The organism is Roseateles sp. Mitsp63 (genome assembly GCF_059491535.1).
On sequence record NZ_CP168509.1, the window covers coordinates 5827195 to 5882877 of the forward strand.

Sequence of the window (55683 nt, forward strand, 5' to 3'; positions counted from 1 at the left end):
CAGGATGTCGCGCGTGGTGGCGTCGGCCGTCTTCAGACTCTCCGCCAGGCCGCCGACGTCGGACAGCACCACCGCGCCCAGCAGCAGCGGGGCCAGGATGCCGGCCACCTTGTTGCAGATGCCCATCCAGGCGATGCGCTGGGCGGCGCTCTGGATCGGGCCGACGATGCTGATGTAGGGATTGGCCGCGGTCTGCAGCAGCGACAGGCCGGCGCCGATCACGAACAGGCCGGTCAGCGCGCCGGGATACAGGCGCATCGACACGAACTGGCCGAAGACCATCGCCCCCGCGGCGATCACCAGCAGGCCGATCGCCATGCCGCGCTTCATGCCGGTGCGCTTGAACACCGCCGCCGACGGCAGGGCCAGGAAGAAGTAGGACAGATAGAACGCCATCGGCACGAGGAAGGCGTTCACGTCGTCCAGATCGAAGGCCAGCTTCACGAAGGCGATCAACGGTCCGTTGATCCAGGTGAAGAAGCCCATGATGAAGAACAACAGGCCAATGATCGCCACCGGGCCGAGCGGCGCGCGATTCGCGGATGGGGAGACGGTTCCGGCGATGGGCATTCTGGGCCTCCGAGGTGAGCAGACTTGTTTATCTTTCTTGATGACACTGTTGTCAATCGAGTCACGCCACTGTCTCAGTTGCGCACTCGCGCTAAACATCCGATCACCACAGGGGAAAGTCGATCCACACGGTGATTCAAGGCTCGAATGCCGAGGGAAAACACCGAGCCTGAACGGCGCGATCTGTCTGATGCAGACATCGATTGACAACAGTGTCATTTGCGCTTGAAACTCTTTCGAATGCGCTCTTCCATGCATTCGTTTGAATCCGGCGCGCCAGGTCCTGGCGTCTTCTTTCTCGCGGCGGACGTGGGGGGTACCCACGCGCGCGTCGGGCTGGGCCGCACCGTGCGCGCCGCGTCCGGCGACTGCCCGGTGGAGCTGCTGCACGGCGAGGTCTACGCGTGCGCGCAATGGCCGGGGCTGGGGGAGCTGCTGGCGGACTTCGTCGCCCGGCTGGCCGATACGCCCTGGGGCGCCGAGGTGCCGATCGCGGGCTGCGCGCTGGCCTGCGCCGGCTATGTGCAGGAGGACCAGGTCGTGAACCGCAACCTGCCGTGGCCGGTGTCGATCTCCGCGCTGCGGCGGCGGCTGAAGATCGAGCGGCTCACGGTGATCAACGACTTCGAGGCGCTGGCGCACGCGGTGCCGTACGTGAAGCCGCGGGACATGCGGCCGCTGATGACCGGCGACGGCAGCGCGAAGGGCCTGGCCTCCGGCACGATCGTCGTCATGGGGCCAGGCACCGGCCTGGGCTGCGCCGCGGTGCTGCCCGGCAGTGCGGGACCGCAGGTGCTGCCGACCGAAGCGGCGCATGTCTCGCTCGCGCCGGGCACCGCGCGCGAGATCGACATCCTGCGCCTGCTCGCGGGCGATCGCGACCATGTGCCGGTGGAGAACGCGCTGTCCGGACCGGGGCTGCTCAAGCTGTACCGGGCCATCTCGACGCTGCGCGGGGAGTCACCGGTGCTGGACACGCCGGCCGCGGTGACGGGCGCCGCGCTGGAGCAGCGCTCGGAGGCCGCGGTCGAGGCGCTGAGCACCTTCTGCGCGCTGCTGGGCAGCTTCGCGGCGGACCTGGCGGCGCTCTATGGCGCGCACGGCGGCATCCTGCTCGCGGGCGGCATCCTGCCCAGGATCGAGAGCTTCCTGCAGCAGAGCGATTTCAAGAAGCGCTTCCTCAACAAGGGCGTGCTGGCGCCGTTCCTCGAGCGCGTGCCGGTCCACCTGATCGACCACGGCGACCTGGGCGTGCTCGGGGCGGCATGTTGGCTGGAGCGGGAGCTGGCGCGAAAGACGGGCTGAGCTCGCAGCCCGACACGAACCGGATCCAGCAAGCCCTCTCGGCGTGTCCCGCCGGGCAGGCGGTCAAGCTGGTCGCGGGCGCGTCGGGAGAAACCGGGTTCCTGAGCGGTCCGCTGACGCTGAAGTCGGGCGTGCAGCTCTGGATCGACACGAGCGTGACGCTCTTCGCATCGCGCAATCCGGCCGATTTCGACAACGGCCCGGGCAGTTGCGGCACGGCCGTCTCGTCGGATCCGAATGCCTGCAATCCGTTCATCCTCGCGAGCGGCACCGTCAACAGCGGCGTCGTCGGAGGCGGGGCGATCGACGGACGCGGCGGCAGCCTGTTGACCAGCGGTCCCAATGCCGGCAAGCGCAGCTGGTGGGACGTCGCCTGGCAGAGCAAGAGCGGCTTGAACCAGCAGAACCCGCGCCTGATCCAGGTGAACAAGGGGAGCAACTTCACGCTCCACGACATCACCCTCCAGAACTCGCCGAACTTCCACGTCGTGACCAGCGGTGTCTCGGGCGTCACCGCCTGGGGCATCAAGATCCTGTCGCCCAGCGCGGTCTACACGAAGCCGAACTACGCCTGCGCCGCGGGCACGACCCCGGACGTGCGGACGCCGGCCACCTGCTTCACGCCCGACACCGTGAAGAACACCGACGGCTTCGATCCGGGCACGTCCAACCGGGTCCTGCTCGCCTACTCGTACATCAGCACCGGGGATGACGACGTCGCGGTCAAGGCGGGGGGCAGTCCGGCGTCGACACAGCTGACCTTCGCGCACAACCACTTCTATTACGGCCACGGGATGTCGATCGGCAGCGAGACGGACGCCGGGCTGAGCGACCTGGCGGTGGTCGACCTGTCCATCGACGGCTATGACAGCCCGAACGGCAACGGGCTTCGCGTCAAGTCGGACTCGTCACGGGGCGGCAATGTCCACAACGTGAGCTACAGCCAGATCTGCCTGCGCAACCTGCGCCGGCCGCTCGTGTTCGATGCCTTCTACAGCAGCGCGACGGGATCCAAATATCCGAACTTCAATGGCATCAAGCTGAGCGGCGTCCGCTCCCTGGGCAGCGCGAAGTACGGCGGCGGGTTGATGTCCTTCGCGGGCTATGCGCTCAATGGGCAGAACAACCCGTTGACGATCACGCTAGACAACGTGGTCTTCGATGGCACACCGCCTACGTTCGAGGCCGGCCACAACGGCGGGCCCTCGACGCTGCCCGCGAATGTCCACTTCACGTTGGGCCCGGGGCCGGTGAGCTTCGCATCGGCGATCTCGGCGTCGGTGCCGGCTGACGTGACGGTGACGGGCGTGCCGGGAACGGCGGCCGCCGTCGACTGCAGCAAGGCCTTCGTGCCGTTGAGTTCGGTGCTGGCGAACTCGCCAATCTGAATCAGCCCGCCGCAGCCGCCAGGATCTCCCGCAGCGACTTCGGCGGCCGGCCCGACAGGCGCTCGATGTCGCTTGTGACCACGTCGAAGTCGCCCCGCACGAAGCTCTTCTTGATGTCGGCCATGACGTTGACAACGATCTCGGGCAGCCCGGCCTGCGTCAACCCGCCGCGCAATTGCGCCTCGTCGATGACGGCGTATCCCAGCGGCTTGCCGAGCACCTGCGACGCCGTCCGCGCCCGCTCCTCCCCGCTGACGGCGACCGGTCCCGTGGCGTTGTAGATGGCGCCCGCATGCCCGTCGCCGAGCAGCGCGCCGGCCGTCGCGGCGGCCAGGTCGTCACGCGAGACGTAGGCCACGCGCTCCTCGCCCAGCCCGGTCAGGACGCCCATGGCCGCGGACATCTGGATCTCCTGCGCCATCGACTCCGCGAAGTAGTTCATCCGCAGGATCGTCCACAGCGGCGCGGTGCGGATGAGGTGCTGCTCGGCGGTCCAGAAGGCTTCGGTCAGGGCCGGCGCCTCCGTCTTGCGCGTGCCGGCCGCTGATATCAGGAAGAGATGCTTCACGCCCGCCGCCAAGGCGGCGTCGATGGCGCCCCGCAACTGCCGGCCGCGGACGCCGGGCGCGAGGTCGGCGCTGGGGATCAGCAGCAGGCGGTCAAGGCCCGCGAAGGCGGCTGGCAGCGTCTGCGGCGCGTCGAAGTCGCCCAGCCGGCCTTGCGCCGGGCTTGGGACCTTGCCGGGCGAGCGCGAGATGCCCACGATCTCGTGGCCGCCGCCCCGTTCGGCCAGTTCCTTCAGGACCGCCTGTCCCAGTTGGCCACTCGCGCCGCTGATACCAATCTTCATGTCACAGACCCTTCGCAGTTACGAACAAAATGTGCGTGGTACTTTGCGGGAAGCGGCACCTGTCCGCAAGAACGCACGCCGGCGTGCGCTACGAACATCGGTGTGCGTGCCGGCAGATCAGGAAACGGAAATGAGCAAGCTTCGAGCAGTCCCGCCACCCGCCGAGGAGCCGGTGGACCCCGACCATGCGACCTGCCGCGCGGTGGGTCAGATCCTCGATCGCGTCGGCGACAAATGGAGCGTGATGGCGGTCGGCACCCTGTCCAAGGGGCCGATGCGCTTCAACGCGATGATGCGCACGATCGGCGGCGTCTCGCACCGCATGCTGACCTTGACGCTGCGTGGACTGGAGCGCGATGGGCTGGTCAAGCGCACCGTCTTCCCGACGGTCCCGCCCAAGGTCGAGTACGAACTGACGGAGCTCGGCAGTTCCCTCATCAAGCCGCTGAGGACGCTGGCGATCTGGGCACAGGAGCACCGTCCCGCGGTCGAGGCCGCGCGCGCCAGGTTCGATGGCGAGGAGCCGCGCAAGCGGGTCGGCTGAATCGCCGCGGCGACGCGCCCGCTTCTGCTCAGGCCGCTGGCGGCGACGCCGTGAAGCTCAGCAGCACGCGCGTTCCTGCCCCCGGCGTGCTCAGCACCTGAAGGCTGCCGCCGAGCAGCCGGGCCCGCTCCTGCATGCCCAGGACCCCGAAGCCCACCCGCGAGTCCAGGGGATCGAAGCCGACGCCGTCATCGCTGATCTCCAGCAACCAGCCCTCGCCTTCGCCTTCGCCGTTGCCTCCGCCTTCACGCGTCAAGCTCAGCGCCGCATGGCTGGCCTGGGCATGGCGCCGCACGTTGGTGAGCGACTCCTGAGCGATGCGGAACACCATCGTGGCCATCTGCAAAGGGATCTCGCGCGTGTCCGGATCGACCCGCAGGCTGCACGGCAATGCCGAGCTCGAGGTGAACTCGGCCACCAGCCACTGCAGCGCCGCTTCGAGCCCGCCATCCAGCGCGGGAGGCCGCAGCTGCGACACCAGTCCGCGAACCGTGCGCATCAGCCGGTCGACGCGGCAGAGCAGGAAGTCCGGATCCAGGGGCTGCGCGGGCTTGCTCGAGTTCTGCCGTCCTTTCGCGACGGAGACCTCCATCTTCAGCGCGGCCAGTTGCTGGCCCAGCTCGTCATGCAATTCACGGGAGACGCGCAAGCGCTCCTCCTCCAGCGCATGCGCGTTGTGCTCGCCCAGACGGAGCAGTGCCGCCTGTGTGTCCGCGAGGGCCGCGGTGCGCTCCGCCACGGCGGCTTCGAGCTGACGTTGCCGTGCGCGGTCGCGCCGGCGCGACCATCGGATGGAGAGCCACCACAGCGCCATCAGCGCCACGGCGGCGGCAGCGCGTGCTTCGCGCGAGTTCCACCAGGGCGGACGAACGTCAAACGCCAGGCGCAACACCGGACCTGGCGCTTCCACGCTCGTCAGCCCGGCGGCACGAACCTCCAGCGTGTGGGCGCCGGCCTCGATCGCGCCCAGGTCGATGACGGGGCTCTGCGACGTCCGCCAATGCGAGTCCGCGTCAAGGCGGTACTCGATCCGCAGCGAGCGCGCCCGGGAGAAGCCGCCCGTCCCCACCGCGATGCGCAGCACACGCTCCTCCCACGGCACCGGCTCCGAGGGCGCCGCGCGGGTGCTCGTGCTGCCGAAGACCATCTCCTCCAGCCGCAGCGCCGGCAAGGGCGCCGGCGGCTTGCCGGGCAGCAGGCGTGTCAGGCCGGCGCTGGTGCCGATCCAGACGCTGCCATCGGGATCGGCCAGAAAGGCCGACGTCACGTCGTTCCAGATCAGGCCGGTGCGCCGATCCAGCCGCGACCACTGGCCGTCAGTGGAGCGGACGAAGACGCCGCGGTCCGTTCCCATCCACAGCCGCTTGTCGCGGTCCGCATGAAGGCTGGAGACGGCGGCGTCCCCGAAGGTGGATTTGGGCAGGAACTCCAATTGGCGCGCGGTGGCTCCGGACAGCGCGTGGACGCCCAGGCCCTCCGTGCCGCCGGCCCACACCGTGTGGTCCAGCACCAGGGCTTCCAGCGCGTCGATGGCATGGCCATGCGAATCCGCCACATTGGCCCAGCCCACGCGCTGACGCATCCACAGATCGCGTCCGCTGATGACGAAGTCATCGTGGTCGCCGTCCGCCAGGACGCGGGTGTCGTAGCGCGGATCGAAGATCCCGGCGCCGACCTTCTGGCGGCTCAGGCGCCCCGTGGACATGTCGAGCAGTTCAAGGCCGACATCGCCGGATGCATAGATCCGGCCGGCTCCCTGCGAGATCGTCTGCAGCCCCTTGTCGCGAGCGACGACGCGGGCTTGGAGCTCGCCGGCCTTGATGCTGATCACCTGGCCGGCGTCCACCCACCACAGGTCCCCGGACCGGTCCACCGCCAGCCGATGGACGGGTCCGGCAGGCGCCGCCGTGGGCAGCTTCGGTCTGCGGAAGCTGCGAGTCGAAGCATCGAACCAGGCCACGCCGTTCCCGGTGGCCGCCCAGAGCCGGCCGCTGCCGTCGCGCGCCAGTGCGAGCACGGCCGGTTCGGGCAGTCCCGAGGCGTCGGTCCAGTGCTCGACCCGGCCGTAGCCGACCCAGCGGTAGACGCCGCGCCCGTTGGCGCTCAGCCACAACGAGCCCTCCGCATCGAACATCAGCCCGCGCAGCGCTGTCTCCGGCAGGCCGTCTTCCCGGGTCCACTCGCGCCAGCGCTCGCCATCCCAGGCGGCGATGCCGCGGGTCGTCAGGGTGAGGATGGTGCCGCGTGCATCCTCGACGAGGGCGCCGTCCCCGGCCACCGACCGTCGCAGCGGCGCCGCCACGACGGTGAAGCGGGCCGAGCCCGGCGCCAGCCTGGCCAGGCGCCGGCTGCTGCGAGCCCAGAGGCTGCCATCGCGCGACACGAGGAGTTGGCCCCAGATGTCCTGCGGCAGCCCCTGCGCCGCGCCCCAAGGCTGAACGCGGCCATCGCGCCGCTCGCAGAGTTGTGAGCCGCAGCCGAACCAGAGCGACTGGCCGCGATGCCGCATCGGGAGCAGCTGCTCGGGGAGGGATTGCAGTTCGGGGACGTCCGCCCGTTGCACGACCAAGCGGGGGCCGGCCGGGCCGTCGGCGGCGGCGGCGGCGGTCCAGAGAAGCCGGTCCTCATCGATGGCGTAGAGCCTGCCCTGCCCGTCCAGCTCCAGCTGCTGGCCGGATTGCACGTGCAGATGCTTGCCATTGGGCTTGAGCACTTCCGTCCAATCCGGGCCGTCGCGCCCATCCTGACGCACGTACACGCCACCTTCCGCCAGGACCCACAGGCGGCCGCGGGCGTCGAGGCGCGCGCCGTAGACGTAGCCGCCGGCTTCCTTGGGCAGTGGTTCGGGATGGACGCGGAATCCGTCGAAGCGGAACAGGCCGTTGTCGGTGCAGATCCACAGCCTGGCCTGCGGGTCTTGCACGAGGCACTGCGACGTGAGGCTGGTCAGGCCCTGGTCTTCCTGGAAGGACTCGAGGACGACATGCTCGGCATGGGCGGGATGAGCGGCCAAGCCGAGCAACACGAACAGACTCGCCACGCACGACCAGACAATGCGGTGCGACATTCGTTGGGTTTTGGTTTGACTCGGGTTGACCGAAGGGTTTATCGCCGCAATCACCAAAGCCTCTGCGCTTGTTTTGGGAAATCAAATTTGGAGGTGCTTCCAAGCCCCCTCCTCAGCCCCAAAGTGTCTCTCCTCCGCCTCGCCGCTCACGCGCTTGGCGGCGCAGGGCTGTGCAGAATCGCGCACAGGAGGAACACCTATGGCGGATGCGGCATTGATCGCCCCCAGTCCCAGCGACGCCGGCGTAAACGGCCGGACAAGCTTGCGGCGCGGTTGCCCGTTACGTCGGAAGGTACTTCTCGTTGACCCGTTGAACCGTGAGGTTCGAAACAGGCCAGTCCGTCAATTGCTGTACGACCAGTTCTCGAAGCGCTTCAAGCTCGGCGCAGTCCTCGACCTTGTCACTCAAGATGAAGCGAGCCCGGCGTGAAGTGAGCAGCATCTGAAACTTCGAGCGGTCGTCGTCGGTTGAAATGTCCACTGCAAGTTTGATTGGTCCGTCCTCGAACCAGGCGAACCACCCCCAGTCCTCCTGGTTCGATTGCAGGTCGTTGCCGTACTTGCTCCTCAGCGCAGGAAGCAGCCGGTCTAGAACCACGTCACCACCAATGCAGCAGTCGTTGATGTACTGGTCGGCATCTGAAATCTCGACTTGCCTGGAGAAGGTCAAGACATACGGCATTTGCACCTCTAGGAAAGGTCTGCAAAACCCTTCGTCAATCCGGCTGGCGGGCGAAGGCGCGCGGGGAGGGAGGATAGCTTTCCATACCGACGGGCTGCCTGAACGGGGCGCGGTGGACACAACCCGCCAAGGAAAGAGGCCGGACATCGGTGGGCAGTCCACACGAGTCCGGCCTTCATTTGTCAGCTGACCTGCCTCACTCCACCGTCACACTCTTCGCCAGATTCCGCGGCTTATCGACGTCCGTGCCGCGCGCGCACGCCGTGTGATACGCCAGCAGCTGCAGCGGCACCGTATGCAGGATCGGGCTAAGCGCGCCGTAGTGTTCCGGCATCCGGATCACATGCAGCCCTTGCTCGCTATCGATCCGCGTATCCCCGTCCGCGAACACGAACAGCTCCCCGCCCCGCGCGCGCACTTCCTGCATGTTGCTCTTGAGCTTCTCCAGCAGCGTGTCGTTCGGCGCCACCGTCACCACCGGCATCTGCGCCGTCACCAGCGCCAGCGGGCCATGCTTGAGCTCGCCCGCCGGGTACGCCTCGGCGTGGATGTAGCTGATCTCCTTGAGCTTCAGCGCCCCTTCCAGCGCGATCGGGTAATGCAGCCCGCGGCCCAGGAACAGCGCGTTCTCCTTGCGCGCGAATTCCTCGCTCCACGCAATCACCTGCGGCTCCAGCGCCAGCACCGCCTGCACCGCCACCGGCAGGTGACGCAACGCCTTCAGGTGCTCCGCCTCCTGCGCCTCGCTCAGATGCCCGCGCGTCTGCGCCAGCGCCAGCGTCAGCAGGAACAGCCCCACCAGCTGCGTCGTGAACGCCTTCGTCGACGCCACGCCGATCTCCGCCCCCGCCCGCGTGATGTAGGCCAGCGCGCATTCCCGCACCATCGCGCTCGTCGGCACGTTGCACACCGTCAGCGTGTGCTTCATCCCCATCGAGCGCGCATGCTTGAGCGCCGCCAGCGTGTCCGCCGTCTCGCCGCTCTGGCTGATCGTCACCACCAGCGTGCGCGGATTCGGCACGCTGTCGCGGTAGCGGTACTCGCTGGCGATCTCCACGCTGGTGGGGATCTTCGCGATGCTCTCCAGCCAGTACTTCGCCGTCGAGCCCGCGTAGTAGCTGGTCCCGCACGCCAGGATCAGCACCGAATCCACCTCCTTGAAGATCCGGTACGCGCCATCGCCGAACAGCTCCGGACTGATCGCCGTCACCGCGTCCAGCGTGTTGGCGATCGCCACCGGCTGCTCGAAGATCTCCTTCTGCATGTAATGCCGGTACGGCCCCAGCTCCGCCGCGCCGCTGTGCGCGTGCACGGTCCGCACCTCGCGCGCGACGGTGACGAAGCGGCCCGTCGCCGCGTCCTTGTTGCTGATCCAGTAGCGGCCCAGTTGCAGGTCGACGACGTCGCCCTCCTCCAGATAGACGATCTGGTCCGTCACGCCGGCCAGCGCCATCGCGTCCGAAGCCAGGAAGTTCGCCCCCGCGTGCGCGTCGACGCCCACGCCCAGCACCAGCGGCGAGCCCTCGCGCGCGCCGATCACGCGGTGCGGCTCGTCCTTGTGGAACACGGCGATCGCATACGCGCCGCGCAGTTGGCCGACCGCCGTCTGCACCGCCTCCAGCAGGTCGCCGTGGTAATGGAAATCGACCAGGTGCGCGATGACCTCGGTGTCGGTCTGGCTGTTGAAGACGTAGCCCCGCGACTTGAGTTCGGCGCGCAGCTCATCGTGGTTCTCGATGATGCCGTTGTGGACCAGCGCGACGCGGCCCGGCTGCAGATGCGCCTCGGCGCCCGGGCCGTGCGAGAAATGCGGATGCGCGTTGTGCACCGCCGGCGCGCCGTGCGTCGCCCAGCGCGTGTGCGCGATGCCGGTGCCCGCCGCCACGCCGTCCTGGCCGGCCAGCGTCTGCAGCTCCGACACCCGCGAGGTGCTGCGCGCCCGGCGCAGTTGGCCGTCCTGGTGCACCGCGACACCGCAGGAGTCATAGCCGCGGTACTCGAGCCGCTTCAGGCCCTCGATCAGGATGGGAACGATGTCTTGCTGGCTGACTGCGCCGACGATGCCGCACATGTTGGTCTCCCCGGCAGTGCCGGACGAATCAAAGAGTGTCGGGATGCTAGGCATCTCATGGAACAAGATGCTTTCAACATTCGATGAACGATGAAAGAATTCGTCATCGTTGAATGAACGTGGCGATTAATTTCACCGAAGACGTGTAGATGGAATATCCAGTCACACTCGACGCGATCGACCTGCGGGTGTTGGACCTGCTCCAGCAGGACGCGTCGCTGTCCAACCAGGCCCTGGCCGAGCGCGCGCATGTGTCGCCGGCAACCTGCCTGCGCCGCGTCCGGCGGCTCGTGGAAACCGGCGTCATCGAGAAGCAGGTGGCCATCCTCTCGCCGGAGAAGCTCGGCGCGGGCTTGTCGGCGCTCGTCGAGATCACCCTCGACCGCCAGGGCGCCGAGCACCTCGACGCCTTCGAGGCGCTCGCCATCGCGGCGCCCGAGGTGCAGCAGTGCTGGCGCGTCGCGCCAGGGCCGGATTTCGTGCTGGTGCTGCAGGTGCCGGATATGCCGGCCTATCACGCGCTGGTGCAGCGGCTGTTCACGCAGCACGCCAACGTCCGCAACGTGAAGGCCTTCTTCAGCGTCAAGCGCGCGAAGTTCGAGCCGCGCCTGGCCCTGCCGGCGGCACGCCCCTGAGGGCATTCACCGCTGCTGCCGGCATGAACTCCCTCGCCCCCCGCGAGGGGGGAGAGGGCAGGGGAGAGGGGGTGCTTCGAAGGGCAGCAGCGCTGTGGCACGAGCCCCCTCTCCCCTCCCTCTCCCCGGTGGGGCGAGGGGGTTTACTACGACGGCGTCCGGCTCCTACCCCCCTCGCCCGCTTGCGGGAGAGGGCGGGGGTGAGGGCCAGCGGCCTGCGCCGTCAGCGCTTGAGGATGAGCAGCCCCTTGAGGTACTCGCCCTCGGGGAAGTAGATGGTCTGCGGATGGTCCGGCGTCGCGCCGACGCGGTCCAGGATCAGCCCGTCCGTGCCCGCGTCGATGCCGGCGCCCGCGACGATCTTGTGGAACAGCTCCGGCCCCACGCCGCCCGAGCACGAGAACGTGAACAGCAGGCCGCCCGGCTTCAGCAGCATCAGGCCGAGCCGGTTGATGTCCTTGTACGCCCGCGCGGCGCGGTCGGCGTGGGCCGCCGTCGGCGCGAACTTCGGCGGATCCAGCACGATCGCGTCGAACTGCCGGCCCTGCTTCAGCAGTTCGCGCAGCGTGTGGTTCACGTCGGCGTCCAGCGCCGTGTGATGCGCCGGATCAAAGCCGTTGAGCGCCACGTGAGCCGTCGCCCGCGCCAGCGCCGGGCCGGACGAGTCGACGCTGATCACCTCCGTCGCGCCGCCCGCCAGCGCCGCGACGGAGAAGCCGCCCGTGTAGCTGAAGCAGTTCAGCACCGAGCGGCAGCCGTATTGCCGGACCACCTCGGCGAACTTGCGGCGGTTGTCGCGCTGGTCGAGGTAGTAACCGGTCTTGTGACCCTCGGCCACGTCCAGGCTCAGCTTCCAGCGGTTCTCCGAGATCACCAGCTCGGTCCCGCCCTCACCGCGCAGCCAGCCGGTCACGGCTTCCATGCCCTCGAGCGTGCGCACATTCGCGTCGGAACGCTCATACAGCCGCGACAGCCCGGTCTGCGCGAGCAGCTGATCGGCGATGGTCTGCTTCCAGCGCTCCATGCCCGCGGACAGGAACTGCGCGCTGAGCGTGTCGCCGTAGCGGTCCACGATCAGGCCCGGCAGGCCGTCGGCCTCGCCGTGGATCAGGCGCACCGCGTCCGAGTCGATCGGCATGCGCGCGCGCAGCCCGATCGCGGCGGCGATGCGGCGCTCGAAGAAGGCGGCGTCGATGCGCTCCTTCTCATCGAAGCTCCACGCGCGCACGCGGATCAGCGACTCCGGGCTGAACGAGGCCCAGCACAGGAACTGGCCCTCGGAGGACTCCACGCGCACGGTCTCGCCGGCGTCGGCCTTGCCCTTCTCGATCGAGCCCTGGAACACCCATGGGTGACGGCGCAGCAGCGAGCGATCCTTGCCCGGGCGCAGACGAATGACTTTCATAGGGTCGCGATTGTCTCAGCGCTTCTCTGCCGGCCCCAGCGTCCCGAACGCCCAGCCGATGTTCAGGCTGACCATCGGCGTGCTGTGCCGGTCGCCGCGCAGCGCCTTCCACTGGCCCACGCCGACCTTCACGCGCAGCCGGTCCTTGCCGGTGCCTTCCCATTGACCCCAGAGCTCGCCCTGCGTCACCGCGCCGCCGCCGACCTGCACGCCGCCGCCGCCGGCCGCGCCGACCAGCGCCTCCGCGCCCACGCGCATGCCGCTCCACTTGGGCGACTGCGCGCCCATGCCGAACATGCCGTACGAGAACGCGCCCGCCTTGCCCAGCGCCGCGCTGCCCGCCTGCGCCACGCCGTACCACGGCCCGCCGAAGTCGCGCGTCATGCCCAGCCCCAGGCCGGTCACGCCGGCGCGCGTGCCGTCCTTGAAGACGAATTCCTTGAAGTGCGGCACGCTCATGTACCAGGTCTGCGCCCGCACCGTGCCCGACTCCAGCGGCGGGCTGCTCAGGATGCGCGACACCTTCTCCAGCGGCAGCGCCAGCGAGCCGCGCACCTGCAGCGAGTCGTAATGCCCCCACGGCGCCTTCATGTAGCCGGCGTCCAGGCGCAACGTCGGCCCCCACGGCGTGATCCAGCGCAGCGTCGGCCCGACCCGCACCAGCCAACCATTGCCGGTGTCCATGTCGCCACCGCCGCCCAGGCCGAACGAGACCTGCCCGCCCACGCGCAGCCGCTCGCTGCCGATGCCCCAGTCCTGGCCGGCATTGGCCAGGATCTCCATGTAGCCGTCGTGTCCGCCCGCCGCGGCGCCCGAGGCCTCCAGGCCCCACCACGACGCGCCGTTGCCGAAGTACTGCCGCAGGTCCGCGCCGGCCTTGCCCTTGCGGCTGGTCAGCGGCACGCCGCCGCGCGTGCGGCTGCCGCCACGCGGCTTCTCGACGCCGGCGCTGATCGCGATCTCGTCGAAGCCCATGCCCGTGCGATCGCCCGCCCGTCCCGGCGAGCCCGATTCGCTCGGCGAGAAGCTCAGGAAGCGGTCCATCCGGCCGATCGTGAACGCCACGCCGGTGTCCTTGATGTTGCCGCTGCCATTGGGGAAGGCCACGTGCGACACGCCCACGCCGGCGTACCAGTTGCCGAACTCGCGCCGCAGCGACAGCTCCGGCCGCAGCATCAGCCCGCCGCCGGGGCGGATCTTGTCCGAGCTCACGCCGCCGCCTGCACCGGCATACAGGCTCGCCGCCACGTGCCAGTCCTGCCCGACCCGGAAGCGCCGCTGCACGTTGAAGCCCACCGTGAACAGGCCGCCGAACTGGCCCTGCGCCGCGCCGTACGCGGCCGGACCCAGGCCCCAGTCCTCGTTGATCGCGACCATGTAGCTCGCACCCAGGAAGGCCGTCTTCTGCCCCGTGGGCATCGTCATCGGCGTCCAGTTCAGCTCGAACGCGGCCGGGCGGCTGTCCGTCGCCGTGACCACCTTCGGGCCGGCCGCGGCCGACGACGCCGATGGCGCCGATGGCGCCGCATCGCCGCCCTGCGCATGCGCCTGCAGCGGCGCCGCCAGCAGCGCCGAGCACAGCAGCAGCGGACGGGACGGGAAGTTCGAAGCGGTCGGGACGAAGCGGATCATCGGGATCAATCGGTTATTTCTTGCGGGCACGCGGGTGCGCCGCGTCGTAGACCTTGGCCAGGTGCTGGAAGTCCAGCCGGGTGTAGACCTGCGTGGTGCTGATGTTGGCGTGGCCCAGCAGCTCCTGGACCGCGCGCAGGTCGCCGCTGCTCTGCAGCAGGTGCGACGCGAACGAGTGGCGCAGCATGTGTGGATGGACATGCGTGGGCATGCCCGCCGCCAGCGCGCGCTGCTTCAGGCGCTTGCGGACCTGGTCGGCGCTCAACCGCCGGCCGCGCGGGCCCACCAGCAGCGCCGGCTCGTCCGCCGCCGCCCACTGGCCGCGCAGCGCCAGCCATTCGCCCAGCGCCGTCATCGACGCGCTGCCCAGCGGCACCGCGCGGCGCTTGCCGCCCTTGCCCAGCACCTGCGCCTCGGCCGCATCCAGCACGATCCAGCCGGCCGCCGCCGCGTGGTGGCGCACGTCCAGGCCCACCAGCTCCGACACGCGCAGCCCGCTGCCGTAGAGCAGCTCCACGATGCAGCGCTCCAGCGCCTCCACGGCCGGATCGGCGGGATCCTGATGATGCTCGGCGAGCCGCACCGCGTCGTCGACGCCGAGCGCCTTGGGCAGCGGCCGCCCTTGCTTGGGCGCGTGCAGGTCGGTGATCGGGTTCGCGTCGACCAGGCCGTCCTGGCCCAGCCAGCGGTACCAGCCGCGCCACGCCGACAGGATCAGCGACAGCGTGCGCGGCTTGAGCCGCTCGCCATGCAGTTTGGCCAGGAAGCGCCGCGCCTGCGGCGCGGACAGGCGCAGCAGGTCCAGGCCCTCGGCCGCGGCGAAGCCGCTCAGCCGCCGCAGCGCGTCCGCATACAGCGTCAGCGTGCGCTCCGCCAGGCGGCGCTGCACGCGCAGGTGATCGAGGTAGCGCTGCTGCCCGTCAGTCAGGTCAGTCGGGTCAGTCAGGCTGGACGGCGGCATGCGGATCGGCGTCCAGCAGGCGCGAGAGCGCGGCGCTCGCGATCTCGCCGACGCGGGACAGGAACTCGGTGCCCATCTCGGCCGTGTAGCGCGTCGGATCGGGCGAGCCCAGCACCAGCAGCCCAAAGGGCTGCGCCGGCGCCCCGGCCGTCAGCGGCACCAGCGCCAGCGAGGCGACGTCGTCCTCCAGCCAGCGCGCCGCCTCGAACCCCGAATTGATGCCGCAGTACGGCTGGTTCAGGCTGCCGACGAAGGTCTTCACGTCCGCGCTGACCTCGGCCGCGAACGGCGCCAGCGCGTGGCCCGCGTCGACGTTCCACAGGCGCAGGTTGGCCTGCGGGATCAGGAACTGGTGGCGCAGCTCGCGCAGCAGCACTTCGGGCAGCTGGCGCTCGTCGCGCGTCAGCATCAGCGCCAGCGTCCAGCGGTGCAGCCGGTCGGCGATCGCGACGTTCTCCTGCCCGTTGCGGATCATCTCGACGATCTTGTGCTCCAGGCCGCGGATCTTCTCGCGCAGCAGCTCCGCCTGGCGCTCCTGCAGCGAGACCGCGCGCTGCCCGTGCGGATGCGAGATCCGGACGTTGGCCAGCAGCTCGGCGTGACGTTCGAAGAACGCCGGGTCATTCGCCAGGTAGTCGGCGATGTCTTGTTCGGTGATGCCTTCGATGCCGCTCACAGTTCGATTTCTCCTTCAAAGACCGTCTGCGCGGGACCGGTCATGTACACCGGGGCCGACAGCCCCGGGCCGCCCGGCGTCATGCCGGCCCATTCGATCCGCAGGTCGCCGCCGCGGGTGTGCACCTCGACGGCCTCGTCCAGCCAGCCCAGCATGATGCCCGCCACCACCGCCGCGCAGGCGCCGGTGCCGCAGGCCAGCGTCTCGCCGGCGCCGCGCTCGTACACCCGCAGCTTCACCTCGCCGCGGCTGATCACCTGCAGGAAGCCGGCATTCACCCGGCGCGGGAACGCTTCATGGTTCTCGACCAGCGGCCCCACGATGCCCACCGGCGCATGGTCGACGTCCTCGACCCGCTGCACCGCGTGCGGATTGCCCATCGACAGCACCGCGACCTCGGCCGTCATGCCATCGCCCAGGTCCAGCGGCCAGCGCGCGTAGCCGCCGTCCGCCGGCCGGGCCGCCGCGCGTTCCGGGTCGAACGGGATCGCGGGCAGGTCGAAGACCGGCGCGCCCATGTCGACCGTGACCCGGCCGTCTTCGCGCAGGCGCAGTTCGAGCAGCGCGTTGATCGTCTGGACGCGGATGGTGCGCTTGCCGGTCAGCCCCTTGTCGACGACGAAGCGCACGAAGCAGCGCGCCCCATTGCCGCACTGCTCCACCTCGGAGCCGTCCGAGTTGAAGATGCGGTAGCCGAAGTCCACGTCCGGCGTCTTCGGCGCCTCGATCACCAGCACCTGGTCGCAGCCCACGCCGAAGCGGCGGTCGGCGACACGCCGCAGCTGGTCGGCGCTCAGCGGCATCGGGTGGCGCGTGGCGTCCAGCACGATGAAGTCGTTGCCGGCGCCCTGCATCTTGGTGAAGCGCAGTTTCATGGGGGCGGATTATCGGGAATACAGCGACGGCTCGCCGGGCGGCCGCGTCTTGAATCGCTTGTGGACCCAGAAATACTGGGCCGGGTGCTCGCGGATGCGGTCCTCGAGCCAGCGGTGGAAGCGCAGCGCGTCGGCCTCGACATCGCCGCTGGGGTAGTCCGGCAGCGGCTCATGGGCGTGGATGACGATGCCCTGACCCTTGGGCAGCATCGTGACGATCACCGGCTGCACCACCATCTTCATGGTCTCGGCGATCTTGGCCGGCGCCAGCAGCGTGTTGGCCGGCACGCCGAAGAACGGCACGAAGGCCGAATCCTTGGGGCCGAAGTCCATGTCCGGCAGGTTCAGGAAGGAGTAGCCGTCGCGGATCGCCCGCAGGATGCTGCGCACGCCCTCCTGGCGGTCGACCAGCTTGGTCGTCCCGAAACGCGAGCGCGCCTTGCGCAGCGCCTCGTCGAACAGCGCGTTGCTCTGCCGCTGGTAGATGCTGGCGCCGGGGCGCGCCTGGTTCAGCATCAGCGCCGGGCCGATCCAGTCCAGGCCCACGAAGTGCGGCATCAGCCACATCACCGGCCGGTCGACCTGTTCGGACAGCTTGATGTTGCCCTCGATGCGCATCAGCCGCAGCAGGCGCCGGTCGGACGCGTACCAGAGCAGGCCGCGCTCGAGCAGGCTGCGGCCCAGCCAGCCGAAATGCTCGCGCACCAGGGCCTGGCGTTCGGCCAGGGGCTTCTCGGGGAAGCAGAGTTCCACGTTGCGCAGCGCCACGCGCCGGCGCGATCCCGCCACGCGATGCAGCAGCGCGCCCAGGCCCCAGCCCAACGCCGCCAGCCAGCGCAGCGGCAGCCAGTGCAGCAGCCACAACAGGCCGATCAGCGCATAAGTCCCAAGTTTTCCCATCGACCGTCCGACGCCTTGCTCAGGCTCTTTCCTATAATGCGGCCCCATGTCGCCGAGTTAATCTGGACAACTTGCGGGGCGACTCATAAATCCCGCTAAAGCGTTCGCCGCCTGACTCCCAGTTACGGCAACGCCCGAAGACTGAATCACAGGAGTTTAAATTGGCGAGCGATTTCCTCTTCACCTCGGAATCCGTATCTGAAGGCCACCCGGACAAGGTGGCGGACCAGATCTCCGATGCCATCCTCGACGCCGTCCTCGCCCAGGACCCGCGCTCCCGCGTCGCCGCCGAGACGCTGTGCAACACCGGCCTGGTGGTGCTGGCCGGCGAGATCACGACCAACGCCCACGTCGACTACATCCAGGTCGCCCGCGACACGATCAAGCGCATCGGCTACGACAACACCGAATACGGCATCGACTACAAGGGCTGCGCCGTGCTCGTGGCCTACGACAAGCAGAGCAACGACATCGCCCAGGGCGTGGACCAGGCCTCCGACGACCACCTGAACACCGGCGCCGGCGACCAGGGCCTGATGTTCGGCTACGCCTGCGACGAGACGCCCGAGCTGATGCCCGCGCCGATCTACTACGCGCACCGCCTGGTCGAGCGTCAGGCGCAACTGCGCAAGGACGGCCGCCTGCCCTTCCTGCGCCCGGACGCCAAGAGCCAGGTCACGATGCGCTACGTCGACGGCAAGCCGCACAGCATCGACACCGTGGTGCTGTCCACGCAGCACGCGCCCGAGATGTCGCTGGGCGACAAGATGAAGCCCGAGTTCTACGAGGCCGTCATCGAGGAGATCATCAAGCCGGTGCTGCCCAAGGAGTGGCTGCAGGACACGAAGTACCTGGTCAACCCGACCGGCCGCTTCGTCATCGGCGGCCCGCAGGGCGACTGCGGCCTGACGGGCCGCAAGATCATCGTCGACACCTACGGCGGCGCCTGCCCGCATGGCGGCGGCGCGTTCTCGGGCAAGGACCCGACGAAGGTGGACCGCTCGGCCGCCTACGCCGCCCGCTACGTGGCCAAGAACATCGTGGCCGCGGGTCTGGCCAAGCAGTGCCAGATCCAGGTCGCGTACGCGATCGGCGTGGCCCGTCCGATGAACGTCACCGTCTACACCGAGGGCACCGGCGTCATCTCCGACGACAAGATCGCCGCGCTGGTCAACGAGCACTTCGACCTGCGTCCCAAGGGCATCATCCAGATGCTGGACCTGCTGCGTCCGATCTACGGCAAGACGGCGGCCTACGGCCACTTCGGCCGCGAGGAGCCGGAGTTCTCGTGGGAGCGCACGGATAAGGCGAAAGCGCTGCGCGCCGCGGCGGGGCTGTAAGTCCTCTCCCCGGTCATTTGCCGCACATTCCCCGGACGGCATTGACTTGATCCCCTGATTCAGGGCCGCCTCGCGCGGCCCTGCGCATAGGCGGCGGGCCCCTGGCGCGGCAGAATCGACGCATGCATGCCCCGCCCGTCACGCCGTCCCCGCTGACCATCCTGATCGTCGACGACCAGAGCGCCACGCGCGTGGCGCTGACCGCGGAGCTCGATCGCGTCGGCCACCGCGTGCTGGAGGCCGACAGCGCCGAGTGGGCGCTGGAGCTGTTCCGCCGCTACCGGCCCGACGTGGTGCTGCTGGACGTCGAGATGCCCGGCCACGACGGCTACTGGACCGCCCGCGAGATGCGCACCGCCGAGCCCGGCGGCTGGACGCCGATCATCTTCCTCTCGCAGTTCAACCAGGACGAGGATGTCTGGAAGGGCATCGAGTCCGGCGGCGACGACTACCTGGTCAAGCCGGTCTCCGCGATGATCCTGCACGCCAAGCTGCGCGCGATGCAGCGCCTGGCGCAGATGCGGGCGCGGCTGGTGCAGATGTCCGAGGACCTGCGCGCCGCCAATGCGCAGCTGGAGGAGCTCTCCAGCGTGGACGCGCTGACCGGGCTGATGAACCGCCGCGCGCTCGACGCGCGGCTGCAGCAGGAGCTGGACCGCGCCCGCCGCGAGGGCAAGCCGCTGACGCTGATGCTGTGCGACGTCGACTACTTCAAGCGCTACAACGACGCCGCCGGCCACGTGGCGGGCGACGCCTGCCTGCGCCGCGTCGGCCAGCTGCTCAAGGAGACCTGCCGCCGCCCCAGCGACTGCGCCGGGCGCTATGGCGGCGAGGAATTCGCGCTGGTCCTGCCCAACACGCCGCGCTCGGGCGCGATGACCTATGCCCGCGCGCTGATGCGCACGATGGAGCTGGCGGCGATCCCGCACCCGGACTCCCCCACCGGCGGAACGCTCACGCTCTCGGGTGGCATCACCACCTGCCTGCCCGACGAGAGCACCAGCGCCGAGGGCCTGATCATCCGCGCCGACGACGCGCTCTACAACGCCAAGTCCACCGGCCGGAACCGCTTCTTCAGCTACGAGATGCAGATGGACACGCAGGAGCAGCGCCGCCAGGCCGCCCCGCCAGCCGCCCCCGCGCCATCATCCGCGCCACCGCCGCCGGCCTCCCCCACTTGAGGCATGCCCAGGCTGCCCGGCAGCCGAACCGGCCCCGCATAATCGGCTCCGGCACGCCTTGCTGCCGCCCGTCGATGCTGCCCGGCCATGGATCCCTCCGCCTCGCTGCCGCCGCTCCGCATCCTGGTCGTGGACGATCAGGCCAGCACGCGTGGTTTTCTGTGCCGCCAGCTGCAGGCCATCGGCCATCACACGCTGGAGGCTGATGGCGGCGACAGCGCGCTGACGCGCTTCGACGGCGAGCGCCCGGACCTGGTGCTGCTCGACGTCGAGATGCCTGGCCATGACGGCTACTGGGTCGCGAGCCAGATGCGCGCGCACGAGCGCGGCGGCTGGACGCCGATCATCTTCCTGTCCAGCCGCGACCGCGACCAGGATCTCTGGCAAGGCATCGAGTCCGGCGGCGACGACTACCTCGTCAAGCCGGTCTCCAACACGGTGCTGCAGGCCAAGCTGCGCGCGATGCAGCGGCTGCGGCGCATGCAGGCGCGGCTGCAGGAGGTCTCGGACGAGCTGCGTCACAGCAATGAGCGGCTCGAAAAGCTCTCCGGCGAGGACGCGCTGACGCGCCTGATGAACCGCCGCGCCTTCGATGCCCGGCTGGCGCAGGAGATCGCCTGCGCGCGGCGCGACCAGCAGCCGCTGACGCTGGCGCTGTGCGACATCGACCACTTCAAGCGCTACAACGACAGCTACGGCCACCTGGCCGGCGATGCCTGCCTGCAGCGGGTCGCGCAGTTGCTGCAGCAGACCTGCCGGCGCCCGCGCGACTGCGCCGCCCGCTACGGCGGCGAGGAGTTCGCGCTGATCCTGCCCGGCACGCCGCGCTCCGGCGCGATGACCTTCGCGCGAGCGGTGATGCGCACGCTGCGCAACTGCAACATGCGCCATCCGGATTCGGTCGAGTCCTACGTCACGCTGTCGGGCGGCATCACGACCTGCGTGCCGGATGCCGAGACCTCGGTCGAGGGGCTGCTGCGGCGCTCCGACGACGCGCTCTATACGGCGAAGTCGCGGGGGCGCAACCGCTTCTTCAGCTTCGAGATGCAGATGGACACCGTCGAGCAGGCGCCCAGCGGCTTCGCGCCGCTCTCCTGACAGAACCCGTGCCGCGCCGCGGTTACCGTCACGCCTTTCGATGACCGCTGCTTCCGAATGCCTGTGATCGACCACGACGCGCTGCGGCGTCATGCCATCGCCCGCACCTTCTTCAAGCCGACCACGCTGCTGCGCGCGATCCAGCGCCTGGGCTTCGTGCAGGCCGATCCGATCCGCGCGCCGGCGCGGGCACAGGACCTCATCCTGATGCACCGGGTGAAGGACTACCGCGCCGGCCAGCTCGAGGCGCGCTACGCGCGGCTGGCGGTCGAGGAGGACTGCCTGGTCAACTACGGCTTCCTGGCGCGCGAGACGCTGGCGCTGCTGCATCCGCGCGTCGCCCGCCGCGCCTGGGACGACGCGATGAACGCGCGCGCCGCCGAGGTGCTGGACTTCATCCGCGCGCGCGGCCGCACGCATCCGCAGGAGGTGCTGAAGGCCTTCAGCCACGGCCGCGTCGAGGGCTACTGGGGCGGCGAGCTCAACGCCAGCACGCACCTGCTCGACGGCATGCACTACCGCGGCCTGCTGCGCGTGGCGCGGCGCGACTCCGGCACCCGGGTCTACGAGGCGATCGAGCACGCGCCACCGGACGACAGCCCCGGCGCCCGCCGCGAGCGCGCCGGCGCGCTGCTCGACATGATCGTGGCGCTCTACGCGCCGCTGCCATCGCCGAGCCTGGGCTACCTGACGACGCTGCTGGGCTACGGCGCGCCGCACCTCAAGGCGGAGGCCCGGGACGTGCTCAAGCACGCGAAGTCGCGCTGGGCGCATGCGAAGGTCGACGGCGAGGTCTGGTACTGGCCCGCCGAGGAGAACCCCGCCTCGCGCGCCCACAGGCCCGAACCGGACCGGCTGCGCTTCCTCGCGCCGTTCGACCCGCTGGTCTGGGACCGCCGCCGTTTCGAGCGGCTGTGGGGCTGGGCCTACCGCTTCGAGGCCTACACCCCGGCGGCCAGGCGGACGATGGGGCACTACGCGCTGCCCATGCTCTGGGGCGAGCAGGTGATCGGCTGGGCCAACCTGAAGGTCGAGGACGGGACGCTGGTCCCGGACCTCGGCTTCATCGGCAAGCGCCCGCGCGACGCGGCCTTCCGCGCCGCGCTGGACGAGGCCTACGCCGGCATGGCGGCGTTCCTCGGACTCATGGACTGAGCCTTCAGGCGTTGACCAGCGCCAGCGACACGTCCGGATAGCGCGCGCCGGCGACCGGGTGCGCCTCGATCACGTCGCGCAGCTCCTCGCGCAGCACGTCGTTGAGGCGGATGCGCGCGGCCATCGCGTTCTCCTCCAGCCGCGTGATCGAGCGCGTGCCCGGGATCGGCACGACGTCCGGACCGCGGTCCAGCAGCCAGGCGAGCGCCAGTTGCGCCGGCGTCAGGCCGTGGTCGCGGGCCAGCGCGACGATCGCATCGGCCAGCGCCAGGTTCTGCGCCATCGAATCGCCCTGGAAGCGCGGATTGACGCGGCGCCAGTCATTGGCGGCCAGTTGATCGGCGCTGCGGATCGCGCCGGTCAGGAAGCCGCGCCCCAGCGGGCTGTACGGCACCAGCGCGATGCCCAGTTCGCGGCAGGTCGGCAGCACCTCGGCCTCGACGTCGCGCGTCCAGAGCGAGTACTCCGACTGCACCGCCGCGATCGGATGGACGCGATGGGCGCGGCGGATGGTCTCGGCGGAGGCCTCCGACAGCCCGAGGTGGCGCACCTTGCCGGCGCGCACCAGCTCGGCCATCGCGCCGACCGTCTCCTCGATCGGCACCGACTTGTCGACGCGGTGCAGGTAGTACAGGTCGATGTGGTTGACGCCGAGGCGGCGCAGGCTGGCGTCGCAGGACGCGTGGACATGCGCCGGCTTGCCGTTGACGCCGGCCGACAGGCCGTCGGCGTTGCGGACGATGCCGAACTTGGTCGCCAGCACGACCTCGCGCCGGCGGTTGGCCAGCAGGCCCGACAGCAGGCGCTCGTTGGCGCCATTGCCGTAGATGTCCGAGGTATCGAGGAAGTTCATTCCCAGGTCCAGCGCCCGGTGCAGGACGGCCATCGAGGTGGCCTCGTCGGCGGGACCGTAGAAATCGGACATCCCCATGCACCCGAGTCCGAGCGCGGAGACCTCCGGCCCATGGGCGCCAAGGCGGCGGCGGGGCAGTTGCGGCAGGTTGTTGAGCGGTTCCTTGGACATGATGGTCATGGCGCGACTCCTTGAAGGCGAGGTGGACGCGGCATCGACATGAGCGCCGCGATGTCCATCACTTTAGGAATCCGCCCCCCCGCGGGACCAGCGCAAAGCTCGCCCGTCCTTGCCCAATACTCCGGAACCCCGTCTCGCGCCCGCGCGGGCACTGGCGACGCGGGCGTCGCACTTGCACAATCCGCCGCATGGTCGCTCCCACCCCCATTCCCCTGGCCGACGGCTTCCCCGACGCGCTGCAGGCGCTGCGCGCGCAGATGGTGGACCTGACGCTGCGTCACATCGACGCCGACGGCTCGCGCCCCACGGCGATCCCCTGCCTCCAGCTGATCAAGGCCAGCTGCACCGCGCCCCGCACCGCGCCGGCGCTGTACGAGCCCGGCGTGGTCATCGTGCTGCAGGGTCGCAAGAAGGTCGAGCTCGGCGCCGAGACGCTGTTCTACGACCCGCTGCATTTCCTGCTGGTCTCGATGACGATGCTGCCCCGGGGCCAGGTCATCGACGCCACGCCGGAGAAGCCCTATCTGTGCGTGCGGGTCAGCTGCGACACGCCGACGCTGGCCGAGCTGATGCTCGAAGTCGGCCCGGCGAGCAGCGACGCGGCCCCCGCAGCGCAGTCGGGCCTCAACGTCGCGCCGGTGTCGGAGTCGCTGCTCGGCGCCGCGCTGCGGCTGATGCAGTTGCTGGACAACCCGCAGGACCAGCGCGTGCTGGGCCCGCTGCTGCAGCGCGAGATCTTCTACCGCGTGCTGACCGGCCCGCTGGGGCCGCGGCTGCGCGCGCTGGCGCAGCAGGACAGCGCGACGCGCCGCCTGTCCCGCGCGATCGACGAGCTGAACCGCCGCTTCCACGAGGCCATCAGCATCGAGGAGCTGGCCGAGGTCGCGCACATGAGCGCCTCGACGCTGCACCAGCGCTTCAAGCAGCTGACCAGCATGTCGCCGATGCAGTACCAGAAGCAGCTGCGGCTGCAGCACGCGCGCCGGCTGATGCTGGGCAGCGGGCTGGACGCGGCGGCCGCGGCGCATCAGGTCGGCTACGAGAGCGCCTCGCAGTTCAGCCGCGAGTACCGCCGGCTCTTCGGCACGCCGCCGCGGGCCGACATCGAGCAGCTGCTGCGCGCCGGATGAGGGCCGCGATGGACGACACCGCCATGGATACCGCGTCGCTGAGCGCGATGCTGGCGCGGCATGCGCCGCGCGAGGGCATCTGGCCCACGGCGCTGCCTCGGGTCTGGGTGATCCGCCTGGACGGGCCGGGCGGCGAGCTGGCGCACGCGGTGCAGCCCGCGGCGCTGTGCCTGATCGCGCAGGGCGCGAAGGAGGTGCGCCTCGGCGATGAGCGCTACGTCTACGACGCGGCGCGCTTCATGGTGTTCACCACCGATCTGCCGGTCAGCGGCCGCGTGATCGAGGCCTCGCCCGAGCGGCCCTACCTGTGCCTGCGGCTGGATTTCGACGCCGAGGAGGTCGCCGAGCTCGTCGCGCGCAGCGGCCCGCCCAAGGCGCCGGCCCCCTCGGCCGGCCACGGCGCCGATGACGGCGCCGACGACACGTCGCGCGGCCTCTTCGTGAGCGCCATCACTCCGGACATGCTGGACGCCGCGGACCGGCTGATGCGGCTGCTCGATCACCCGGAAGACCACGCCGCGCTGGCGCCGATGGCGATGCGCGAGCTGGTCTACCGCGTGCTGCGCAGCGAGCAGGGCGAGCGCCTGGCGCAGGTCGCGCGCGCGGACAGCCAGACCCAGCGCGTGCAGCGCGCGATCCGCTGGCTCAAGGCGCATTACGCGAAGCCGCTGCGCATCGAGGCGCTGGCGAAGGAGGCACACATGAGCGCGTCCTCGCTGCACCACCACTTCCGCGCGCTGACCTCGATGAGCCCGCTGCAGTACCAGAAGCAACTGCGGCTGCAGGAAGCGCGCCGGCTGCTGATCGCCGAGGGCCTGGAGGTGGCGCGCGCCGGTCATGCCGTCGGCTACGAAAGCCCGTCGCAATTCAGCCGCGAGTACAGCCGGCTCTATGGCGCGCCGCCCTCGCGCGATGCGGCCAGGCGGCGCGACACGCCGCCATCGCGGCTGACCGCCTGATCCGGCGGCACGCAGCGGCACACGAGATTTCGGCCGCTACTTGCCGAAGCAGCCGCCCGCCAGCATGGGGGCGCCCTTCATCCGGTCGTCGGTCGGATTGAGTTCGGCGACGCGGTTCTCATAGACGCGGGCGCACTTGCTGCCCTGGCGGACGATCTTCGAGCCGGACCCGCTGGTCGACGTGCTGGTCACGATGGGCAAGGTGCCCGCGGCATCGGCGATCGCCGATTCGACGGTGCGCCGCTCGCTGTGCGAGCGCGGATCGTTGCGGATCTGGTCGGCCATGTGGAAACGCGGATCGGCCGCGCCGCCGCCCTTGGGCAGCGCGAGATTGAGTGGCGAAGGGCCCGGGCCGGGCGGCGCGGACGCCGCCGAGGCCGGCGCCGCGGGTGCGGCGACGGTCTGGATCGCGGAGGTCGGCGGCGCGGCGGTCACGAGGACCTCCGGCGCCGCCACGACGATGGGGGCCGGGACGGGCGGCTGCTCCGGGCGGCGAGCCTCGTGCCGCGGGACCGGCACGGGCTGGCGTTCGGCCGCCAGCGGCAGCAGCCGCACCTCGGTCAGCCGTGGCGGCTCGCGGCGCCCATGCGAGCGCCATCCATGGTCCATCCACAGCACCGACACCGCGACGCCCTGCACCAGCAGGGCCGCCGCCAATCCGATCCACCGCCGCCCGCGCGCGGGGCCGTTCCACTGCGCCGCGGTCATGCTGGCGCGCCGCCTCGATCCATCGCGCCCTCCCCGGCGGACGTGTTCCGGGGCGCGATCCTAGCCGCACACCGCGCCGCCGCCGGAGGTCGGCGCCTGGCGGCCTGACGCGCGCTTCATGAACCCTTCATGTGGCGCGAGACCGAGCCGTCAGACGCTGGCGCGATCAGGCCTCGTCGCGATCCAGCGAGGCCGACAACGCCGCATACGCCTCGACTTCGGCCATGCGCAGGCCGAAGGTCTCGCGCGCCATCGCCAGCGCGTCCGAGCCCGCCACGAAGTGCAGCGGCGGCGCCGGCATCGCCGCCAGTTCGACGAAGGCCCGGCCCAGCTTGACCGGGTCGCCGGGCTGCTGGTGGTTGTAGGCCTCGTAGGTCGACAGCGGCGGCGTCGGCAGCGTGGCGTAGTCCGCGATCGCGCGCGAGCCGTAGCGGACCGAGCTGGCGTCGAGGAAGTCGGTGCGGAAGAAGCCCGGCTCGACGACCGTCACCCGGATGTTGAAGCCGGCCAGTTCGGGCGCCAGCGAGGCGCTGAAGCCGTCGACGGCGAACTTGGTCGCGCAGTAGACCGCCGCGCCGTCGAAGCCGCGGAAACCGCCGACCGACGCGATGTTGATCACGTGGCCGTCGCGCTGACGGCGCATCACCGGCAGCACCGCCCGGGTCACGTGCATCAGGCCGAACACATTGGTCGCGAACTGGCGCTCGATGTCGGCGGCGGCGATCTCCTCGAATAGGCCGAGCTGCCCGTAGCCCGCGTTGTTGACCAGCACGTCGATGCGTCCGAAGCGCGCCACGGCCTGCTCGACCGCGTGGGCGGCGTCGGCCTCGCGGGCCACGTCCAGCGGCAGGCACAGCACCGCGTCGCCATGGCTGGCGTACGCCGTCCTGAGCGCCTCGGCGTTGCGGCCGGTGGCGACGACGCGGTCGCCGGCGGCCAGCGCGGCGCGCGCGATTTCCAGGCCGAAGCCGCGGTTCGCGCCGGTGATGAACCAGATCTTGCTCATGGGAATCCGTCCTTGACAGGGAACGAGGGGTTGAGAGGGGAATCAGGGGACGGAGTCACTGTAGGAACGGACGGGACGGCCGGCGTGCCCGTTCCGGCGGACCGCTTGCACGATCCGCCACGGACGCCGCCGCGCCCCTGCCGGATGTCGCCACCGTGACCGGCTTAGCACCTTCGCGCCCCAGGAAACCGTGGGGGATGCGCGAAATGGGCGCTTGCGCTACACTCCGCAGCTTGGATTCGCACAAGACCACCCTCTTCAGGTCTTTCTCTGCAGCCCCTCCTGGCTCTCTCACGGGCCCTTCTGCGAGCGGCTCGCATCTGCATCAGCCCCCGGTTCGTGCGCTTGAGCGTTTCTGGCTTCGGTCCGTTCGCGCGTCTTCGGCGCGCGTGACAGCCGGGGCAACTTTCCGTGCCTGTCCCGGACCCGTGTCAACGGATCGGGACGGTGCACGTTCCCAAACCGCGCCAAGACGGTTGCTTATTGCGATTGCCTGTCAAGGCGCACACCTCATGAGAACTATGCGAAACAAAAGCATTGAGGTGGGGCGATTCCTTGTCTCACCCATGTCCAAACCCCATGCCGACGGCGGTTTCGCCGCGGCGGTCTCGATCAGGTCGGGACGCGGCATGGCAAGCATTGATCGCGTCATGCGATTCGTGCCGGCCTTCGAGACCCGCCGCGCCGCGTTGCGCTACGCGGAGAACGAAGGCACGGCCTGGGCGCGCAGCCACTGAGCGGCGCACCATTGATCCCGAGGCGAAGGCCTGCGTCCCGACGCGACCGCCGCCCTTTTCATCTTCAAGATAGGAGCATCCCGCATGGCCAAGGAAGAACTGATTGAAATGCAGGGCGTCGTCAACGAAATCCTCCCGGACTCGCGCTTCCGCGTGACCCTGGAGAACGGCCACCAGGTCATCGCCTACACGGGCGGAAAGATGCGCAAGCATCACATCCGCATCCTGGCCGGCGATGCGGTGTCCCTCGAGATGTCGCCCTATGACCTGACCAAGGGCCGGATCACCTTCCGTCACCTGGCGCGCTCGAACCACTCGGGCCCGCCGCCGGTCCGCCGCTGAATCGTGCCGCCGCCGCGGGGGACCTGTCTCCCGCGGCGGCGTCTGCGTTCATGAGTTCCGCCCCGCCCGCCGTCGAAGCCGACGACCCGATGCCCTTGCCGCCCCCGCAGCCGGACATCGACGCCTGCTGCGGCAACGGCTGCGATCCGTGCATCTTCGACCTGCACGACCTGGCGATGGACGATTACCGGCAACGGCTGCGCGCCTGGAAGGGCCGTCACCCCGAGGCGTCCTGACCAGCGCCTCCCACCTCCACCTTCGAAGGGCCGCCTCGCGCGGCCCTTTCCATTTGGGGAAGTCTCCCCCCTGGCTCCCCCCGCCCATCCAAGGCCGGATTGCGTTTCGTGACCTTTCAGGGACATTCCCGGGATTCAGAACCGGCGCCGGACGGCCGACATTCCTGACAGGCGCCGCGCTTGCCGTGCCGGCGCAGGTTTCCCGTGCGGAGGTCTGAATGTTCATGCCTGGCCCGTCCCATGTCCCCGCCCCGCGTTCCGACGCGCAGGCCAACCTGCGCTTCGCGCTCGCCCGGCTGAGCGCCGATTGGCGGCATCTGGACCTGCTGCCGCTTGAAGTGCTGCTGCGCCATCTGCTGATGGCGGAGCACCGCTGCATGCCGCACCCGAGCGTGCTGCGCGAGCGCCCCACCAACCGCTGGCTGCTGCCGCGGCTGCGCCGCCGGCGCATCGAGGTGGCCGGGCGCCTGGTCGCACTGGGCGGGCGGGTCAGCCATGCGGCGCTGGCGCGCGTGCTGCCGCGCGGGCATGACTGGCCGGGGATTTCAGCGCTGGTCGGCCGCCACGCCTGGGATCCGGTCGAGGGCCGCCAGCCGCGCGGCCGCCGGCCGGTGGTCGACGAGCCGGCCTATCCCCGCGCCGCGAGCAGCGCGCCCGCCACCTCGGCGAAGCCCGCGCCGCGCGCCGCGGCGGTGACGTAGACGGGCGGATGATCCAGCATTGGCAGGAAGCGCGCGATGTTGGCCACCCCCACCGACAGCGGCACCCGCTCGAACATCAGCTGATCGTTGGTCGAGTCGCCGACATACACCCACTCCCGGGGATCGAAATCCCGCCCGGTCAGCCGTTTCACCGCCCAATGGGCGGCGCTCCACTTGCTGTGATCGCCGATCCAGCCGTTGACGTGGATCGAACTCACCGTCGCCACCAGTCCATGCGCCCGCATCCGGTCGCAGATGGCCGCGATGGCGCCGTCATCGAGCGCGGCGAACTCGCCGTGGTCGATCGCGATGTCGGTGAGCCGCCCGGCGCTGTCGCGCGCCCGCGCGGCGCCGGGCACCGCCGCGACGATGTCGTCGGCGCAGGCCTGCAGGCGCGCGAAGTTCGCGGCGCGCGTCGCGTCGTCCTGCGCGAACTCGGTGGCCAGCGCGTCCCCCTCCCGGTGGAGCAGCACACCCCCGTTCTCCGCGACGATCCCCCGCACGGGCCAGGCCATGGCGAAGGGCTCGCTCCATCCGGCGGGGCGTCCGGTGATCGCGATCACCGGCACGCCCGCCGCGCGCAGCCGCTCCAGCGCGTCGAGCGCCACGGGCGCGATCGCCGCCACCGCGGCCTCGCCGGTGAGCGTGTCGTCGATGTCGGTCAGCACGCCGCGCACGCCGTGCCAGGCCTCACGGGGACAGTCGGTCAGGGGCTTCATCGCTCGCATGGGCCGGGATTGTGCGTCTACAATCGCGCCCTGTTCCGAGGAGCGTTGCGACCTCCCACCCCATCGAGGCCAGGCTCGGAACCGCCGCGCGGCGACATGTCCGCGGCCATGGCAACCGCGCTCACCCGTCGACCCCTTCCTGGGCCGGGTGAGGACCGAGCGGCAAAGCGCCGACCTTCCCTTCTCCGGTTTCCAGTTCGCTGGCGTCGACGGCCCATCCTCGCAGGAGTCCGCATGACCGCCCAACTGAAGCCGCTGGCCCAAGACCAGTACCTGATCAAAGACCTGTCGCTGGCCGATTGGGGCCGCAAGGAGATCAAGATCGCCGAGAGCGAGATGCCCGCGCTGATGGCGATCCGCCAGGAATACGCCGCGGCCCAGCCGCTCAAGGGCGCGCGCATCACCGGCTCGCTGCACATGACGATCCAGACCGCCGTGCTGGTCGAGACGCTGCAGGCGCTGGGCGCCGAGGTCCGCTGGGCCTCGTGCAACATCTTCTCGACGCAGGACCACGCCGCCGCCGCGCTGGTGGCCACCGGCACCCCCGTCTTCGCCTACAAGGGGGAGACGCTGGAGGACTACTGGGACTACACCCACCGCATCTTCGAGTTCGGCGCCAAGGGCACGCCGGGCGAAGGCCCCAACATGATCCTGGATGACGGCGGCGACGCGACGCTGCTGATGCACCTGGGCCAGAAGGCCGAGAAGGACCTGTCGGTCCTGGCCAATCCGGGCAGCGAAGAGGAGCGCATCCTGTTCGCCGCGATCAGGAAGAAGATCTCGGAAGACGCCAGCTGGTACACCCGCAAGAGCGCCGAGATCATCGGCGTGACCGAGGAGACCACCACCGGCGTGCACCGCCTGAAGGAGATGTCGGACAAGGGCACGCTGCTGTTCCGCGCGATCAACGTCAACGACTCGGTCACCAAGAGCAAGTTCGACAACCTGTACGGCTGCCGCGAGTCGCTGGTGGACGGCATCAAGCGCGCCACCGACGTCATGATCGCCGGCAAGATCGCCGTGATCGCCGGCTACGGCGACGTGGGCAAGGGCTCGGCGCAGGCGATGCGCGCGCTGTCGGCCCAGGTCTGGGTCACCGAGATCGATCCGATCTGCGCGCTGCAGGCCGCGATGGAAGGCTTCCGCGTCGTGACGATGGAGTACGCCGCCGACAAGGCCGACATCTTCGTGACCACGACCGGCAACAAGGGCGTGATCCGCCACGAGCACATGGCCGCGATGAAGCACAACGCCATCGTCTGCAACATCGGCCACTTCGACAACGAGATCGACATCGCCTCGATCGAGAAGTACGAGTGGGAAGAGATCAAGCCGCAGGTCGACCACGTGATCTTCCCGGACGGCAAGCGCATCATCCTGCTGGCCAAGGGCCGCCTCGTGAACCTGGGCTGCGGCACGGGCCATCCGAGCTACGTGATGTCCTCGAGCTTCGCCAACCAGACGATCGCGCAGATCGAGCTGTTCGCGCACAAGGACGCCTATGCCGTCGGCAAGGTCTACGTGCTGCCCAAGCACCTGGACGAGCACGTCGCGCGTCTGCAGCTCAAGACGCTGAACGCGCAGCTGTCGGAACTGACGGACGAGCAGGCCGCCTACATCGGCGTCTCCAAGTCCGGCCCGTACAAGCCCGACACCTACCGCTACTGATCCGCGCGAGCCTCTGAACCCGATGAGAGCCGATCAGCTCCTCGTCTCATCCGGCCTGGCGCCGACGCGATCGGCCGCGCAGCGGCTGATCGAGCGCGGCGCCGTGCAATGGGACTCGCCCAAGGGCTGGATCCCGTTGAAGAAGGCCGGCGAGGCGCTGCCCGGGCAGGCGCGGCTGCGCGTCACCGACGACGCGGAGCTGCGCTATGTCTCGCGCGGCGGATTGAAGCTGGAGGGCGCGCTCCGCCTGGCCGGCGTCGATCCGGCGGGGAGGGTCGCGCTCGATGTCGGCCAGAGCACTGGCGGCTTCACCGACTGCCTGCTGAAGGCGGGCGCCGCGCGCGTCGTCGGCATCGACGTCGGGCATGGCCAGCTGCATGCCTCGCTGCAGGACGATCCTCGCGTCGACGCGCTCGAGGGCACGCATGTGCGCGAGCTCGCCGGCTCGCGGCTGCGCGACCTGGCGCCGCCCGGCGGCTTCGCGCTGATCGTCGGTGACCTCAGCTTCATCTCGATGATCGGCGCGCTGCCGCAGCTCGATCCGTGGCTCGCCGCGGACGGCCAGGCGCTGCTGCTGGTCAAGCCGCAGTTCGAGCTCGGCCCGCAGGCCATCGGCAAGGGCGGGCTGGTCAAGGACCCCTCGCTCTATCCGGTGCTCGAGCAGCAGGCGCGCGACGCGGCCGCGGCGCTCGGCTGGTCGGTGCAAGGCTGGTTCGACAGCCCCATCACCGGCGGCGACGGCAACCGCGAATTCTTCCTGTGGGCGCGCAAGGCGGCCGCCTGAGCGCCGCCCGCTCCACCTCACCGATCCCCGGATCCCCCGATTCCATCGACCCTCCAGGACGCAGCGCCATGACGACCCCGGTCAGCATCGAATTCTTCCCGCCCAACACGCCCGTCGGCACCGAGAAGCTGAAGACCGTCGTGCAGGACCTGCGCGCGGTGAATCCGCAGTACTTCAGCGTCACCTACGGCGCCGGCGGCTCGACGCGCGAGAAGACGCTCTCGACCGTCGCCGGCATCGCGGCGCAGGGCTTCGACGCCGCGCCGCACCTGTCCTGCGTCGGCTCGACGCGCGAGAACATCGCCGAGATCCTCGCCACCTACCGCGCGCAGCACATCCGCCGCGTCGTCGCGCTGCGCGGCGACCTGCCCAGCGGCACGGCGACGGCGGGCGAGTTCCGCTACGCCGCGGAGCTGGTGCGCTTCATCCGCGAGACGCAGGGCGAGGACTGGGACATCGAGGTCGCCGCCTATCCCGAGTACCACCCGCAGCAGCGCTACGCGGCGCGCGACCTGCAGTTCTTCGCCGACAAGGTGCGCGCCGGCGCCAGCGGCGCGATCACGCAGTTCTTCTACAACCCCGATGCCTACTTCCATTTCATCGACGCGACACGCGCGATGGGCGTGGACGTGCCCATCGTGCCGGGCATCATGCCGATCAACAACTACGCGCGCATCGCGCAGTTCGCGCAGCGCGACGGCATCGAGATCCCGCGCTGGGTCGCGCTGAAGATGGAGGGCTACATGGATGACGCCGCCTCGGTGCGCGCCTTCGGCCTGGATGTCGTCGCGCGGCTGTGCGAACGCCTCATCGCCGGCGGCGTGCCGGGGCTGCACTTCTATACGCTCAACCAGAGCGCGCTGACGCTGGAGTTGTGCAAACGCCTCGGCCTCGCGGCCAAAGCTTGATAACGAGCAAGCGCTCTTCGACGTTCGCGGGAACTTCCCCGGTTCCCTGGCGTTCCTTGTGATGGGTCAAGGTTCACGCCGGAGGGCGGGCGTTCAATCCCGGGTCATTCATTGACCCCCATGGAGTGAACGCATGTCCCGCATCCCCGTCCTGTCCCGCCCTTCGACCGCCCTCGCCGCGCTGGCCGCGCTGATGACGGCGGCCGCCCTGCCGGCCCAGGCACAGAGCAGCCCGTGGCTGCTGCGCGCCCGCGCCGTCAACATCGATCCGGCGGACAAGGGCCACACCACGCCCGACCTGGGCCTGTCGCTGAGCCGCAAGACGATCCCGGAAGTCGACTTCAGCTACTTCCTCACGCCGAACCTGGCCGCCGAACTGGTCCTGACGGTGCCGCAGCGGCACCGGCTGTATTCCAAGGGCACTCGGATCGGCTCGGTGAAGCACCTGCCGCCGACGCTGACGCTGCAGTACCACTTCAATCCCGAAGGCACCTTCCGCCCCTACGTCGGCGCCGGCCTGAACTACACCTTCTTCTCCGGCGCTCGCTTCGAGCCGGCCGTCCAGGCCCTGCAGCCGAGCATCGAGAAGCACAGCCTCGGCTTCGCCGCGCAGGCCGGCTTCGACGTGGCGCTGGACAAGCAGTGGACGATCAACGTCGACATCAAGAAGCTTCAGATGGGCACCGAGGTCCGCTCGGCCGGCTCGGCCATCGGCAAGTTCAAGATCGATCCGCTGCTGATCGGCGTGGGCGCCGGCTACCGCTTCTGACGCACGGGCGCGGAGCCGCAGGCTCCGCCCGGAAAGCCGAAGGGCCGCGCGATGCGGCCCTTCGTCATGGGGCGTCCCGCGCGCGGCGGGATCGTCCGTCGAGGATCAGTCCTCGTTCTTGAACACCAGCTTGACCTCGTGGGTCTCCTTCTGGCCGCTGGGTTCGAACTTCCAGTCCATCAGCGCGCGGGTCACGGCCTTGTCGAAGACCTTGCGCGGTTCGGCTTCCAGGATCTCGACGCCCGAGACCTTGCCATCGGGCTCGATGTTCATCTTGGCGCGCACCGAGCCCTGCGAAATCGACTGGCGGGCGGCTTCGGCCGGGAACTCCGGCGGCACCTTCTTCACGATTTTCGGCGTGGCGTGGGCGCCGGCGGCCAGGGCCAGCGCGGCGGCCAGGCCCAGCAGGGTGCGGGAAACGGTGTGGGTCAGGTTCTTGCTCATCTTGGGACCTCGTACGTCTTGGGTGAGGAAAGCGGGGATTTCCGGTAGGAAGGGGATGCTCAAGCCGCGGTGCGCGCGGTGCTGAAGAAGCCCACGGCCTGCACCAGCCGCGAGCTGCTGTCGCGCAGCGAGTCGGTGGAGCGGGTCAGTTCGTCGACCAGCGTGGTGTTCTGCTGCGTGGCGCGGTCCAGTTCGTTCATCGCGTTGTTCACGACGCCGACGCCAGCCGCCTGCTCCTGGGCCGAGTGCGAGATCTCCTCGATCAGCTGGCCCATGTTGTTGACCTCGTCGACCACCGAGCGGATGGTCGCGCCGGCGTTGTTGACCAGGGCGGTGCCGTTCTCGACCTTGACGGACGATTCCTGGATCAGCACCTTGATCTCCTTGGCGGCCTGCGCCGAGCGCGAGGCCAGCGCGCGCACTTCCGACGCGACCACCGCGAAGCCCTTGCCGTGCTCGCCGGCGCGGGCCGCTTCCACGGCCGCGTTCAGCGCCAGGATGTTGGTCTGGAAGGCGATGCCGTCGATGACGCCGATGATGTCGCCGATCTTGCGCGAGCTGGCGCTGATCTCTTCCATCGTCGACACGACCTGGCTCACCACCGTGCCGCCGGCCGAGGCCGACTGGCGCGCCTTGGTCGCGATGCTGGCGGCCTTGCGGGTCAGTTCGCTGGCGCCGTTCAGGTTGGAGGCGATCTGCTCGACCGAGGCGGCGGTGTTCTGCAGGCTCTCGGCGGACCGCGCGGTGCGGTCCGACAGATCGACGTTGCTGCCGGCGATCTCGTTGGAGTTCTGGGCCACCTCGCCGGCCGCGGCGCTCACGCTGGCGACCACGCCGGACAGCGCGGTCTGCATGTCGCGCATCGCGTGCAGCATCTGGGCCAGTTCGTCGGAGCCTTGCACCTCGATGTGCTGCGACAGGTCGCCGGCGCTGATCGCCTGCGCCGCGTCCTTGGCCTTGCGGGCCGGCACGATGATGGAGCGGGCGATCGTCAGGCCGCCGACACCGCCGATGAGCACGGCCACCACGACCAGCGCGGCCGTGATCAGGATCGACTGGTTGGCGAGCTTGGCGCCGTTCTCGGCCAGATCGCGGCCGTTGGCGAACTGCAGCTCGACCAGGCTCTTGAGCGCGTCCTGGTAGTCCTTCTGCGCGGGACGCACGTCCTTGATCAGCGCCTCGCGGGCCTCGTCGGGGCTGCCGTCCTGCTGCACCTTCAGGAACTTGGACACCGAGTCCACGAACTTGGCCTGGAAGTCGCGCACCTTGGCCGCGAGCTCCTTGTCCTTCGCGTCGGAGACCTTGCCCTCGAGCTCGGTCAGCTGCTTCTGGCCGTCCTCGAGCGCCTGGGCGATGTCGGCTTTCTGGCGCTTGATCGCGTTGGCCGTGTCCAGCAGCAGCAGGTCGCGCGAGGCGCGGGCAATGACGTTGACGTCGCTTTCCAGCGCGTTGGCCAGCGCGATCTTCACCAGGCTGGAGTCGGCCGTCGTGCTCAGGTCATGGGACAGGCGGCTGGCGTTGTGGGCGCCGAAGGCGCCGATCACGATCAGCAGCAGGATCAGCAGCGCGTAGCTCAGCGTCAGGCGCTGGCCGATACGCAGGCGGGACAGAAACGACATCGATTCCCTCGCAACGATTGAGTTATTGAATGACCGGTCCGCGAGACATCCGCTGGCGCTCGTGACGCTGGCGGGGCGGACCGACCATCGGCTTCGGCGCGATCATCGTTGGACTTGATTCGGGTAATCCATGCCGGTTTTCGGGGCTCGTGAATTCTGACGCGGCACTTGCAACTGAATGCAAACGAGCGTTCAACCCCCTTGGTAGAAGCCCTAATACGGCGCACGGCGCGGTTTCACGAAAGCTGCACAGTCGTTCGCGAAGTGCGGGGCAAGGCCTGGTACCCGCGCCGTAACCGCGCGGCGCGGATGGGTGCGAGGGTCAGGACTTGCCCGGGCCGGCGGGCACCGGCGGATCGGCCGTGTCCTCCGCGACCTCGACGCGATCGCGGCCGGCCTGCTTCGCGCGGTACATCGCCGCATCGGCGCGGCGCAGCGAGTCCTCGATGCCGGCGTCATCGGCGCGCAGCACCGTGACGCCGATGCTGACGGTGTACGAGATCGTCGGCTCGTCCCCCGCCTTCAGGTCCTTCGCATCGATCGCCACCGGCATCGACGCGATGCGCTCGCGCAGCCGCTCCGCGAAACGGCGCGCGCCGGCCAGGTCGGTGTGGGCCAGCCCGACGACGAACTCCTCGCCGCCGAAGCGGCCGGGCAGATCCACGTCGCGCGAGGTCGCCTTCAGCACCTGTGCCAGCGCGCGGATCACGGCATCGCCCGCCGCGTGCCCATGGCGGTCGTTGACCGACTTGAAGCGGTCGATGTCCAGCATCAGCAGCGCGGACGGCGTGCGGTAGCGGCGCACGGTGCGCAGCAAGGCGCGCAGGCCTTCCTCGGTCGCCATGCGGTTGGCCAGTCCGGTGAGCCCGTCGGTGCGTGAGCGCTGCTCGAGTTCCGCATTGACCTTGGCCAGCTGCGTCACCAGCGCCTCCGTCGAGCGCAGCCAGCGCGACAGCGCCTGATAACCGAACTGCGCCACGAAGAGCACGATCAGCGTGAAGACCCAGAAGAAGACCCAGGCGGTGCTGAGCATGGCCCGCGAGGCCTCTTCCAGCCGCGGCCAATCGTGGCTGCCGAGTGCCGCGCGCAGCTGCAGCGACCCCAGGCCCAGGCTGATCAGTCCATACCCCAGCACCGCGAGCACGATCGCGAACAGCAGGCCCAGGCCCATGGCGCGGCGGCCGCTGGGCGGCGGCGTGAACAGCGCGGGCCGGCGCAGGATCCAGCGCGACAGCCGCGGCCAGGTGAGCGCCATGAGCGGCCCGCCGAGCAGCACGCTCTGCAGGAAGGCGCCCAGCCACCAGCCCTGCCAGATCGGCAACTGGCGATAGGCCGGCAGGTCGTGGCTGAAGTTCCAGATCAGGGCGCCGGCCGAGCTGAAGACGGAGGCCACGAAGCACAGCGGCACGAAGAACAGCCAGGCGCGCAGGCTGCGCAGCCCGCGCGCGGCGCCCACGGCGCGGTAGCCGAGCGCCAGCACGCCCAGGCCGAGCGGATTGGCGCACGCGAAGACCGCGGCCCAGGCCGGCGCCATGCCGGCGTCCACGGCCAGCACGAAGGTGGCCAGCCAGGCCGGCACCGCGCCCCAGCGCCAGCCCAGGCTCAGCGCCCACCACAGGCACAGGGGGATGGGCGGATAGAAGGTCAGGAAGACGGTGACGCCGCCCAGGTCCACCGGCACGCCGGACCATGCCCGCCGCACCGCGAGCACCCCCAGCACGACGCAGGCCGCGAGAGTCGCGAGCCAGCCGCCGAGGATCCAGCGGCGCTCGACCGGCCGGCCTTCGCGCCACAGCGCCCGGACCGACAGGCTGCCCGGGGTCTCGGGCACCAGGTCGGCGGGACGCTGCAGCGGGTTCATGGCTGCCCCAGTTCCCCGGGAGCGGGCGGCGTCGGCCCGGGTCTGGCCCGGGTGCCGAAGATGGCCGAGCCGACCCGCACCATCGTGGCGCCCTCCAGGATGGCGGCGTCCATGTCGGCGCTCATGCCCATGCTGAGCGTGTCCAGGCCCAGGCCGAGGTCCGCGTTCAGCGCGGCCAGCAGTTGCGCCAGCGCGCGGTGCGGGCGGCGCTGCTCGTCCAGCGTGGCGGCCGGTTCCGGGATCGCCATCAGGCCGCGCAGGCGCACCCGGGGCAAGGCGGCGATGGCGCGGGCGGCTTCGGCCACCTCGGCCGGCGCCAGGCCGCTCTTGGTGTCCTCGCCACTGATGTTGACCTGCAGGCACAGGTTCAGCGGGGGCAGCCCGTGCGGGCGCTGGTCCGAGAGCCGCTGCGCGATCTTGAGCCGGTCGACGCTGTGGACCCAGTCGAAGCGCTCGGCCACGACCCGGGTCTTGTTGCTCTGCAGCGGACCGATCAGGTGCCACTCGACGCGCGCGCGCAGGTCGGCCAGCGCGTCGATCTTGTCGACGCCCTCCTGGACGTAGTTCTCACCGAAGCGGTGCTCGCCCGCCGCGAATGCTTCTCTCACATCCGAGGCCGGGAAAGTCTTTGTTACCACCAGCAGCGTGACGCTGTCCACGGGCCGCGACGCCTGCAGGCAAGCCCGCTCGATGCGGCCATGGAGCTGTTGTATGTTCTCGGAGATCGTCGCCATAATCGCCAACGCTTTTTTTCCATCCCATGGACATCACCCAACTGCTGGCATTCTCGGTCAAGAACAAGGCCTCCGACCTCCACTTGTCCGCCGGGCTGCCGCCCATGATCCGCGTCCATGGCGACGTGCGCCGCATCAATGTCGAGGCGCTCGAGCACCGCCAGGTGCACGACATGGTGTACGACATCATGAGCGACGCCCAGCGCAAGATGTACGAGGAGACGCTGGAATGCGACTTCTCGTTCGAGATCCAGGGCCTGGCGCGCTTCCGCGTCAACGCGTTCAACCAGAACCGCGGCGCCGGCGCCGTGTTCCGGACGATTCCGAGCAAGATCCTGACGCTGGAGCAGCTCAACTGCCCCAAGGTCTTCACCGAGCTGGCGATGAAGCCGCGCGGCATCGTGCTGGTCACCGGCCCGACGGGCTCGGGCAAGTCGACGACGCTGGCCGCGATGGTCAACCACCTCAACGAGAACGAATACGGCCACATCCTGACCGTCGAGGACCCGATCGAATTCGTCCACGAGTCCAAGAAGTGCCTGGTCAACCAGCGCGAGGTGGGTCCGCACACGATGAGCTTCGCCAACGCGCTGCGCTCGGCGCTGCGGGAAGACCCGGACTGCATCCTGGTGGGCGAAATGCGCGACCTGGAAACCATCCGCCTGGCGCTGACCGCCGCGGAGACGGGCCACCTGGTCTTCGGCACGCTGCACACCTCGTCCGCCGCCAAGACGGTGGACCGGATCGTCGACGTGTTCCCGGCGGCGGAGAAGGACATGGTCCGCGCGATGCTGTCGGAATCGCTGCAGGCGGTGATCTCGCAGACGCTGTGCAAGACCAAGGACGGCAGCGGCCGGGTGGCGGCGCACGAGATCATGCTGGGCACCTCGGCGATCCGGAACCTGATCCGCGAGAACAAGATCGCGCAGATGTATTCGTCGATCCAGACCGGCAACAACCTGGGCATGCAGACGCTGGACCAGAACCTGACCGAGCTGGTGCGCCGCAACGTGATCTCGCCGGCCGAGGCTCGCGGCAAGGCCAAGATGCCGGAGAACTTCCCCGGCTGACGCGCTGCGCCGCGGCCTGGCGCCGCGGCCCGCTTCTTTCCCACGACGACTAGACAGACCGGGCCCCGGGTGACCGACCGGCGGCCGGCACAGAGGACAGGACCCCGCCATGGAACGCGATCAGGCCACCAAGTTCATCAACGATCTGCTGCGCCTGATGGTGTCGCGCAAGGGTTCCGACCTGTTCCTGACGGCGGAGTTCCCGCCCGCGATCAAGGTCGACGGCAAGGTGACCAAGGTGTCGCCGCAGCCGCTCACCGGCCAGCACACGCTGCAGCTGGCGCGGGCCATCATGAACGACAAGCAGGCGGCGGATTTCGAGCGCGCGAAGGAATGCAACTTCGCGATCTCGCCGCAGGGCATCGGCCGCTTCCGGGTCAACGCCTACATCCAGCAGGGCCATGTGGCGCTGGTGCTGCGAACCATTCCGCAGACGCTGCCGACGATCGAGTCGCTGGACCTGCCGCATGTGCTGAAGGACGTCACCCAGACCAAGCGCGGCCTGGTGATCCTGGTGGGCGCCACCGGCTCGGGCAAGAGCACGACGCTGGCGGCGATGGTCGACCACCGCAACGAGACGACCTACGGCCACATCATCACGATCGAGGACCCGGTCGAGTTCGTGCATCCGCACAAGAACTGCATCGTCAGCCAGCGCGAGGTCGGGCTCGACACCGAGGGCTGGGAGCAGGCGCTGAAGAACACGCTGCGCCAGGCGCCGGACGTGATCCTGATGGGCGAGATCCGCGATCGCGAGACGATGGAGCACGCGGTGGCCTTCGCCGAGACCGGCCACCTGTGCATGGCCACGCTGCACGCCAACAGCGCCAACCAGGCACTGGACCGGATCATCAACTTCTTCCCGGAGGAGCGCCGCGCCCAGCTGCTGATGGACTTGTCGCTGAACCTGAAGGCGCTGGTGTCGCAGCGGCTGCTGCCGCGCCAGGAAGGCAAGGGCCGGATCGCGGCGGTCGAGATCCTGCTGAACACGCCGCTGATCTCGGACCTGATCTTCAAGGGCGAGGTGGGCGAGATCAAGGAGATCATGAAGCGCTCGCGCGAGCTCGGCATGCAGACCTTCGACCAGGCGCTGTTCGACCTGTACGAGATGGGCAAGGTGACCTACGAGGACGCGCTGCGCAACGCGGACTCGGTCAACGACCTGCGCCTGCAGATCAAGCTCAACAGCGAGCGGGCGCGTAGCGGCGATCTGTCGTCGGGCACGGAGCATCTGACGATCGTCTGAGGGACACTCCACGGGTCTTCATCCACCCGTGACAGGTCCCCCATGAGCAGCATCGGCCAGCGTTCCTACGAATCGACCCCGCCCCTTCGCGTCGCCTTCCTGGGCCTGGGCGTGATGGGCTTCCCGATGGCGGGCCACCTGGCCAGGGCCGGGCAGCAGGTCACCGTCTACAACCGGACCGCGGCGAAGGCGCAGGCCTGGGTCGGCGAGTTCGGCGGACAGGCGGGCGTGACGCCGCGGGAAGCGGCCAAGGATGCGGACATCGTGTTCTGCTGCGTCGGGAATGACGCGGACCTGCGCTCGGTGGCGCTGGGCGCGGAGGGCGCGTTCGCCGGCATGAAGCCGGGCGCGGTGTTCGTCGACCACACGACGGCGTCCGCCGAGGTGGCGCGGGAGCTGTCCGCCGCGGCGGGTGAAGCAGGGCTGCATTTCATCGACGCGCCGGTGTCCGGCGGACAGGCGGGCGCGGTGAATGGCGCGCTGACCGTGATGTGCGGCGGCGAGGAGGCAGTGTTCGAACGGATCCGTCCGTATGCGCTGCACTTCGGCAAGGCGGTCACCCGCGTCGGCGAGGCTGGCGCCGGGCAGCTCGCCAAGATGGTCAACCAGATCTGCATCGCGGGCATCGTCCAGGGGCTGTCAGAAGCGATCGCCTTTGGACAGAAGAGCGGCTTGCCCATGCCGCTGGTGCTCGATGTCATCGGCAAGGGCGCGGCGCAGAGCTGGCAGATGGACAACCGCGGCAAGACCATGGTCGACGACAAGTTCGACTTCGGCTTCGCGGTGGACTGGATGCGCAAGGACCTCGGACTGGTGCTCGACGAGGCGCGCCGCAATGGCGCGCGGCTGCCGCTCACGGCGCTGGTCGACCAGTTCTATGCCGACGTCCAGGAGATGGGCGGCGGGCGGTTCGATACCTCGAGCTTGATCAAGCGGCTGCGCTGATCACGGGCGCGCTGGCGCTTTGCGTCGGCTGGTGGCCCTCACCCCTCCCTCTCCCACTTCGCGGGAGAGGGTGTAAGACGAGCCGGACGGCGCAGTAGACCCCCTCGCCCCCGTCAGGGGGAGAGGGAAGGGGAGAGGGGCCTCGTGCCACAGCGCTGCTGCCCTTCGAAGCACCCCCTCTCCCCTACCCTCTCCCCCCTCGCGGGGGGCGAGGGAGTTCATCACTGCGGCGCCTGGCGCGTAAGGCGTGGATCAGCCCGGCTGGCGCTGCGCGTCCAGTCCCCCGCCCAGCACCTTGTACAGCTGCACCTGGTTCTGCAGCTGCGCGAGCCGCACCTGCAGCGCGAGTTGCTGCGCCGCGAAGCTCGCCCGCTGCGCGTCCAGCAGATCCAGGCTGGACGCCGCGCCATTGCGATAGCTCAGGTCCACCAGCTGCAGCCGCGTCGCTTCCGCCTGCGCCTGCGCATCCTGGGCGCGCAGCTGCTCATCCAGCGTCGCCCGGCCGGCCAGCGCGTCGGCCACTTCCTTGAAGGCCGTCTGCACGGTCTTCTCGTACTGGGCGACCGCGATCTCGCGGTTGGCCCTGGCCGCGGCGACGTTGTTCTTCACCCGCCCCGCATCGAAGATCGGCATCAGCGCCGATCCCGCGATGCTCCACGCGCTCTGGCTGAACAGATCCTTCAACGCGCTGCTCGCCGTCCCCACGCTGGTCGTCAGCGTCAGGCTCGGGAAGTAGGCCGCGCGCGCGACGCCGATGTTGGCCTCGGCCGCCACCAGCTGCTGCTCGGCCTGCCGCACATCGGGCCGGTCCACCAGCACCTGCGACGGCAGCCCCGCCAGCAGCGCGCCCATGGTCTGGTCGCTCAGCGGCCTGGCCGCTGGCAGCGACTCCGGCAGCGTCTGCCCCACCAGCAGCGTCAGCGCGTTCATGTCCTGCTGGCGCGTGCGCTCGGCCTGCGCCAGCGTGGCGCGCGCCGATTCATAGGACGACTTGGACGTGCTCAGGTCCAGGTTGGACGCGGCGCCGTTGTCGAACTTCAGCTGCATCAGCTTGAGGCTGTCCTCCCGCGTCGCCAGCGTCTGCCGCGTCAGCGCGAGCAGTTCCTCATCGGCCTGCACCGCCAGGTAGGCCGAGGCCACGCCCGCCACCAGGCTGATCTGCGCCGAGCGCGCCGCCTCGCCCGTGGCCAGGTACTGCGCGAAGGACGCGGCGCTCTGGTTCCTGACGCGGCTGAACAGGTCGATCTCGTACGAGGTGATCTGCAGGCCCGCCTGGTACACGCTGACGATCTTGCTGTCGCCATTGGCCGTCGTCTGCGGCCCGCGCTGCGCCGACAAGCCGGCGTTGACCGTCGGCCAGCGGCTCGCCGCCGTGACGTTGGCCTGCGCCCGCGCCACGTCCACGTTCAGCAGCGCCACGCGCAGGTCGCGGTTGTTCTTCAGCGCGAGCTCGATCAGCTGCTTGAGCCGGTCGTCGCGGAAGAACTGCTGCCACTGCAGCTCGGCCGCCGCCTTGGCATCGGCCGATTCCGCGCCCGCGCCCTGCGGCCACTGCGGCGCCACCGGCGCCTCGGGGCGCTGGTGATCCGGCGCCAGGTTCACGCAGCCGGCCAGCAGCGCCACGGTCGCGGCCGCGGCGGCCATCACAGAAAGTTTTCTCGTCATCATGCTCAGACTCCGTCCGCGTTCTTCGCGGCTTCGATGGCCTTGCCCGCGTTGGGCCCGTCGAGCTCATGCGCGTACATCTTGCGCTGGCGCTCGCTGCCCTTGAAGAAGCGCCGCACCACCAGGAAGAACACCGGCACGAACACCACCGCCAGCAGCGTCGCCGTCACCATGCCCGACAGCACGCCCGTGCCGATCGCGCGCTGGCTCGCCGAGCCCGCGCCGGTGGCGAAGAACAGCGGCGTCACGCCCAGGATGAAGGCCATCGAGGTCATGATGATCGGCCGGAAGCGCAGGTGCGCCGCCTCCAGCACCGACTCCACCAGCCCCTTGCCCTGCGCCTGCAGGTCCTTGGCGAACTCGATGATCAGGATCGCGTTCTTCGCCGACAGGCCGATGATGGTGATCAGGCCGACCTTGAAGTACACGTCGTTGGGCATCTCCCGGAAGGTCGCGCCGAGCAGCGCGCCCAGCAGGCCCAGCGGCACCACCAGCATCACCGACAGCGGGATCGACCAGCTCTCATAGAGCGCCGCCAGGCACAGGAACACCGCCAGCAGCGAGAACGCCAGCAGGATGCCGGCCTGCGAGCCCGACAGCTGCTCCTCGCGCGACAGGCCCGTCCACTCGTAGCCGATGCCCGGCGGGAGCTGCTGGATCATCGACTCGAGCTCCTTCATCGCCTGGCCCGTCGAGGCCCCGGCCGCCGCGTCGCCGGCCAGGCGCATCGCCGGATAGCCGTTGTAGCGGGTGGCCTGCATCTGGCCGGTGATCCAGCGGCTGGACGCGAAGGCCGACAGCGGCACGTTGGCGCCCTGCGCGTTGGTCACGTTGATCGCCAGCACGTCGTCCGGCGTCATGCGCTTGGGCGCGTCGGCCTGCACCACGACCCGCTGCATGCGGCCGGTGCTCGGGAAGTCGTTCACGTACGACGAGCCCAGCTGGATGCCCAGCGTGCGCGCGATCGTGTCGTAGCCCACGCCCAGCGCCTGCGCCTTGTCGCGGTCGATGTCGATCTGCAGCTGCGGCGCGTCCTCCAGGCCGTCCGGCCGCATGCCGGTGATGAGCTTGCTCTTCTGCGCCATGCCCATCAGCTGGTTGCGGGCCTGCAGCAGCGCCTCGTGGCCGAGGCCGCCGCGGTCCTGCAGCCGCAGCGCGAAGCCGGTGGCCGTGCCGAGCTCGGGGATGGGCGGCGGCGAGAGCGGGAAGATGAACGCGTCGCGCACGCCCATCATCATCGCGCCCATCACGCGGCCGGCCAGCGCCTGCGCGGTGTGGTCCCTGCCCTTGCGCTCCTCCCACGGCTTGAGCGGCACGAACACCAGCGCCGCGTTCTGGCCCTGGCCCGAGAACGAGAAGCCGATGACGCCGATGGTGTCGGCCACTTCCGGCTGCTTGTGCAGGAACTGCTCGACCGCGGCCACGGCCGCCTCCGTCCGGTTGGACGTGGCGCCCGGCGGCAGCTGGACGTTGACGATCAGATAGCCCTGGTCCTCGTTCGGCAGGAACGAGGTCGGCATGCGCAGATACAGCCAGCCCACCACGGCCACGATCGCGGCGAAGGCCACCATCATGCTGCCGCTGCGCTTGAGCAGCTTGGACACCCAGCCCTCGTAGCCCTTGGCGGTGCGCGAGAAGCCGCGGTTGAACCAGCCGAAGAAGCCGCGCTTCTCGTGGTGGTGGCCGGCCTCGACCGGCTTGAGCAGCGTCGAGCACAGCGCCGGCGTCAGCGACAGCGCCATCAGCGCCGACAGCGCCATCGACGCCACCATCGCCAGCGAGAACTGGCGGTAGATGTTGCCCACCGAGCCGGAGAAGAACGCCATCGGCACGAACACCGCGATCAGCACCGTGGTGATGCCGATGATGGCGCCGGAGATCTGGCCCATCGCCTTCTTGGTCGCCTCGCGCGGGCTCAGGCCCTCCTCGCTCATGATGCGCTCGACGTTCTCGACGACGACGATCGCGTCGTCGACCAGGATGCCGATCGCCAGCACCATGCCGAACAGCGTCAGCACGTTGATCGAGAAGCCCAGCGCCAGCATCACCCCGAAGGTGCCCAGCAGCGCCACCGGCACCACCAGCGTCGGGATCAGCGTGTAGCGCCAGTCCTGCAGGAACAGGTACATCACCAGGAACACCAGGATCACGGCCTCGATCAGCGTCTCGACGACCTGCGAGATCGAGATCTTCACGAACTTGGACGAGTCGTACGGGACGGTGTAGTCGACGCCGGCCGGGAAGTACTTCTTCAGCTCCTCCATCCGCTTCTTGATCGCGGTGGCCGTGCCCAGCGCGTTGCCGGTGGGCGAGAGCTGCACGCCGATGCCGGTGGACGGCTGGCCGCTCAGCCGCGTGTAGGTCGCGTAGCTCTGGCCGCCCAGCTCGATGCGGGCGACGTCCTTGAGCAGCACCTTGGAGCCGTCGGTGTTGGCGCGCAGCACGATCTTCTCGAACTGCGCCTTGTCCTCCAGCTGGCCCTTGACGACGATGGTCGCCGACATGGTCTGGCTGGTGGTGTTGGGACGGTCGCCGAGCACGCCGGCCGGGACCAGCGCGTTCTGCGACGAGATCGCCGCGTTCACCTCGGCCGGGCTGAGGTTGTACGACTGCATCCTGGCCGGGTCGAGCCAGATGCGCATCGCGCGCTCGGAACCGAACAGCTGCGCCTGGCCGACGCCGGGGATGCGCTGGATTTCAGGAACGATGTTGCGGGCGGCGTAGTCGCCCAGCGCGATCGGGTCCATCGAGCCGTCCTTGGACGCCAGCGTCACGAACAGCAGGAAGTTGGAGCGCGACTTGTCCACGCGCACGCCCTGCTGCGTGACCGCCGCCGGCAGGCGCGGCGTGGCGCGCGAGAGGCGGTTCTGGATCTCGACCTGGGCCAGGTCGATGTTGGTGCCGGACTCGAAGGTCACGGTGATCGAGCCGGTGCCGTTGGCCTGGCTGATCGATTCCATGTAGGCCAGGCCGGGAGCGCCGTTGAGCTCCTGCTCGATGACGGAGACGACCGCCTCGTCCAGCGTCTTGGCCGACGCGCCCGGATACGCCACCGAGATCACCAGCGAAGGCGGCGCCACGGTCGGGTACTGCGCCACCGGCAGTTGGGTGATCGCCACCCCGCCGAAGACCAGGATGAACAGGGCGATCACCCACGCGAAGATGGGGCGATCAATGAAGAAACGTGCCATGTCTTGGATCCTTCCGGAGCGTCAGGCGCTCAGCGGCTCGCCGCGGCGGAAGCCGCCGGGGCCGCGCCCGAGGCCGCCCCGGAGGCGGCGCTCGCCGGGTTGAAGGGCACCGGATTGACCGGCGCGCCCGGGACGAACATCTTCTGGAAGCCGTCGGCGATGACCTTCTCTCCGCTCTTCAGGCCGTCCAGGATCACCCACTGGTTGCCGATCGCGTTGCCGACCTTGACCTTGCGGGGCGCGGGCTTGTTGTCGGGGCCGACCACCAGCACGGTGTCGCCGGTCGAGCCGCGCGTCACCGCCTGCTGCGGCAGCAGCACCGCCGAGGGCAGCTCCGCCTGCGCGACGCGCACGCGCACGTACTGGCCGGGCAGCAGCGCGTTGTCGGGGTTGGCCACTTCGGCGCGCAGCGTGACCTGGCCCGAGGTGGGATCGACCGTCAGGTCCGTGAACAGCAGCTTGCCGGTGCGCGGCAGGACCTTGCCGTCGTCGCCCAGGATCTCGACCTGCGCGGCATTGGCGCCGGCGCTGCGCAGTTGGCCCGCGGCCAGCGCGCGGCGCATCGCCTGCACCTCGTTGGCCGATTGCGTGAAGTTGACGTAGACGCTGCTGACCTGCTGGATCAGCGCCAGCTGCGTGGCGTCCGCCGCGCCGACCAGCGCGCCTTCGGTGACCAGCGCGCGGCCGATGCGGCCGGAGATCGGCGCGTAGACATGGGCGTAGTCCAGGCTCAGCTTGGCCTGCACGAGGGCGGCCTTGGCGGCGGCGACGTCCGCGGCGGCGGCCTTGGCGGTCGCCACCGAGGTGATGTATTCCTGCTGGCTGATCGCCTTGGCGTCGGCCAGCGGCTTGTTGCGCGCGGCCTGGGCCGAGGCCTGCGCCTCGTTCGCCTGCGCCTTGGCCAGCGTCGCGTTGGCGCTGTCGACCTGCGCCTGGTAGGGCGCCGGATCGATCAGGAACAGCGCCTGGCCGGCCTTCACTTCCGAGCCTTCGGTGAACAGGCGCTTCAGGATCACCCCGTTGACGCGGGCGCGGACCTGCGCGGTGCGCAGCGCCTCGACGCGGCCCGGCAGCTCGGTCTGCAGCGCCACCGCCTGCTCGCCCACCGTGACGACGCCCACATTGGGCGGCGGCATGCCGCCACCGCCCGGGCCGCCCTTGCCGGCGGCCTCGTCCTTGCCGCAGGCGGTCAGCACCGCCGCGATCGAGATCACCAGCGGCACCAGATAGAGCATGCGCGCGCCGGCCTTCAGGCCCGGGCGCTCCGACCCCGGCGTTGCTTTTGTCAGAGGGGTAGACGTCACGATGGGATTCCTCTCGCAGTACAGATCAGAGTTGTGCGGCTCGGCGACCACAGGCCGGACCGGGGGGCGACGCAAGGCGACGGGCATCTTGTGGCAAGTCCCGGCCCTTGAGCAACGACGCACCACGCCGCCGCGGATCGACCCGAAGCTGCGCAGTATATACATACATTCATGCATGTATGTTTCCGGTCCGTGCTTCTACAATCACGGCCATGGCCCGCCGCACCAAACAAGAAGCCCAGGAGACCCGCGCCCGTCTGCTCGACGCCGCGGAACAGCTGTTCCATGAGCGCGGCGTGTCGCGGACCTCGCTGCAGGACATCGCGCAGGCGGCAGGCGTGACGCGTGGCGCCGTCTACTGGCACTTCGAGGACAAGGTCCAACTCTTCAACGCCATGATGGAACGCGCCACCATGCCGCTGGAGGAGGACTTCGAGGCCTCCGTATCCCCGGGACCGGACCGGCCATTGGACGACCTGCGGCTGCGCCTGATGAACGTCATGCACTGCGCGGCGTTCAACGCTCGCACACGCCGCGCCTTCGAGATCGCCAACACGCGGGTGGAGTTCGTCGGCGAGATGGCCTCGGTGCGCGAGCGCAAGGTGGCCGCGCACCGCGAATGGACCAGCCACAACCGCGACGCCTTCGACCGCGCCAAGGCGCTGGGCCAGCTGCCGGCGGAGGTCGACTCGCAGCAGGCGGCGATCGGCCTGATGGCGCTGGTGGGCGGACTGCTGCACCACTGGATGCTGGATCCGGAGGCCTTCGACCTGATCGAGGTCGGACAGGCGCGGCTGGAGCATTACCTCTCCTCGTTGACGGTGGCGGTGCCGAACCGCTTCCCGCCGCTGACCGCCGCTGAGCGCGGCGCGCTGGGCGGGCAACCGGTGTGCGCGGCCAGCCGCACGGACGGCGGCGCCGACGGCGGCTCGGGCGTTGACCGGGATCCGAACGAGGCCTGAGCCGGTCCTGGAGGGGTTGTCCATCCTCAGGATGGACGTCAATCCGGTGGAAAGCCCTGCATTCGGGCAGGGTCCCCTGGGGAGAACCCCAGGCTGCGGCGACAATATCGGGTTGCCCACGCCAAAGCCGCCGCCGTGTCCATCGCTCCTCCGCCCACCCGTCCACTGTCCGATCTGAAGAAGACCGGCCAGAAGGCGCTGACCGCCTACCGCCCGTTCTGGGCCAAGCGCTTCGGCCCCGCGCCCTTCCTGCCGATGTCCCGCGAGGAAATGACCCAGCTGGGCTGGGACAGCTGCGACATCATCATCGTCAGCGGGGACGCCTACGTGGACCACCCCAGCTTCGGCATGGCGGTGATCGGGCGCACGCTGGAGGCGCAGGGATTCCGGGTCGGGATCATCGCGCAGCCGGACTGGAACTCGGCGGATCCGTTCCGGGCCCTGGGCAAGCCGAACCTGTTCTTCGGCGTGGCGGCCGGCAACATGGATTCGATGATCAACCACTACACGGCCGACCGGAAGATCCGCTCGGACGACGCCTACACGCCGGGCGGCGCGGCGGGCAAGCGGCCGGACCGCGCGACGCTGGTCTACACGCAGCGCTGCAAGGAGGCGTTCAAGGACGTGCCGGTGATCATCGGCGGCATCGAGGCCTCGCTGCGGCGCATCGCGCATTACGACTACTGGCAGGACAAGGTCCGGCGCTCGATCCTGGTGGACTCCAAGGCCGACCTGCTCGTCTACGGCAACGCCGAGCGCGCGATCATCGAGATCGCCCACCGCCTGGCGCAGAAGAAGCCCATCGAATCGATCACCGACGTGCGCGGCACCGCCTTCATGCGCCGGCCCGACGACGCATCGCTGGACGGCTGGTTCGAGATCGATTCCACCGAGGTCGACGCGCCCGGCAGGATCGATGCGCTGCTCAGCCCCTACATGACGACCGAGGAAGCGGCCGCCGACCAGGGCACGGACTGCTCGAAGCAGCAGGCGCAGGCCGCTGGCGCGGACGGCGCCGCCGCCAGCGCCTCCGCGACCGCGCCGGCCGGCATGCCGGAGATCAAGCCGATCAAGATCGTCCGCCAGACGCTGGCCAGGAACGGCAGCGACGGCCGCGCGCTGGTGACGCCGCGCGACCGCACCGTGATCCGGCTGCCCGCCTACGAGCAGGTCAGGAGCGATCCGGTCCTCTACGCCCACGCCAACCGCGTGCTGCACCTGGAGACCAACCCGGGCAACGCCCGCGCGCTGGTGCAGCGGCATTCGTCGGGCGGCGTCGACCGCGACGTCTGGCTGAATCCGCCCCCCATCCCGCTGACGACGGTCGAGATGGACCACGTCTTCGACCTGCCCTACGCGCGCAGCCCGCATCCGGTCTATGCCGACGAGAACGGCAGCCACGACCACGGCACCAAGATCCCGGCGTGGGAAATGATCCGCTTCAGCGTGAACATCATGCGGGGCTGCTTCGGCGGCTGCACCTTCTGCTCGATCACCGAGCACGAGGGCCGCGTGATCCAGAGCCGCAGCGAGGACTCGATCATTCGCGAGATCGAGGACATCCGCGACAAGGTCAAGGGCTTCACCGGGATCATCTCGGACCTGGGCGGCCCGACGGCCAACATGTGGCACATCGGCTGCAAGAGCCCCGAGATCGAGGCCGCCTGCCGCAAGCCGAGCTGCGTCTACCCGGGCATCTGCCCGAACCTGCACACCGACCATGGCCCGCTGATCAAGCTGTACCGCCGCGCGCGGGCGCTGCGCGGGGTGAAGAAGATCCTGATCGGCTCGGGCCTGCGCTACGACCTGGCGATCGAGTCACCCGAGTACATCCAGGAGCTGGTGACGCACCACGTCGGCGGCTACCTGAAGATCGCGCCGGAGCACACCGAGGGCGGCCCGCTGTCCAAGATGATGAAGCCGGGCATCGGCACCTATGACCGCTTCAAGCAGCTGTTCGAGCAGGCCAGCGCGGCGGCCGGCAAGAAGCAGTTCCTGATCCCCTACTTCATCGCGGCGCATCCGGGCACGGCCGACGAGGACATGATGAACCTGGCGCTCTGGCTCAAGCGCAACGGCTTCCGCGCCGACCAGGTGCAGACCTTCTACCCGAGCCCGATGGCGACGGCCACGGCGATGTACCACTCGGGCAAGAACCCGCTGAAGAAGGTCACGCGCGACAGCGAGCCGGTCGACATCGTCAAGGGCGAGCGCCGCCGGCGCCTGCACAAGGCCTTCCTGCGCTACCACGACCCCAACAACTGGCCGCTGCTGCGCGAGGCGCTCAAGGAGATGGGCCGCGCCGACCTGATCGGCAACGGCAAGCATCACCTGATCCCGACCTTCCAGCCGGCGACCGATGGCGGCTACGAATCGGCGCGGCGCAAGAACTCGACGCAGGCCGGCCAGAAGGTCGCGCCGAACAAGCCGCGCTCGGGCCAGGTGCTGACGCAGCACACCGGGCTGCCGCCGCGTGTCACCGGCGCCAAGCCGGCGCCGCGCGGCAAGCCGGCCGCCAAGCGCGGTCAGCGCTGAGCGCCGGGACCGGGACCGGGGCCGGCCTTCGGGGCCGGGGCCTCGGCCGCCGCCGGCTTCACCCACTGCCACACTTTCCAGCCCAGGCTGATCCAGGCCCACAGCCGCGCGATGCGGCCGGGCGGACTGTCCGCCGCCTCCGGGCCGCGCCGCCGGAAGGCCCGCGTCAGTCCGGCCAGGCCGCCGGCCGCGGCCAGCGCCGCCACCGTGCGCCACAACCGCGGCAGGCTGCCCGCCAGGCGCCACAGCGCGTGACCGCGCTCGGCCCATTGCATCGGGCGCTCCAGCGCCCGCAGCTCGTTCACCAGTCCGATCCGCAACTCCGCGCTGCGCAGCTGCAGTTCGAGCTGGCGCAGCTTCAGCCGCTGCCCGGCCTCGCCCCACATCACGGCTGGTCCTCCGGATCGGGCCGGATCGCGCGCTGATCCCGCGCCAGTTCCGCGACGCTCGCCGCGAAGGGCCGGCCGGTCATCAGCTGCCGCTTGGCCCATTGCCACGAGAACAGCGCCCCGGCCAGGAAGGCCGCGCCCAACCCCGCGCCCAGGGGGGCGCGCCAGTCGTCGGGCACCCACAACAGCAGCGCGACGACCAGCATCAGCAGCGCCGCCACGCCCAGCAGCAGGGCCAGCAGCAGCGCGGTCAGCGCGCCGAACAGCCGCAGCAGCTCCGCCTGCAGCTCCACGCCCAGCAATTCCAGCCTCACCCGGGCCAGTTCCAGCGCCCGCTCGGCGAGGCGCCGCAGGCGCTCCGTCAGCCCCGGATCGCGTGATTCCATCGCCTGTTTCCCTCTCTGTGCCGGTCCCCCCGGAGTGCGGAAGCTATCACTGAATCGGGGGAAACGAGGGCGTTCTTTGTCCATTCCGGCCTCAGGCCTTGGGCTACAGTGCGGTAACGCCTGGTTTCGCGCGCCGCGCGCGGCCGGGCCTGACAAGGTCCATTCAATGCCTGATCGCCAGCACACGCCGCATTCCGCCGTCGTCGAGGACGACGACCTGCTGCAGTTCCTGGACGACCCCGAGCATGCGCTGCTGGACGACCCGTCCCCGCGCCAGCCCTGGCGGGTGTTGATCGTCGACGACGACAGCGACGTCCACAAGGCCACCGAACTCGCCATGCAGGGGCTGCAGGTGGAAGGGCAGCCGCTGGTCTTCCTCCACGCCAAGTCCGCCGCCGAGGCCCGTTCCCTGCTCGGCCACGAGCCCGACATCGCCGTCGTGCTGCTGGACGTGGTCATGGAGTCCGACGACGCCGGCCTGCAGCTGGTGCGCCATATCCGCGAGGAACTGCGCCTGCGCGCCGTGCGCATCGTGCTGCGCACCGGACAGCCGGGCTACGCGCCGGAGATCGAGACGGTCCAGACCTACGACATCAACGACTACAAGACCAAGTCGGAGCTGACCCGCACGCGGCTGTACACGGTGCTGACGGCCGCGATCCGCTCCTACCGGCAGATCCGCGCGCTGGAGGCGAACCGCCAGGGCCTGGAGATGATCGTCGAGGCCAGCACCGAGCTCGGCCGGCAGCATGGCCTGCACCGCTTCGCCGAAGGCGTGGTGACGCAGCTGTGCGCGCTGCTGGGCACGCTGCCCGAGGGCCTGGTCTGCGTGCAGACTCACAACGACGCCACCGGCGAGGCCCGCGTCATCGCGGCCGCCGGCCAGTACAGCTCGCTGATCAACCGGCCGCTGCGCGCCGTGCCGGTCGGCAAGGTGCGCGACCTGCTGGCCCGCTGCCTGGGCGCCGGCCACAACCTGCACGAGCACGGCTGCACCGTCCTGTACTTCGGGCTGCCCAGCGGCCGCTCGATGGCGGCGCTGGTCGAGGTGCCGCGCGAGCTCGACGAGCTCGACCGCCAGCTGCTGCGCGCGTTCTGCTCCAACATCGCCGTCGGCTTCGAGAACGTCATGCTCTACACGCAGCTGACGGACCAGGCCTACAACGACCCGCTGCTGCAACTGCCCAACCGCACCCGCTTCATCGAGGTGCTCGAGCACAACCTCAAGACGCCCGAGGGCATCACGCTCGCGCTGATCGACCTGGACGACTTCGCCGACGTCAACGACGCCTTCGGCCACCGCTTCGGCGACCAGGTGCTGCAGGCGGTGTCGCAGCGGCTGGCGCAGCGCCTGGGCTTGAACACCGCGATGGCGCGGATCTCGTCGAACGCGTTCGGGCTGCTGGGCCCTGACGAGATGGTCAACGGCCAGCGCATCGCCCTGGTCTTCGAGGATCCCTTCACCGTCGCCGGCGAACGGCTGCAGCTCTCGGCCACCACCGGCCTGGTGCGGCTGGCGCAGTCGCGCGCGCTGGGCTCGGAGCTGCTGCTCGACGCTCAGATCGCGCTCAAGCGCGCCAAGGCCGGCAACCGCGGCGCATCGCAGTACTTCTCGCCGGAGATGGGCGTCGACGCCCGCGAGCGCTTCAAGCTGCTCAAGGGCCTGCGCGCGAGCTTCGAGGAACGGCGGCTGTTCGTCGTCTACCAGCCACAGGTGGAGCTGGCCACGCATCGCGTCATCGGCGCCGAGGCGCTGCTGCGCTGGCGCACCGCCGATGGCAAGTTCGTGCCGCCGGACCAGTTCATCCCGCTGGCGGAGCAGTCCGGCCTGATCGTGCCGATCGGCGAATTCGTGCTGAGGACCGCCTGCCACCAGGTGCGCCAATTGCGCGACTCGGGCTACGCGGACTTCCGCGTGGCGGTGAACATCTCGCTGGCGCAGTTCCGCCATCCGGCCTTCATCGACACGGTGCGCCGCGCGCTGGCCGACGCCGAGGTGCCCGGCGCCGCGCTGGAGCTGGAGATCACCGAATCGATGGCGATGGAGGAGGTCTCGGCCGTGCTGCGCGTGCTCGCGGAGATCCGCGGCACTGGCGCCTCGGTCGCGATCGACGACTTCGGCACCGGCTTCTCGTCGCTGAGCCAGCTGCGGCGGCTGGACGTCGAGCGGCTCAAGATCGACCGCGCGTTCGTGCGCGAGGCGCAGAGCTCCGCCGCCGGCGCGACGATCGCGCAGATGGTGGTGAACCTGGGATGCAGCCTCGGCATGCGGGTCGTGGCCGAAGGCATCGAGACCGAGGAGCAGCGCCAGCATCTGCTGGCGCTGGGTTGCCACGAGGGCCAGGGCTGGCTGTTCGCCAAGCCGATGCCGGGTGAGGAACTCGAGCGCTGGCTGGGTGAGCCCAAGTCCTGGACGTCCGCGTCCACCGCCACGGCTCCGTCGCCGGCGCCCTGTGCGACGCCCTGCGCGGCGGGCGCCTCGCCGGCCAGCGGCGCGCGGTGACCGGAGGCGGCGCGGGCGCCGCCTCCGACCGGTCCAAGCCGCTCAGCGGCGGCTGATCAGCAGGCCCAGCAGCAGGCCGACCCCGGCGGCCACGCCGATCGACTGCCAGGGGTTGTCATGCACATAGTCGTCGGTCGCCTTGCTGGCGGCCTTGGCGCGCTCGACCGCGGCGGACTGGAAATCGCCCAGGCTGGTCTTGGCGCGATCCAGCGTCGACTGCACGCGGGCCCGCAGCTCGGAAGCGCCGGCGCTGGTCTGGTCGGCGGTGGCGCGCAACAGCGACTCGGCATCCGTCACCACCTGGTGCAGATCGGACAGCAGGCGATCGGAGGGAGAGGTCTTGGCCATGAGCAGTACTCCTTTTTCGATGGGTGATCAAAAGCGCATCGGCGCGGAACGAAGTCCGGTTGTACGTCTGTCGAGCAACGTCCGGCAAGTCGACCCCTTGGGTGTCCGACCGCGACGCGCGGGTTTGCCGATACGCGAACCTTGAACGCCTTCCGGGCACATGGCGTGCCCGTCGATGCGCCCCGGCCCTCGCCAGCGGGCGCTTCAACCGGACGATCCGTCATCGTCGCCGCAAACGGTGTAGTGGCGCACCAGGAAATAGCTGGTGCGATCTTCCCCTTCGACGATCAAGACCTGACCCTCCAGCGCCTCCAGCTCCGGATCCCGGAAGGGATTGCCGCCCGCCCGCCGCAGCGGGACGCGGCGCCCGCCCGGCAGGGCCAGCAGGGTGCCGACACGGTCGCTCTTGCTCCCGGTGGACAGGCGCTCGCAGGCGA

Annotated in this window: 49 protein-coding genes and 1 riboswitch (2 of these 50 cut by a window edge); of the genes, 23 read left to right on the top strand and 26 right to left on the bottom strand. The window is 69.7% G+C overall.

The window, feature by feature from the left end; translation table 11 throughout:
• Positions 1 to 570, bottom strand: partial view of a sugar MFS transporter gene (locus ACEN96_RS25250; protein ID WP_495585765.1) — the beginning only. Its footprint begins 729 nt before the window's first position; the window shows 570 of its 1299 coding nt (coding positions 1–570); its start codon is at positions 568 to 570; its stop codon lies beyond the left edge, outside the window.
• A gap of 252 nt (positions 571 to 822) precedes the next feature.
• Between ACEN96_RS25250 and ACEN96_RS25255 the strand changes: the two genes are divergently transcribed.
• Entirely contained in the window at positions 823 to 1875 is a 1053-nt protein-coding gene (locus ACEN96_RS25255) for a glucokinase (RefSeq protein ID WP_495585766.1), read from the top strand.
• Positions 1836 to 3263 (top strand): glycoside hydrolase family 28 protein, encoded by a 1428-nt coding sequence (locus ACEN96_RS25260; RefSeq protein WP_495585767.1) that lies wholly within the window; start codon positions 1836 to 1838, stop codon positions 3261 to 3263. Before ACEN96_RS25255 ends, ACEN96_RS25260 begins: the two co-directional genes overlap by 40 nt.
• Position 3264: 1 nt before the next feature.
• On the opposite strand, the gene ACEN96_RS25265 is transcribed toward ACEN96_RS25260, so the two are convergent.
• The gene (locus ACEN96_RS25265) at positions 3265 to 4113 is read right to left on the bottom strand and encodes an NAD(P)H-binding protein (protein ID WP_495585768.1); all 849 of its coding nucleotides are present in this window, start codon (positions 4111 to 4113) and stop codon (positions 3265 to 3267) included.
• Positions 4114 to 4243: 130 nt separating this feature from the next.
• Here ACEN96_RS25265 and ACEN96_RS25270 point away from each other — a divergent pair, with 130 nt between their 5' ends.
• Positions 4244 to 4657, top strand: a complete 414-nt coding sequence (locus ACEN96_RS25270) for a winged helix-turn-helix transcriptional regulator (RefSeq protein ID WP_495585769.1) — start codon at positions 4244 to 4246, stop codon at positions 4655 to 4657.
• 28 nt (positions 4658 to 4685) lie between these two features.
• On the opposite strand, the gene ACEN96_RS25275 is transcribed toward ACEN96_RS25270, so the two are convergent.
• The 3 genes from ACEN96_RS25275 to glmS all read right to left on the bottom strand — a co-directional run bounded on the left by ACEN96_RS25275 (position 4686) and on the right by glmS (position 10477).
• Positions 4686 to 7724, bottom strand: coding sequence for a sensor histidine kinase (locus ACEN96_RS25275; protein WP_495585770.1), 3039 nt, complete (start codon positions 7722 to 7724; stop codon positions 4686 to 4688).
• Between the two features lie 280 nt (positions 7725 to 8004).
• Positions 8005 to 8406, bottom strand: a complete 402-nt coding sequence (locus ACEN96_RS25280; protein WP_495585771.1) for a hypothetical protein — start codon at positions 8404 to 8406, stop codon at positions 8005 to 8007.
• A gap of 196 nt (positions 8407 to 8602) precedes the next feature.
• The gene (gene glmS, locus ACEN96_RS25285) at positions 8603 to 10477 is read right to left on the bottom strand and encodes a glutamine--fructose-6-phosphate transaminase (isomerizing) (RefSeq protein ID WP_495585772.1); all 1875 of its coding nucleotides are present in this window, start codon (positions 10475 to 10477) and stop codon (positions 8603 to 8605) included.
• Positions 10478 to 10626: 149 nt separating this feature from the next.
• Between glmS and ACEN96_RS25290 the strand changes: the two genes are divergently transcribed.
• The gene (locus tag ACEN96_RS25290) at positions 10627 to 11112 is read left to right on the top strand and encodes an Lrp/AsnC family transcriptional regulator (protein WP_495585773.1); all 486 of its coding nucleotides are present in this window, start codon (positions 10627 to 10629) and stop codon (positions 11110 to 11112) included.
• A 223-nt stretch (positions 11113 to 11335) separates the two neighbouring features.
• Here the strand turns inward: ACEN96_RS25290 and ACEN96_RS25295 are convergent, their stop codons facing one another.
• From ACEN96_RS25295 to ACEN96_RS25320, 6 genes are read right to left on the bottom strand one after another with little or no spacing between them, the layout of a single operon-like run.
• A complete protein-coding gene (locus tag ACEN96_RS25295; protein ID WP_495585774.1) occupies positions 11336 to 12517 on the bottom strand; it encodes a class I SAM-dependent rRNA methyltransferase in 1182 nt (393 codons plus the stop codon).
• A 15-nt stretch (positions 12518 to 12532) separates the two neighbouring features.
• Complete coding sequence (locus tag ACEN96_RS25300) at positions 12533 to 14149, bottom strand: hypothetical protein (RefSeq protein WP_495585775.1); 1617 nt, start codon at positions 14147 to 14149, stop codon at positions 12533 to 12535.
• A gap of 13 nt (positions 14150 to 14162) precedes the next feature.
• Positions 14163 to 15110: a tyrosine recombinase XerC gene (locus ACEN96_RS25305; RefSeq protein ID WP_495585776.1), complete on the bottom strand. Its 948-nt coding sequence runs from the start codon at positions 15108 to 15110 to the stop codon at positions 14163 to 14165.
• Complete coding sequence (locus ACEN96_RS25310; RefSeq protein ID WP_495585777.1) at positions 15088 to 15786, bottom strand: DUF484 family protein; 699 nt, start codon at positions 15784 to 15786, stop codon at positions 15088 to 15090. The genes ACEN96_RS25305 and ACEN96_RS25310 overlap by 23 nt, the downstream gene beginning before the upstream one ends.
• On the bottom strand, positions 15783 to 16661 hold the full coding sequence (gene dapF, locus ACEN96_RS25315; protein ID WP_495585778.1) for a diaminopimelate epimerase: 879 nt from the start codon (positions 16659 to 16661) through the stop codon (positions 15783 to 15785). The genes ACEN96_RS25310 and dapF overlap by 4 nt, the downstream gene beginning before the upstream one ends.
• Before the next feature lie 9 nt (positions 16662 to 16670).
• Positions 16671 to 17561, bottom strand: a complete 891-nt coding sequence (locus ACEN96_RS25320) for an LpxL/LpxP family acyltransferase (protein ID WP_495585779.1) — start codon at positions 17559 to 17561, stop codon at positions 16671 to 16673.
• 161 nt (positions 17562 to 17722) lie between these two features.
• Between ACEN96_RS25320 and metK the strand changes: the two genes are divergently transcribed.
• From metK to ACEN96_RS25340, 4 genes are all read left to right on the top strand, one after another.
• A complete protein-coding gene (metK, locus tag ACEN96_RS25325; RefSeq protein ID WP_495585780.1) occupies positions 17723 to 18901 on the top strand; it encodes a methionine adenosyltransferase in 1179 nt (392 codons plus the stop codon).
• Positions 18902 to 19023: 122 nt separating this feature from the next.
• Entirely contained in the window at positions 19024 to 20082 is a 1059-nt protein-coding gene (locus tag ACEN96_RS25330; RefSeq protein WP_495585781.1) for a GGDEF domain-containing response regulator, read from the top strand.
• Positions 20083 to 20169: 87 nt separating this feature from the next.
• Positions 20170 to 21180 (top strand): GGDEF domain-containing response regulator, encoded by a 1011-nt coding sequence (locus ACEN96_RS25335; protein ID WP_495585782.1) that lies wholly within the window; start codon positions 20170 to 20172, stop codon positions 21178 to 21180.
• A gap of 57 nt (positions 21181 to 21237) precedes the next feature.
• Positions 21238 to 22335 carry a DNA glycosylase AlkZ-like family protein gene (locus ACEN96_RS25340; RefSeq protein WP_495585783.1) on the top strand — a complete coding sequence of 366 codons (1098 nt, stop codon included), beginning with the start codon at positions 21238 to 21240 and terminating at the stop codon, positions 22333 to 22335.
• Between the two features lie 4 nt (positions 22336 to 22339).
• On the opposite strand, the gene ACEN96_RS25345 is transcribed toward ACEN96_RS25340, so the two are convergent.
• Positions 22340 to 23368 (bottom strand): aldo/keto reductase, encoded by a 1029-nt coding sequence (locus ACEN96_RS25345; protein ID WP_495585784.1) that lies wholly within the window; start codon positions 23366 to 23368, stop codon positions 22340 to 22342.
• 188 nt (positions 23369 to 23556) lie between these two features.
• On the opposite strand from ACEN96_RS25345, the gene ACEN96_RS25350 reads away from it, so the two are divergent.
• Positions 23557 to 24498 (top strand): AraC family transcriptional regulator, encoded by a 942-nt coding sequence (locus ACEN96_RS25350; RefSeq protein ID WP_495585785.1) that lies wholly within the window; start codon positions 23557 to 23559, stop codon positions 24496 to 24498.
• An 8-nt stretch (positions 24499 to 24506) separates the two neighbouring features.
• A complete protein-coding gene (locus ACEN96_RS25355) occupies positions 24507 to 25457 on the top strand; it encodes an AraC family transcriptional regulator (protein ID WP_495585786.1) in 951 nt (316 codons plus the stop codon).
• A gap of 36 nt (positions 25458 to 25493) precedes the next feature.
• Here ACEN96_RS25355 and ACEN96_RS25360 read toward each other — a convergent pair whose 3' ends face one another.
• On the bottom strand, positions 25494 to 26165 hold the full coding sequence (locus tag ACEN96_RS25360; protein WP_495585787.1) for a hypothetical protein: 672 nt from the start codon (positions 26163 to 26165) through the stop codon (positions 25494 to 25496).
• Positions 26166 to 26331: 166 nt separating this feature from the next.
• Positions 26332 to 27171 carry an oxidoreductase gene (locus tag ACEN96_RS25365; RefSeq protein ID WP_495585788.1) on the bottom strand — a complete coding sequence of 280 codons (840 nt, stop codon included), beginning with the start codon at positions 27169 to 27171 and terminating at the stop codon, positions 26332 to 26334.
• A gap of 821 nt (positions 27172 to 27992) precedes the next feature.
• On the opposite strand from ACEN96_RS25365, the gene infA reads away from it, so the two are divergent.
• The 3 genes from infA to ACEN96_RS25380 all read left to right on the top strand — a co-directional run bounded on the left by infA (position 27993) and on the right by ACEN96_RS25380 (position 29187).
• Positions 27993 to 28250: a translation initiation factor IF-1 gene (infA, locus tag ACEN96_RS25370; RefSeq protein ID WP_343642056.1), complete on the top strand. Its 258-nt coding sequence runs from the start codon at positions 27993 to 27995 to the stop codon at positions 28248 to 28250.
• A gap of 50 nt (positions 28251 to 28300) precedes the next feature.
• Positions 28301 to 28486 (top strand): oxidoreductase-like domain-containing protein, encoded by a 186-nt coding sequence (locus tag ACEN96_RS25375; RefSeq protein WP_495585789.1) that lies wholly within the window; start codon positions 28301 to 28303, stop codon positions 28484 to 28486.
• 224 nt (positions 28487 to 28710) lie between these two features.
• Positions 28711 to 29187 (top strand): hypothetical protein, encoded by a 477-nt coding sequence (locus ACEN96_RS25380; protein ID WP_495585790.1) that lies wholly within the window; start codon positions 28711 to 28713, stop codon positions 29185 to 29187.
• Here the strand turns inward: ACEN96_RS25380 and ACEN96_RS25385 are convergent.
• Positions 29115 to 29906, bottom strand: a complete 792-nt coding sequence (locus tag ACEN96_RS25385; protein WP_495585791.1) for an HAD-IIB family hydrolase — start codon at positions 29904 to 29906, stop codon at positions 29115 to 29117. The two genes, ACEN96_RS25380 and ACEN96_RS25385, sit on opposite strands and share 73 nt — an antisense overlap.
• 40 nt (positions 29907 to 29946) lie before the next feature.
• A riboswitch (S-adenosyl-L-homocysteine riboswitch) is annotated at positions 29947 to 30045 on the top strand.
• 104 nt (positions 30046 to 30149) lie between these two features.
• On the opposite strand from ACEN96_RS25385, the gene ahcY reads away from it, so the two are divergent.
• The 4 genes from ahcY (at position 30150) to ACEN96_RS25405 (ending at position 34044) form a co-directional block, all read left to right on the top strand.
• Positions 30150 to 31583: an adenosylhomocysteinase gene (gene ahcY, locus ACEN96_RS25390; RefSeq protein WP_495585792.1), complete on the top strand. Its 1434-nt coding sequence runs from the start codon at positions 30150 to 30152 to the stop codon at positions 31581 to 31583.
• Between the two features lie 22 nt (positions 31584 to 31605).
• Positions 31606 to 32367, top strand: a complete 762-nt coding sequence (locus ACEN96_RS25395) for a TlyA family RNA methyltransferase (RefSeq protein ID WP_495585793.1) — start codon at positions 31606 to 31608, stop codon at positions 32365 to 32367.
• A 68-nt stretch (positions 32368 to 32435) separates the two neighbouring features.
• A complete protein-coding gene (metF, locus tag ACEN96_RS25400) occupies positions 32436 to 33275 on the top strand; it encodes a methylenetetrahydrofolate reductase [NAD(P)H] (protein WP_495585794.1) in 840 nt (279 codons plus the stop codon).
• 133 nt (positions 33276 to 33408) lie between these two features.
• Positions 33409 to 34044, top strand: coding sequence for an OmpW/AlkL family protein (locus tag ACEN96_RS25405; RefSeq protein WP_495585795.1), 636 nt, complete (start codon positions 33409 to 33411; stop codon positions 34042 to 34044).
• Between the two features lie 105 nt (positions 34045 to 34149).
• Here the strand turns inward: ACEN96_RS25405 and ACEN96_RS25410 are convergent, their stop codons facing one another.
• The 4 genes from ACEN96_RS25410 to ACEN96_RS25425 all read right to left on the bottom strand — a co-directional run bounded on the left by ACEN96_RS25410 (position 34150) and on the right by ACEN96_RS25425 (position 38702).
• Positions 34150 to 34488, bottom strand: coding sequence for an energy transducer TonB (locus tag ACEN96_RS25410; protein ID WP_495585796.1), 339 nt, complete (start codon positions 34486 to 34488; stop codon positions 34150 to 34152).
• Positions 34489 to 34547: 59 nt separating this feature from the next.
• On the bottom strand, positions 34548 to 36107 hold the full coding sequence (locus ACEN96_RS25415) for a methyl-accepting chemotaxis protein (protein ID WP_495585797.1): 1560 nt from the start codon (positions 36105 to 36107) through the stop codon (positions 34548 to 34550).
• A gap of 322 nt (positions 36108 to 36429) precedes the next feature.
• Positions 36430 to 37968: a sensor domain-containing diguanylate cyclase gene (locus ACEN96_RS25420; RefSeq protein ID WP_495585798.1), complete on the bottom strand. Its 1539-nt coding sequence runs from the start codon at positions 37966 to 37968 to the stop codon at positions 36430 to 36432.
• Positions 37965 to 38702 carry a YggS family pyridoxal phosphate-dependent enzyme gene (locus ACEN96_RS25425; protein WP_495585799.1) on the bottom strand — a complete coding sequence of 246 codons (738 nt, stop codon included), beginning with the start codon at positions 38700 to 38702 and terminating at the stop codon, positions 37965 to 37967. Before ACEN96_RS25425 ends, ACEN96_RS25420 begins: the two co-directional genes overlap by 4 nt.
• Before the next feature lie 26 nt (positions 38703 to 38728).
• Between ACEN96_RS25425 and ACEN96_RS25430 the strand changes: the two genes are divergently transcribed.
• The 3 genes from ACEN96_RS25430 to ACEN96_RS25440 all read left to right on the top strand — a co-directional run bounded on the left by ACEN96_RS25430 (position 38729) and on the right by ACEN96_RS25440 (position 41963).
• Positions 38729 to 39772 (top strand): type IV pilus twitching motility protein PilT, encoded by a 1044-nt coding sequence (locus ACEN96_RS25430; protein ID WP_343642036.1) that lies wholly within the window; start codon positions 38729 to 38731, stop codon positions 39770 to 39772.
• 109 nt (positions 39773 to 39881) lie between these two features.
• Entirely contained in the window at positions 39882 to 41018 is a 1137-nt protein-coding gene (locus tag ACEN96_RS25435; RefSeq protein WP_495585800.1) for a PilT/PilU family type 4a pilus ATPase, read from the top strand.
• Positions 41019 to 41060: 42 nt separating this feature from the next.
• Positions 41061 to 41963 (top strand): NAD(P)-dependent oxidoreductase, encoded by a 903-nt coding sequence (locus ACEN96_RS25440; RefSeq protein ID WP_495585801.1) that lies wholly within the window; start codon positions 41061 to 41063, stop codon positions 41961 to 41963.
• A 252-nt stretch (positions 41964 to 42215) separates the two neighbouring features.
• Here the strand turns inward: ACEN96_RS25440 and ACEN96_RS25445 are convergent, their stop codons facing one another.
• Genes ACEN96_RS25445 through ACEN96_RS25455 form a run of 3 tightly spaced genes read right to left on the bottom strand, consistent with a single transcriptional unit; the run spans position 42216 to position 48054 of the window.
• Positions 42216 to 43631: an efflux transporter outer membrane subunit gene (locus ACEN96_RS25445; protein ID WP_495585802.1), complete on the bottom strand. Its 1416-nt coding sequence runs from the start codon at positions 43629 to 43631 to the stop codon at positions 42216 to 42218.
• A 2-nt stretch (positions 43632 to 43633) separates the two neighbouring features.
• Positions 43634 to 46819, bottom strand: coding sequence for an efflux RND transporter permease subunit (locus ACEN96_RS25450; RefSeq protein ID WP_495585803.1), 3186 nt, complete (start codon positions 46817 to 46819; stop codon positions 43634 to 43636).
• 29 nt (positions 46820 to 46848) lie between these two features.
• The gene (locus ACEN96_RS25455) at positions 46849 to 48054 is read right to left on the bottom strand and encodes an efflux RND transporter periplasmic adaptor subunit (protein WP_495588687.1); all 1206 of its coding nucleotides are present in this window, start codon (positions 48052 to 48054) and stop codon (positions 46849 to 46851) included.
• Between the two features lie 281 nt (positions 48055 to 48335).
• On the opposite strand from ACEN96_RS25455, the gene ACEN96_RS25460 reads away from it, so the two are divergent.
• On the top strand, positions 48336 to 49085 hold the full coding sequence (locus ACEN96_RS25460) for a TetR family transcriptional regulator (protein ID WP_495585804.1): 750 nt from the start codon (positions 48336 to 48338) through the stop codon (positions 49083 to 49085).
• 135 nt (positions 49086 to 49220) lie between these two features.
• Positions 49221 to 51620, top strand: coding sequence for a YgiQ family radical SAM protein (locus ACEN96_RS25465; protein WP_495585805.1), 2400 nt, complete (start codon positions 49221 to 49223; stop codon positions 51618 to 51620).
• On the opposite strand, the gene ACEN96_RS25470 is transcribed toward ACEN96_RS25465, so the two are convergent.
• Together ACEN96_RS25470 and ACEN96_RS25475 are read right to left on the bottom strand one after the other, a co-directional pair.
• On the bottom strand, positions 51611 to 52006 hold the full coding sequence (locus tag ACEN96_RS25470) for a hypothetical protein (RefSeq protein WP_495585806.1): 396 nt from the start codon (positions 52004 to 52006) through the stop codon (positions 51611 to 51613). The genes ACEN96_RS25465 and ACEN96_RS25470 overlap by 10 nt on opposite strands.
• Positions 52006 to 52395: a phage holin family protein gene (locus tag ACEN96_RS25475; protein WP_495585807.1), complete on the bottom strand. Its 390-nt coding sequence runs from the start codon at positions 52393 to 52395 to the stop codon at positions 52006 to 52008. The genes ACEN96_RS25470 and ACEN96_RS25475 overlap by 1 nt, the downstream gene beginning before the upstream one ends.
• A gap of 166 nt (positions 52396 to 52561) precedes the next feature.
• Between ACEN96_RS25475 and ACEN96_RS25480 the strand changes: the two genes are divergently transcribed.
• A complete protein-coding gene (locus ACEN96_RS25480; RefSeq protein ID WP_495585808.1) occupies positions 52562 to 54898 on the top strand; it encodes a putative bifunctional diguanylate cyclase/phosphodiesterase in 2337 nt (778 codons plus the stop codon).
• Between the two features lie 42 nt (positions 54899 to 54940).
• Here the strand turns inward: ACEN96_RS25480 and ACEN96_RS25485 are convergent, their stop codons facing one another.
• Together ACEN96_RS25485 and ACEN96_RS25490 are read right to left on the bottom strand one after the other, a co-directional pair.
• On the bottom strand, positions 54941 to 55246 hold the full coding sequence (locus ACEN96_RS25485; RefSeq protein WP_343642018.1) for an ElaB/YgaM/YqjD family protein: 306 nt from the start codon (positions 55244 to 55246) through the stop codon (positions 54941 to 54943).
• A gap of 204 nt (positions 55247 to 55450) precedes the next feature.
• On the bottom strand, positions 55451 to 55683 hold the 3' portion of the coding sequence (locus ACEN96_RS25490; protein ID WP_495585809.1) for a hypothetical protein. Its footprint extends 82 nt past the window's final position; 233 of the gene's 315 nt are visible here — the last part of the coding sequence; the start codon falls outside the window, past its right edge; the stop codon is at positions 55451 to 55453.

What these genes read in the sequence shown, in the direction of transcription:
- ACEN96_RS25480 (WP_495585808.1), top strand. Translation starts at nt 52,562, where the DNA reads ATGCCTGATCGCCAGCACACGCCGCATTCCGCCGTCGTCGAGGACGAC.
- ACEN96_RS25360 (WP_495585787.1), bottom strand. Translation starts at nt 26,165, where the DNA reads ATGACCGCGGCGCAGTGGAACGGCCCCGCGCGCGGGCGGCGGTGGATC.
- ACEN96_RS25330 (WP_495585781.1), top strand. Translation starts at nt 19,024, where the DNA reads ATGCATGCCCCGCCCGTCACGCCGTCCCCGCTGACCATCCTGATCGTC.
- ACEN96_RS25335 (WP_495585782.1), top strand. Translation starts at nt 20,170, where the DNA reads ATGGATCCCTCCGCCTCGCTGCCGCCGCTCCGCATCCTGGTCGTGGAC.
- ACEN96_RS25485 (WP_343642018.1), bottom strand. Translation starts at nt 55,246, where the DNA reads ATGGCCAAGACCTCTCCCTCCGATCGCCTGCTGTCCGATCTGCACCAG.
- ACEN96_RS25350 (WP_495585785.1), top strand. Translation starts at nt 23,557, where the DNA reads ATGGTCGCTCCCACCCCCATTCCCCTGGCCGACGGCTTCCCCGACGCG.
- infA (WP_343642056.1), top strand. Translation starts at nt 27,993, where the DNA reads ATGGCCAAGGAAGAACTGATTGAAATGCAGGGCGTCGTCAACGAAATC.
- ACEN96_RS25295 (WP_495585774.1), bottom strand. Translation starts at nt 12,517, where the DNA reads ATGAAAGTCATTCGTCTGCGCCCGGGCAAGGATCGCTCGCTGCTGCGC.
- ACEN96_RS25280 (WP_495585771.1), bottom strand. Translation starts at nt 8,406, where the DNA reads ATGCCGTATGTCTTGACCTTCTCCAGGCAAGTCGAGATTTCAGATGCC.
- ACEN96_RS25270 (WP_495585769.1), top strand. Translation starts at nt 4,244, where the DNA reads ATGAGCAAGCTTCGAGCAGTCCCGCCACCCGCCGAGGAGCCGGTGGAC.
- ACEN96_RS25355 (WP_495585786.1), top strand. Translation starts at nt 24,507, where the DNA reads ATGGACGACACCGCCATGGATACCGCGTCGCTGAGCGCGATGCTGGCG.
- ACEN96_RS25375 (WP_495585789.1), top strand. Translation starts at nt 28,301, where the DNA reads ATGAGTTCCGCCCCGCCCGCCGTCGAAGCCGACGACCCGATGCCCTTG.
- ACEN96_RS25275 (WP_495585770.1), bottom strand. Translation starts at nt 7,724, where the DNA reads ATGTCGCACCGCATTGTCTGGTCGTGCGTGGCGAGTCTGTTCGTGTTG.
- ACEN96_RS25365 (WP_495585788.1), bottom strand. Translation starts at nt 27,171, where the DNA reads ATGAGCAAGATCTGGTTCATCACCGGCGCGAACCGCGGCTTCGGCCTG.
- ACEN96_RS25340 (WP_495585783.1), top strand. Translation starts at nt 21,238, where the DNA reads ATGCCTGTGATCGACCACGACGCGCTGCGGCGTCATGCCATCGCCCGC.
- ACEN96_RS25265 (WP_495585768.1), bottom strand. Translation starts at nt 4,113, where the DNA reads ATGAAGATTGGTATCAGCGGCGCGAGTGGCCAACTGGGACAGGCGGTC.
- ACEN96_RS25415 (WP_495585797.1), bottom strand. Translation starts at nt 36,107, where the DNA reads ATGTCGTTTCTGTCCCGCCTGCGTATCGGCCAGCGCCTGACGCTGAGC.
- ACEN96_RS25440 (WP_495585801.1), top strand. Translation starts at nt 41,061, where the DNA reads ATGAGCAGCATCGGCCAGCGTTCCTACGAATCGACCCCGCCCCTTCGC.
- glmS (WP_495585772.1), bottom strand. Translation starts at nt 10,477, where the DNA reads ATGTGCGGCATCGTCGGCGCAGTCAGCCAGCAAGACATCGTTCCCATC.
- ACEN96_RS25425 (WP_495585799.1), bottom strand. Translation starts at nt 38,702, where the DNA reads ATGGCGACGATCTCCGAGAACATACAACAGCTCCATGGCCGCATCGAG.
- ACEN96_RS25345 (WP_495585784.1), bottom strand. Translation starts at nt 23,368, where the DNA reads ATGACCATCATGTCCAAGGAACCGCTCAACAACCTGCCGCAACTGCCC.
- ACEN96_RS25305 (WP_495585776.1), bottom strand. Translation starts at nt 15,110, where the DNA reads ATGCCGCCGTCCAGCCTGACTGACCCGACTGACCTGACTGACGGGCAG.
- ahcY (WP_495585792.1), top strand. Translation starts at nt 30,150, where the DNA reads ATGACCGCCCAACTGAAGCCGCTGGCCCAAGACCAGTACCTGATCAAA.
- ACEN96_RS25430 (WP_343642036.1), top strand. Translation starts at nt 38,729, where the DNA reads ATGGACATCACCCAACTGCTGGCATTCTCGGTCAAGAACAAGGCCTCC.
- dapF (WP_495585778.1), bottom strand. Translation starts at nt 16,661, where the DNA reads ATGAAACTGCGCTTCACCAAGATGCAGGGCGCCGGCAACGACTTCATC.
- ACEN96_RS25405 (WP_495585795.1), top strand. Translation starts at nt 33,409, where the DNA reads ATGTCCCGCATCCCCGTCCTGTCCCGCCCTTCGACCGCCCTCGCCGCG.
- ACEN96_RS25260 (WP_495585767.1), top strand. Translation starts at nt 1,836, where the DNA reads ATGTTGGCTGGAGCGGGAGCTGGCGCGAAAGACGGGCTGAGCTCGCAG.
- ACEN96_RS25320 (WP_495585779.1), bottom strand. Translation starts at nt 17,561, where the DNA reads ATGGGAAAACTTGGGACTTATGCGCTGATCGGCCTGTTGTGGCTGCTG.
- ACEN96_RS25255 (WP_495585766.1), top strand. Translation starts at nt 823, where the DNA reads ATGCATTCGTTTGAATCCGGCGCGCCAGGTCCTGGCGTCTTCTTTCTC.
- ACEN96_RS25410 (WP_495585796.1), bottom strand. Translation starts at nt 34,488, where the DNA reads ATGAGCAAGAACCTGACCCACACCGTTTCCCGCACCCTGCTGGGCCTG.
- ACEN96_RS25450 (WP_495585803.1), bottom strand. Translation starts at nt 46,819, where the DNA reads ATGGCACGTTTCTTCATTGATCGCCCCATCTTCGCGTGGGTGATCGCC.
- ACEN96_RS25475 (WP_495585807.1), bottom strand. Translation starts at nt 52,395, where the DNA reads ATGGAATCACGCGATCCGGGGCTGACGGAGCGCCTGCGGCGCCTCGCC.
- ACEN96_RS25460 (WP_495585804.1), top strand. Translation starts at nt 48,336, where the DNA reads ATGGCCCGCCGCACCAAACAAGAAGCCCAGGAGACCCGCGCCCGTCTG.
- ACEN96_RS25445 (WP_495585802.1), bottom strand. Translation starts at nt 43,631, where the DNA reads ATGATGACGAGAAAACTTTCTGTGATGGCCGCCGCGGCCGCGACCGTG.
- ACEN96_RS25420 (WP_495585798.1), bottom strand. Translation starts at nt 37,968, where the DNA reads ATGAACCCGCTGCAGCGTCCCGCCGACCTGGTGCCCGAGACCCCGGGC.
- ACEN96_RS25455 (WP_495588687.1), bottom strand. Translation starts at nt 48,054, where the DNA reads ATGCTCTATCTGGTGCCGCTGGTGATCTCGATCGCGGCGGTGCTGACC.
- ACEN96_RS25290 (WP_495585773.1), top strand. Translation starts at nt 10,627, where the DNA reads ATGGAATATCCAGTCACACTCGACGCGATCGACCTGCGGGTGTTGGAC.
- ACEN96_RS25470 (WP_495585806.1), bottom strand. Translation starts at nt 52,006, where the DNA reads ATGTGGGGCGAGGCCGGGCAGCGGCTGAAGCTGCGCCAGCTCGAACTG.
- ACEN96_RS25300 (WP_495585775.1), bottom strand. Translation starts at nt 14,149, where the DNA reads ATGATCCGCTTCGTCCCGACCGCTTCGAACTTCCCGTCCCGTCCGCTG.
- ACEN96_RS25385 (WP_495585791.1), bottom strand. Translation starts at nt 29,906, where the DNA reads ATGAAGCCCCTGACCGACTGTCCCCGTGAGGCCTGGCACGGCGTGCGC.
- ACEN96_RS25435 (WP_495585800.1), top strand. Translation starts at nt 39,882, where the DNA reads ATGGAACGCGATCAGGCCACCAAGTTCATCAACGATCTGCTGCGCCTG.
- ACEN96_RS25380 (WP_495585790.1), top strand. Translation starts at nt 28,711, where the DNA reads ATGCCTGGCCCGTCCCATGTCCCCGCCCCGCGTTCCGACGCGCAGGCC.
- ACEN96_RS25395 (WP_495585793.1), top strand. Translation starts at nt 31,606, where the DNA reads ATGAGAGCCGATCAGCTCCTCGTCTCATCCGGCCTGGCGCCGACGCGA.
- metF (WP_495585794.1), top strand. Translation starts at nt 32,436, where the DNA reads ATGACGACCCCGGTCAGCATCGAATTCTTCCCGCCCAACACGCCCGTC.